This window comes from Phyllobacterium sp. MT110 (assembly GCF_058792715.1).
Genome location: NZ_JBXAFE010000001.1, coordinates 1,830,614 through 1,887,072 on the forward strand (window position 1 = coordinate 1,830,614; position 56,459 = coordinate 1,887,072).

Annotated in this window: 52 protein-coding genes and 1 other RNA gene (2 of these 53 running past the window's edge); 15 read left to right on the top strand and 38 right to left on the bottom strand. The window is 61.0% G+C overall.

The annotated features are described in order from the left end of the window. Positions 1–150, top strand: partial view of an ATP-dependent helicase gene (locus tag AC1Q5O_RS09375; RefSeq protein ID WP_464661218.1) — the 3' end only. It extends 2,292 nt beyond the left edge of the window; 150 of the gene's 2,442 nt are visible here — the last part of the coding sequence; the start codon falls outside the window, past its left edge; it ends in the stop codon at positions 148–150. 18 nt (positions 151–168) lie between these two features. Here AC1Q5O_RS09375 and AC1Q5O_RS09380 read toward each other — a convergent pair whose 3' ends face one another. Then, positions 169–651: a CreA family protein gene (locus tag AC1Q5O_RS09380; protein ID WP_403176842.1), complete on the bottom strand. Its 483-nt coding sequence runs from the start codon at positions 649–651 to the stop codon at positions 169–171. An 82-nt stretch (positions 652–733) separates the two neighbouring features. Next, positions 734–1,366, bottom strand: a complete 633-nt coding sequence (locus tag AC1Q5O_RS09385) for a DapH/DapD/GlmU-related protein (protein ID WP_492562556.1) — start codon at positions 1,364–1,366, stop codon at positions 734–736. Positions 1,367–1,434: 68 nt separating this feature from the next. Here AC1Q5O_RS09385 and AC1Q5O_RS09390 point away from each other — a divergent pair, with 68 nt between their 5' ends. From AC1Q5O_RS09390 to AC1Q5O_RS09405, 4 genes are all read left to right on the top strand, one after another. Continuing rightward, entirely contained in the window at positions 1,435–1,596 is a 162-nt protein-coding gene (locus tag AC1Q5O_RS09390; protein ID WP_223612750.1) for a hypothetical protein, read from the top strand. Positions 1,597–1,630: 34 nt separating this feature from the next. After that, positions 1,631–2,224 carry an SCO family protein gene (locus tag AC1Q5O_RS09395; RefSeq protein ID WP_223612749.1) on the top strand — a complete coding sequence of 198 codons (594 nt, stop codon included), beginning with the start codon at positions 1,631–1,633 and terminating at the stop codon, positions 2,222–2,224. A 184-nt stretch (positions 2,225–2,408) separates the two neighbouring features. Continuing rightward, entirely contained in the window at positions 2,409–3,290 is an 882-nt protein-coding gene (locus AC1Q5O_RS09400) for a 50S ribosomal protein L11 methyltransferase (RefSeq protein ID WP_492562558.1), read from the top strand. A gap of 167 nt (positions 3,291–3,457) precedes the next feature. After that, positions 3,458–5,284: an aminopeptidase P family protein gene (locus AC1Q5O_RS09405; RefSeq protein ID WP_492562560.1), complete on the top strand. Its 1,827-nt coding sequence runs from the start codon at positions 3,458–3,460 to the stop codon at positions 5,282–5,284. 1 nt (position 5,285) lies between these two features. On the opposite strand, the gene AC1Q5O_RS09410 is transcribed toward AC1Q5O_RS09405, so the two are convergent. The 10 genes from AC1Q5O_RS09410 to AC1Q5O_RS09455 all read right to left on the bottom strand — a co-directional run bounded on the left by AC1Q5O_RS09410 (position 5,286) and on the right by AC1Q5O_RS09455 (position 16,268). Continuing rightward, complete coding sequence (locus tag AC1Q5O_RS09410; protein ID WP_130270011.1) at positions 5,286–5,582, bottom strand: AzlD family protein; 297 nt, start codon at positions 5,580–5,582, stop codon at positions 5,286–5,288. 1 nt (position 5,583) lies between these two features. Then, positions 5,584–6,330, bottom strand: a complete 747-nt coding sequence (locus AC1Q5O_RS09415) for an AzlC family ABC transporter permease (RefSeq protein WP_403176869.1) — start codon at positions 6,328–6,330, stop codon at positions 5,584–5,586. Positions 6,331–6,482: 152 nt separating this feature from the next. Beyond that, a complete protein-coding gene (locus tag AC1Q5O_RS09420) occupies positions 6,483–8,747 on the bottom strand; it encodes a TonB-dependent hemoglobin/transferrin/lactoferrin family receptor (protein WP_492562565.1) in 2,265 nt (754 codons plus the stop codon). 224 nt (positions 8,748–8,971) lie between these two features. Continuing rightward, a complete protein-coding gene (locus AC1Q5O_RS09425; protein ID WP_492562567.1) occupies positions 8,972–9,676 on the bottom strand; it encodes a DUF2461 domain-containing protein in 705 nt (234 codons plus the stop codon). Next, the gene (gene ligA / locus AC1Q5O_RS09430) at positions 9,673–11,817 is read right to left on the bottom strand and encodes an NAD-dependent DNA ligase LigA (protein WP_492562568.1); all 2,145 of its coding nucleotides are present in this window, start codon (positions 11,815–11,817) and stop codon (positions 9,673–9,675) included. The genes AC1Q5O_RS09425 and ligA overlap by 4 nt, the downstream gene beginning before the upstream one ends. Before the next feature lie 237 nt (positions 11,818–12,054). After that, positions 12,055–13,734 carry a DNA repair protein RecN gene (gene recN, locus AC1Q5O_RS09435; RefSeq protein WP_492562569.1) on the bottom strand — a complete coding sequence of 560 codons (1,680 nt, stop codon included), beginning with the start codon at positions 13,732–13,734 and terminating at the stop codon, positions 12,055–12,057. Between the two features lie 23 nt (positions 13,735–13,757). Further along, on the bottom strand, positions 13,758–14,627 hold the full coding sequence (locus AC1Q5O_RS09440) for an outer membrane protein assembly factor BamD (RefSeq protein WP_223612741.1): 870 nt from the start codon (positions 14,625–14,627) through the stop codon (positions 13,758–13,760). Positions 14,628–14,852: 225 nt separating this feature from the next. Next, on the bottom strand, positions 14,853–15,416 hold the full coding sequence (locus AC1Q5O_RS09445) for a DUF4865 family protein (RefSeq protein WP_492562571.1): 564 nt from the start codon (positions 15,414–15,416) through the stop codon (positions 14,853–14,855). Further along, positions 15,413–15,847, bottom strand: a complete 435-nt coding sequence (locus tag AC1Q5O_RS09450) for a cupin domain-containing protein (protein WP_492562573.1) — start codon at positions 15,845–15,847, stop codon at positions 15,413–15,415. The genes AC1Q5O_RS09445 and AC1Q5O_RS09450 overlap by 4 nt, the downstream gene beginning before the upstream one ends. 31 nt (positions 15,848–15,878) lie before the next feature. Then, positions 15,879–16,268 (bottom strand): tautomerase family protein, encoded by a 390-nt coding sequence (locus tag AC1Q5O_RS09455; RefSeq protein WP_492562575.1) that lies wholly within the window; start codon positions 16,266–16,268, stop codon positions 15,879–15,881. A 139-nt stretch (positions 16,269–16,407) separates the two neighbouring features. Between AC1Q5O_RS09455 and AC1Q5O_RS09460 the strand changes: the two genes are divergently transcribed. Continuing rightward, positions 16,408–17,310, top strand: a complete 903-nt coding sequence (locus AC1Q5O_RS09460) for a LysR substrate-binding domain-containing protein (protein ID WP_492562577.1) — start codon at positions 16,408–16,410, stop codon at positions 17,308–17,310. A 162-nt stretch (positions 17,311–17,472) separates the two neighbouring features. Here AC1Q5O_RS09460 and lpxC read toward each other — a convergent pair whose 3' ends face one another. From lpxC to AC1Q5O_RS09570, 22 genes are all read right to left on the bottom strand, one after another. Then, a complete protein-coding gene (lpxC, locus tag AC1Q5O_RS09465) occupies positions 17,473–18,420 on the bottom strand; it encodes a UDP-3-O-acyl-N-acetylglucosamine deacetylase (protein ID WP_492562578.1) in 948 nt (315 codons plus the stop codon). Between the two features lie 250 nt (positions 18,421–18,670). Continuing rightward, positions 18,671–20,365, bottom strand: a complete 1,695-nt coding sequence (ftsZ, locus tag AC1Q5O_RS09470) for a cell division protein FtsZ (protein ID WP_223612736.1) — start codon at positions 20,363–20,365, stop codon at positions 18,671–18,673. Between the two features lie 66 nt (positions 20,366–20,431). Continuing rightward, positions 20,432–21,754, bottom strand: a complete 1,323-nt coding sequence (gene ftsA, locus AC1Q5O_RS09475; protein WP_182549367.1) for a cell division protein FtsA — start codon at positions 21,752–21,754, stop codon at positions 20,432–20,434. Next, positions 21,751–22,692: a cell division protein FtsQ/DivIB gene (locus tag AC1Q5O_RS09480; protein ID WP_472460746.1), complete on the bottom strand. Its 942-nt coding sequence runs from the start codon at positions 22,690–22,692 to the stop codon at positions 21,751–21,753. Before AC1Q5O_RS09480 ends, ftsA begins: the two co-directional genes overlap by 4 nt. Continuing rightward, positions 22,680–23,606 (bottom strand): D-alanine--D-alanine ligase, encoded by a 927-nt coding sequence (locus tag AC1Q5O_RS09485; RefSeq protein WP_492562581.1) that lies wholly within the window; start codon positions 23,604–23,606, stop codon positions 22,680–22,682. Before AC1Q5O_RS09485 ends, AC1Q5O_RS09480 begins: the two co-directional genes overlap by 13 nt. Before the next feature lie 279 nt (positions 23,607–23,885). Continuing rightward, positions 23,886–24,860, bottom strand: a complete 975-nt coding sequence (gene murB / locus AC1Q5O_RS09490; RefSeq protein WP_492562582.1) for a UDP-N-acetylmuramate dehydrogenase — start codon at positions 24,858–24,860, stop codon at positions 23,886–23,888. Between the two features lie 56 nt (positions 24,861–24,916). Next, positions 24,917–26,317, bottom strand: a complete 1,401-nt coding sequence (gene murC / locus AC1Q5O_RS09495) for a UDP-N-acetylmuramate--L-alanine ligase (RefSeq protein ID WP_464661236.1) — start codon at positions 26,315–26,317, stop codon at positions 24,917–24,919. Between the two features lie 51 nt (positions 26,318–26,368). Continuing rightward, positions 26,369–27,478, bottom strand: coding sequence for an undecaprenyldiphospho-muramoylpentapeptide beta-N-acetylglucosaminyltransferase (gene murG / locus AC1Q5O_RS09500; protein ID WP_492562585.1), 1,110 nt, complete (start codon positions 27,476–27,478; stop codon positions 26,369–26,371). 7 nt (positions 27,479–27,485) lie between these two features. Next, positions 27,486–28,643: a putative lipid II flippase FtsW gene (gene ftsW / locus AC1Q5O_RS09505; RefSeq protein WP_105732195.1), complete on the bottom strand. Its 1,158-nt coding sequence runs from the start codon at positions 28,641–28,643 to the stop codon at positions 27,486–27,488. Further along, positions 28,643–30,043 (bottom strand): UDP-N-acetylmuramoyl-L-alanine--D-glutamate ligase, encoded by a 1,401-nt coding sequence (gene murD / locus AC1Q5O_RS09510; RefSeq protein WP_492562588.1) that lies wholly within the window; start codon positions 30,041–30,043, stop codon positions 28,643–28,645. The genes ftsW and murD overlap by 1 nt, the downstream gene beginning before the upstream one ends. A 10-nt stretch (positions 30,044–30,053) precedes the next feature. Continuing rightward, the gene (gene mraY, locus AC1Q5O_RS09515) at positions 30,054–31,136 is read right to left on the bottom strand and encodes a phospho-N-acetylmuramoyl-pentapeptide-transferase (protein WP_105732193.1); all 1,083 of its coding nucleotides are present in this window, start codon (positions 31,134–31,136) and stop codon (positions 30,054–30,056) included. Positions 31,137–31,161: 25 nt separating this feature from the next. Then, complete coding sequence (locus tag AC1Q5O_RS09520; protein ID WP_223612729.1) at positions 31,162–32,595, bottom strand: UDP-N-acetylmuramoylalanyl-D-glutamyl-2,6-diaminopimelate--D-alanyl-D-alanine ligase; 1,434 nt, start codon at positions 32,593–32,595, stop codon at positions 31,162–31,164. Next, positions 32,592–34,061: a UDP-N-acetylmuramoyl-L-alanyl-D-glutamate--2,6-diaminopimelate ligase gene (locus tag AC1Q5O_RS09525; RefSeq protein WP_403176960.1), complete on the bottom strand. Its 1,470-nt coding sequence runs from the start codon at positions 34,059–34,061 to the stop codon at positions 32,592–32,594. The genes AC1Q5O_RS09520 and AC1Q5O_RS09525 overlap by 4 nt, the downstream gene beginning before the upstream one ends. A 13-nt stretch (positions 34,062–34,074) precedes the next feature. Then, a complete protein-coding gene (locus AC1Q5O_RS09530) occupies positions 34,075–35,736 on the bottom strand; it encodes a peptidoglycan D,D-transpeptidase FtsI family protein (RefSeq protein WP_288192470.1) in 1,662 nt (553 codons plus the stop codon). A gap of 64 nt (positions 35,737–35,800) precedes the next feature. Beyond that, on the bottom strand, positions 35,801–36,241 hold the full coding sequence (gene ftsL, locus AC1Q5O_RS09535; protein WP_288192400.1) for a cell division protein FtsL: 441 nt from the start codon (positions 36,239–36,241) through the stop codon (positions 35,801–35,803). A 3-nt stretch (positions 36,242–36,244) separates the two neighbouring features. After that, positions 36,245–37,252, bottom strand: coding sequence for a 16S rRNA (cytosine(1402)-N(4))-methyltransferase RsmH (gene rsmH / locus AC1Q5O_RS09540; protein WP_492562592.1), 1,008 nt, complete (start codon positions 37,250–37,252; stop codon positions 36,245–36,247). Beyond that, a complete protein-coding gene (gene mraZ, locus AC1Q5O_RS09545; protein ID WP_346308161.1) occupies positions 37,252–37,716 on the bottom strand; it encodes a division/cell wall cluster transcriptional repressor MraZ in 465 nt (154 codons plus the stop codon). The genes rsmH and mraZ overlap by 1 nt, the downstream gene beginning before the upstream one ends. Positions 37,717–38,223: 507 nt before the next feature. Further along, positions 38,224–38,655, bottom strand: an RNA gene (gene rnpB / locus AC1Q5O_RS09550) — RNase P RNA component class A. Positions 38,656–38,748: 93 nt separating this feature from the next. Further along, positions 38,749–39,471 (bottom strand): lytic transglycosylase domain-containing protein, encoded by a 723-nt coding sequence (locus AC1Q5O_RS09555; RefSeq protein WP_288192397.1) that lies wholly within the window; start codon positions 39,469–39,471, stop codon positions 38,749–38,751. 213 nt (positions 39,472–39,684) lie between these two features. Further along, a complete protein-coding gene (locus AC1Q5O_RS09560; RefSeq protein WP_492562594.1) occupies positions 39,685–40,449 on the bottom strand; it encodes an N-acetylmuramoyl-L-alanine amidase in 765 nt (254 codons plus the stop codon). Further along, positions 40,436–41,155: a J domain-containing protein gene (locus tag AC1Q5O_RS09565; RefSeq protein ID WP_223612722.1), complete on the bottom strand. Its 720-nt coding sequence runs from the start codon at positions 41,153–41,155 to the stop codon at positions 40,436–40,438. The genes AC1Q5O_RS09560 and AC1Q5O_RS09565 overlap by 14 nt, the downstream gene beginning before the upstream one ends. A gap of 131 nt (positions 41,156–41,286) precedes the next feature. After that, on the bottom strand, positions 41,287–41,667 hold the full coding sequence (locus tag AC1Q5O_RS09570; protein WP_223612721.1) for a hypothetical protein: 381 nt from the start codon (positions 41,665–41,667) through the stop codon (positions 41,287–41,289). A 212-nt stretch (positions 41,668–41,879) separates the two neighbouring features. Here AC1Q5O_RS09570 and AC1Q5O_RS09575 point away from each other — a divergent pair, with 212 nt between their 5' ends. From AC1Q5O_RS09575 to AC1Q5O_RS09600, 6 genes are all read left to right on the top strand, one after another. Further along, entirely contained in the window at positions 41,880–42,386 is a 507-nt protein-coding gene (locus tag AC1Q5O_RS09575; RefSeq protein ID WP_492562596.1) for a GNAT family N-acetyltransferase, read from the top strand. A 108-nt stretch (positions 42,387–42,494) separates the two neighbouring features. Further along, on the top strand, positions 42,495–42,938 hold the full coding sequence (locus AC1Q5O_RS09580; RefSeq protein WP_223612719.1) for a MarR family winged helix-turn-helix transcriptional regulator: 444 nt from the start codon (positions 42,495–42,497) through the stop codon (positions 42,936–42,938). Next, positions 42,935–44,626: an MFS transporter gene (locus AC1Q5O_RS09585; RefSeq protein ID WP_492562598.1), complete on the top strand. Its 1,692-nt coding sequence runs from the start codon at positions 42,935–42,937 to the stop codon at positions 44,624–44,626. Before AC1Q5O_RS09580 ends, AC1Q5O_RS09585 begins: the two co-directional genes overlap by 4 nt. A gap of 4 nt (positions 44,627–44,630) precedes the next feature. Then, positions 44,631–45,668 (top strand): HlyD family secretion protein, encoded by a 1,038-nt coding sequence (locus tag AC1Q5O_RS09590; protein WP_463012097.1) that lies wholly within the window; start codon positions 44,631–44,633, stop codon positions 45,666–45,668. A 453-nt stretch (positions 45,669–46,121) separates the two neighbouring features. Then, complete coding sequence (locus tag AC1Q5O_RS09595) at positions 46,122–47,375, top strand: BtaA family protein (RefSeq protein ID WP_492562599.1); 1,254 nt, start codon at positions 46,122–46,124, stop codon at positions 47,373–47,375. Positions 47,376–47,380: 5 nt separating this feature from the next. Next, complete coding sequence (locus AC1Q5O_RS09600; protein WP_492562600.1) at positions 47,381–48,037, top strand: class I SAM-dependent methyltransferase; 657 nt, start codon at positions 47,381–47,383, stop codon at positions 48,035–48,037. Between the two features lie 155 nt (positions 48,038–48,192). Here the strand turns inward: AC1Q5O_RS09600 and AC1Q5O_RS09605 are convergent, their stop codons facing one another. After that, complete coding sequence (locus tag AC1Q5O_RS09605) at positions 48,193–49,215, bottom strand: hypothetical protein (protein WP_492562601.1); 1,023 nt, start codon at positions 49,213–49,215, stop codon at positions 48,193–48,195. A 246-nt stretch (positions 49,216–49,461) separates the two neighbouring features. Here AC1Q5O_RS09605 and AC1Q5O_RS09610 point away from each other — a divergent pair, with 246 nt between their 5' ends. Both AC1Q5O_RS09610 and AC1Q5O_RS09615 read left to right on the top strand, forming a co-directional pair. Beyond that, a complete protein-coding gene (locus AC1Q5O_RS09610) occupies positions 49,462–50,289 on the top strand; it encodes a glycoside hydrolase family 25 protein (protein ID WP_492562602.1) in 828 nt (275 codons plus the stop codon). A 237-nt stretch (positions 50,290–50,526) separates the two neighbouring features. Next, on the top strand, positions 50,527–51,621 hold the full coding sequence (locus AC1Q5O_RS09615; RefSeq protein WP_492563138.1) for a lytic murein transglycosylase: 1,095 nt from the start codon (positions 50,527–50,529) through the stop codon (positions 51,619–51,621). A gap of 273 nt (positions 51,622–51,894) precedes the next feature. Here AC1Q5O_RS09615 and AC1Q5O_RS09620 read toward each other — a convergent pair whose 3' ends face one another. Continuing rightward, complete coding sequence (locus tag AC1Q5O_RS09620; RefSeq protein WP_492563140.1) at positions 51,895–53,133, bottom strand: alanine racemase; 1,239 nt, start codon at positions 53,131–53,133, stop codon at positions 51,895–51,897. Between the two features lie 179 nt (positions 53,134–53,312). On the opposite strand from AC1Q5O_RS09620, the gene AC1Q5O_RS09625 reads away from it, so the two are divergent. Then, complete coding sequence (locus AC1Q5O_RS09625) at positions 53,313–54,212, top strand: DMT family transporter (RefSeq protein ID WP_492563142.1); 900 nt, start codon at positions 53,313–53,315, stop codon at positions 54,210–54,212. A gap of 777 nt (positions 54,213–54,989) precedes the next feature. Here AC1Q5O_RS09625 and metF read toward each other — a convergent pair. Both metF and AC1Q5O_RS09635 read right to left on the bottom strand, forming a co-directional pair. Next, entirely contained in the window at positions 54,990–55,913 is a 924-nt protein-coding gene (gene metF, locus AC1Q5O_RS09630) for a methylenetetrahydrofolate reductase [NAD(P)H] (protein ID WP_492562604.1), read from the bottom strand. After that, positions 55,913–56,459, bottom strand: partial view of an ArsR/SmtB family transcription factor gene (locus AC1Q5O_RS09635; protein ID WP_223612709.1) — the 3' portion only. 461 nt of this gene lie beyond the right edge of the window; only the last 547 of its 1,008 coding nucleotides appear in the window; its start codon lies beyond the right edge, outside the window; its stop codon occupies positions 55,913–55,915. The genes metF and AC1Q5O_RS09635 overlap by 1 nt, the downstream gene beginning before the upstream one ends.

The window sequence follows — 56,459 nt, forward strand, 5'->3', positions numbered from 1 at the left end:
ACCCCGTCGAATTTCGACGTCGGCGACCGGGTGTTCCACATCAAGTTCGGCAACGGCAACGTCTCGTCGATCGAAGGCAACAAGCTGACCATCGATTTCGACAAAGCCGGACAGAAACGCGTGCTCGACAGTTTTGTGAAGCAGATCTGAGCGGGCTGGGTTGCAAACCTATTCCGGCTTGCCCTTGGTCCAGGTGACATTTCCGGCAAACAGCGGAATCGTGGCGATGGAGGTTTTGGCGGACCCGTCCTGCACCTGGCTGGCATGGGCGAGATAGATCAGCGCATTGTTCTGCTTGTCGTAGATGCGGGTGATGTTCAGCTTCTTCCAGATCAGGCTCGTGCGTTCGGAAAACACCCGCTCACCGCCCTCACCCAGCTTGATGTCGCCGATGACGATCGGGCCGGTCTGCTGGCAGGAGATCGACGCATTGGACGGATCCTCGAACCAGTTGCCCTTCTGCAGCCGGTCGATTACCCCGCGCGAGAACGAGGCGAGATGGCAGGTCACGCCCTGAATCTTCGGGTCGGCAACCGCATCGATGACGATGTCATTGCCCAGCCAGTCGACGCCGACCTTGCCGACCTCCTCCGCCTGAGCCGGCAGGATGGCAGCGCCCAGAAGGGCCAGAGCAGCGAGCATATGCTTCATCGAGAATCTCCTGAAATGGTTGGGTCGCCAGACACAGTTGGATACGGCGTTGCGGAATTGCAAGCAGAACGGCCCGCCGCTCCTATCGTTCCCACTTCGCCAGAAAATCCTCGATGCCCAGCGACTGGATATCGGGGATGGCCTCGAAAATCGTCGTCGCGGGCCAGTCCCACCAGGCCAGCGCCATCAGGCGCTCGGCAATGGCGGCGGGAAAACGCGGACGGATCGGGCGCGCCGGATTGCCCGCGACGATGGTGTAGGGCGCCACGTTTTTGGTCACCACCGCATTGGCGCCGATCACCGCGCCGTGGCCGATGCTGATGCCGGGCATGATGACGGCGCCATGGCCGATCCACACATCATGGCCGATGCTGACGCGCTTGGCCTGCCGCCGGGCACGGAAACCGAAATCGACCCCCTGATACCGGAAAAACTCGTTGGGCCGATAGCTCAGCTTGTGGGTGGTCAGCCGTTCCATCGGATGTTCCAGCGCGTTGATGCGCACATTGGACGCGATGGAGCAGAAGCGGCCGATATCCGCATAGATGCCTTCGCTGTGGCGTTCGATGTAGGAAAAATCCCCCATCGTCACATCGCGCAGGATCACCCGCTCGCTGACCTCGGCGAAACGGCCGAACTTGACGCCCTTGAGCTGTGCCGTCGGGTGGATGCGCGGTTCGGGATTCTGGAAGCGGAGGTCGTCGGGATCAGCCATCGTGCTTTCTCAAATAAGGTTGCGGCAATTCTTTTGCATAAAAGCCGGTGAAATCCTATAATCCCCGCATGAAATCATCCTATTCCATCAGCCCATCGCGATTGACGCTCTACACGACACTGGCACTCTTTGCAGCCATGGCGACGGGCGCAACGTTTGCCGCATGGTTCAACCATGGCGATACGATCTTCCTGTCGCTGATCCAGGCTGGTCTTTCCTGGTGCATATAGAAGCACCAACACAGCCCCCAGAGGAAATGTACTTATGAACAGACGTCTGATGCCGTTTCTTGTCGTGGCGATCATGCTGCTGGCCGCCGCGGCCGGATGGATCACGTTCCAGTCCTACCGCCATCAGCCGGGCTCCGCCAATGCCGGCCCCTTCGGCGTACCGTTTCAGCTTGTGACCATGAACGGCGAGCCGGTCACCGAGGCGGCGTTCCGGCAAAAGCCGTCGGCGGTGTTCTTCGGCTTCACCCATTGCCCGGAAATCTGCCCGACCACCCTGTTCGAACTCGATGCCTGGCTGAAGCAGCTCGGGCCTGAAGGCCAGAATATCAACGCCTATTTCGTCACCGTCGATCCCGAACGCGATACCGCAGACGTCATGAAAACCTATGTCGGCAATGTCTCGGACCGCATCACCGGCATAACAGGCGATCCGGACAAGATGGCGGCGATGCTCAAGGGCTACAGCGTCTATGCGCGCAAGGTTCCCACCCAAGGCAGCGACTACACCATGGACCACACCGCCTCGGTCTTTCTTCTGGATAGCAAGGGCGGTTTCTTCGGCACCATTGCCTATGGCGAAAATCCTGATACGGCTGTCGCCAAGCTGAAACGTCTGGCCAAGAGCTGATGCACTATCTAATGGTGCGTGGTTCGACAAGCTCACCATGAGGGAGGGTGTTGGCTGCAAGGCCAAACTGAAACATTGCAGAATAGAACTCCCTGCAACCCTCGGCTTCCCTCATGGTGAGCTTGTCGAACCACGCACTCAGGACCAAGCAGAGCCACCTGCCATTTCGAAAGTATCCGACCCGATGACCCAGACCCGCCTGTTCCTCACCGCTGGCAAGATCGAAGCCGACCGCGTGTTCGATCTGCTGCAGCTCGCCTTCGAAGAGGATGGCCTGCCGATCTCCACGTTCGAAGTGGACGAGGATGCGGAAATCTTCGACGTCTCGGTCTATACGTTCGAGCCCGACGAGATCGAGCCGCGCATCCGCGATATCCTGGGCAGCCATGCCGTCAACCTCGACGTGCAGCGCGAACAGGTACCCGATATCGATTGGGTCGCCCATTCGCTCGAAGGCCTCTCGCCGGTGCGTGCCGGACGGTTCTTCGTGCACGGCTCGCACGACCGCGACAAGCGCCGCATCAACGATCTCGGCATCGAGATCGACGCCGGTCTTGCCTTCGGCACCGGCCACCACGGCACGACCTCCGGCTGCCTCGACATGATCCGCGAGGTGATCCGCCGCGAACATCCGCGCAATGCGCTGGATCTGGGCACCGGCAGCGCCGTGCTGGCCATCGGCATTGCCAAGCTTGCCCCCATTCCGGTTCTGGCGACGGATATCGATCCGGTGGCCGTCGCGGTGGCGCAGGACAACGTGGTGAAGAACGGCGTCGCTGCGCGCGTCCAGACGGAGACGGCCACGGGCTTCCATCACCCGGCCATGCGCTTTGCCGCGCCGTTCGACCTGATCGTCGCCAATATCCTCGCCCGCCCGCTGATGCAGCTCGCGCCTGAGATGCGCAGGCATCTGGCCTGGGGCGGATCGCTCATTCTATCGGGCATTCTGGAAACCCAGCGTGACAAGGTGCTGGCGGCCTATCGCGTACAGGGTCTTTTCCACCAGAAAACGCTGCGGCGCGAGGGCTGGGTCACCCTGCACCTCAAGGCGAAATCCACCTACTGAATCAAAAGGGCAGCTTTCGCTGCCCTTGTTTGAGACGGCGCAGACGATGTGCCCGGCTCTTTGGCGCGTGCCGTCTTGAAAAACCCGGTGCAAACCGCGCGCCTCCATTGCCTCCGCCGTGATCGAAAGATAGGTTCCATCACCCAACAGCAGAGGTTTGCATCACCATGTTCCAGTCGTTTGAGGTCGTCAGCAATCCGGCCACCGGCGCCCCGCGCGTCGCCAAGCTGCGCGCCGAACTCGAATCCCTCGGTCTTGACGGTTTTCTGGTTCCCCGTGCCGACGAACACCAGGGCGAATATGTACCGCCGCGCGCCCAGCGCCTGGCCTGGCTGACCGGCTTCACCGGCTCTGCCGGTGTCGTGCTTGTCCTCAGGAAACAGGCGCATCTCTTTGTCGACGGCCGCTACACCCTGCAGGCCGCCGAGCAGACCGACCCGGCAGTTTTCAGCGTGGAAAGCCTGGTGGAAACCCCGCCACCGGTCTGGTTGCGCAACAGCGGCCGCAAACTGACCATCGGCTTCGACCCGTGGCTGCACACCATTGCCGAAACCAAGGCGCTGCGCGAAGCGCTCGAAGCCAATGGCGGCACGCTGGTGGCGGTCGGGCACAATCTGGTCGATCTGGTCTGGGAAAACCAGCCTGCCCCGCCGCTCGAAGCCGTGACCATCCAGCCGGAAAAATATGCCGGGAAACTCGCCAGCGACAAGCTGAAGGAACTGGCCGAAGCGGTGGAAAAGGCCAAGGCTGACGCAACCGTCCTGACCGATCCCTCCTCCATCGCCTGGGCATTCAACATCCGCGGCAACGACGTCAGCAACACGCCGCTGCCCCTGTCCTTCGCCATCATCCCGGTGTCCGGCGAACCGCTGCTCTTCATCGACAAGCGCAAGCTGCCCATCGAGACGGAGGCTTACCTGACCCAGCTCTCAACGCTGCGCCCGCCATCGGCGCTTGAAGCGGACGTCGCCAGCCTCGGCGCACAGGGCAAGGCCGTGATGCTCGACCCGGCGCTCGCGGCGGAAAAACTGCGGCTCGTGGTCGACCATGCCGGTGGCAGGATTGTCGAAGGTACGGATCCCGCCCGCCTGCCCCGCGCCCTGAAAAACACCGCTGAACTGGCTGGCGCACGCAAAGCGCATGAGCGCGACGGCATTGCCATGGTGTCGTTCCTGGCCTGGGTCGACGCGCAGGCACCCGGCACCATCGACGAGATCGATGCGGCGAAGAAGCTGGAGGAAACCCGCCGCAGCGTGGCCGAAGGGTTCCAGATGCCGCTGGAAAACCTCTCCTTCGACAGCATTTCCGGCGCGGGGCCGAATGGCGCTTTTGCCCATTACCGCGTCAATACCCAGTCAAACCGCAAGTTGCAGGAGGGCGAGCTCTATCTGATCGACAGCGGCGGCCAGTACCGCGACGGCACGACCGATATCACCCGCACCCTCCCCGTCGGAAAACCGACCGAGGATATGAAACGCAAGTTCACGCTGGTGCTCAAAGGCGTCATCGCCATCACCACCGCGCGCTTCCCCAAGGGCACGCGCGGCATGGACATCGACGTGCTCGCCCGCATCGCCCTGTGGAAGCAGGGCTATGATTACGGCCACGGCACCGGCCATGGGGTCGGCTCGTTCCTGTCGGTGCATGAGGGTCCGCAGAGCATTTCCAAGCGTGGCACGCACGAACTGCTGCCGGGCATGATCCTGTCCAACGAACCCGGCTACTACAAGCCCGGCGGCTACGGCATCCGCACGGAAAACCTGCTCATTGTCACGGAACCTGTCGTGCCCGAGGGCGGCGATATCCCGATGATGGGTTTCGAAACGATCACGTTCTGCCCGATCGACAAGCGCCTGATCGATACCAGCCTGCTGATCCGCGAAGAACTGGTATGGCTCGATTCCTATCACGCACAGGTGCGCGAGGTTCTGCTGCCGCACACCGTTGCTGCTGACCGCGACTGGCTGATCAAGGCAACCGAACCGCTCGGATAACTTATACGGGGAGCTGGCGCAGCAGGATGATCATGGCTGCGCCGGCGAGAAACATCGTCAGCGCATTGAACCGCAGGGAAACCAGCCCGGCGAACACCAGCGCGACGACGCCGCGCCAGTCCGCCGTGGCGATGGCGGGCGCCACCAGCGTCGTCAGAACCGCGGCGGGCACGGCATTGAGCGCCACTTCGACGCGCGGATGCACGCGGTCGAAGCGCGACAGGACGAGATGACCGCCGATGCGGGTCAGGAACGTCAGCACGGCACCGGCGAGAATAATCCAGAAGATCGTCGACATCTCAGTTCTCCCCCGCAGTTTTATCCGGCTTTGCCACGATCACGGCGGTCAGGATACCGGCGAGCGCGCCGATGCTGACATGCCAGGGCGAGCCGATGGTCTTGGCCGCGACAATCGATGCGATGCCGCTGGCAATGACGATGGGCGCCCAGTTGGAGCGTTTGCGGAAACCCATGACCAGGCCGAGGAAATAGATCGGCAGCAGCATGTCGATCCCCAGCGCATGCGGATCCTTGATCAGATTGCCGAAGAGCCCGCCGATCCACGCTTCCACCACCCACATCACATAGATCGGCGTCGCCACGCCCAGATACCAGGCAAAGGTGACGCGTACGCCTGACTCCGCCCGCTTTTCGGTCTCGGCATATTGCGGATCGGTCAGCAGGAAATAGCTCAGCAGGCTTTCGGGAATGGTGAAGTGGCCGATGCGGCGGCCGACGGCAGCCGAATACAGCACGTGGCGGAAATTGACCGCGAAGATGGAAAAGACGATCAGCCAGGCCGGAATATTGTGGCCGAACAGCTCGATGCCGACCATCTGGCTCGCACCGCCAAAAATCGCCGCGCTCATCAGCACCGCTTCGAACACGGTAAAGCCGTTATCGATGGCAAGCGCGCCGAACAGCAGGCCGAAAGGCGCCGAGGCAATCATCACGGGAAGCCCGCGACGGAACCCCTGCCAGAATTCCACGCCAAAGCCTGCCCGCCGCGCAACGGTGGTTTCGTCTTGATATGTTTGTTCGCTCATGATGAGCGTGGTCTAAGGCAGGTTGGCCAGCCTGTCACGTGAGAATTGTTGATCGCTATCATCAATGTTGCTGCAGCGTCGAACGGCCTGGCCAACTGCGTCGATGGTGTGCGTGGTTCGACACGCACACCAGACCCGGCAATCGGCTGAACTCAGAACTTCTGGGTCAGCGAAATGCGGAAGCTGCGGCCAACTTCGGCGTAGCGGTCGGCCACCGCGAGATTGATATCGTTCGGGACATCCGTGGCATTCCAGTATTTCTTGTCGAAGACATTGAAGACGCCGGCCTGGAGCTTCATGCCCTTGGCAAACTTCGGCTCCCAATAGGCTGTCGTATCGACGATGCCATAGCCGGGAGCAACGAAACCGCCGCCGCTGACCTTGTCGCGCGCTGCGGCCATCGTCAGCGACACATCGGCACCCCAGCTGTCAGCGTTATAGCCGAGGCCGACAATCGCGCGGATCGGCGGGATGGAGTTGAGATATTCCTGGGTTTCGGTGTTCTCGCCCTGCGAAACGGCAACCGATGCCCATGTCACCCAGTTCTCGGCGAAATTGACGCGGCCATTGAGTTCGGCACCGTAGATCTGCACGCGATTGAGATTGGCATAACCGGTGATGCCGCCAACCGGATACTCGCCGCCGGGCGGTGCAATGGTCACAGTGTCGATGAAGTTGCGGTAGTAATTGTTGAAGACGCTGGCCGACAGCGCATATCTGTCGCTCTCATACTTGGCGCCAACCTCGAAACCGTTGCTGGTCTCAGCCTTCAGGCCGGGATTGCCGACACGGGCATAGGAACCGGGCGCGCCGTAGTTCTGGAACAGTTCCTGCGCGGACGGCGCGCGGAAGCCTTGGGCCCACTGCACATAGAAATCCAGCTCGCTGGTGGCGTGATAGGTCGCCCGCAGCTTCGGCGTAAAGCGCGAGTCGCTGTTGGATGCAGGCAATGTCCCGTTGAAGTTGGGGCCATGCTCATAGGCTGCGGTCGACTGCGGATTGTGCTCGTACCAGTCGAAACGCCCGCCCGGCGTCAGGGTCAGACGGCCGTTCAGAAGCTCGATATCATCCTCGGCATAGATGCCGAATCCGGTCGACTGCACGTCGGGCATGTCGGAACTGTTGGCATGCAGCATGCGACAGGTCTGCGGGCCGAAGGGCTGGGGCAGCTTGCTCCAGTTGACACTCGGGCAATTGTCGACGCCCGCCGCGTACTGATGCATGTTCTGCCGGTAGATTTCCGTACCGATGCGGAACTTGTGCCTGATGTCGCCGATCTCGGCTTCCTTGACCACGTAGCCGGTAAAGCCATAGGCATCGAGGTTCAGCTCGTTGTCGCGCTTGTACACGCCCGAGGGGAAGCCATAGCGGAACGGGTCGCCGCGAATGATCCGCGCCCTGGCATCCGGCAGGCGGATGGCATCGGTCGTATTAGTCAGGGTCTGCTGCGTCCAGTAGGCAACGGCGTGCGCCTCATCCACCCAGCCGCCCTTGTCCGGGGCGATGTAGTCGTAGCTGCCGGAAATGCGCTTGCGTTCATAATTCTCGCCGGACTTGAAGCTGTCGGGCACATAGGCCGAGGTTGTTCCGATGAAATTGTCCGAATCGGAATCCTTTTTGAAGATTTCGCCGGTCAGGCCGAAACGATGGCCGCCCTCGACATTCTGGTAGAGTTTTACCAGCACATTGCCCTGATCGTAATCGAGCGGATTGGCCTCGGTCCGTCCAGTGCCATAACCGCCGATATCACCGGGGGTATCCTTCTCGTGGCCCTGGCGATACCCGCCCTGCACGAGGAATTCCGTGTTGCTCGCACGGGCTGCCACCGCCGCATTGGTGCGCCAGCTGCGATCGCCGCTGTCATAGGTGCCTTTGGTCAGAACGCCCCAGTTGCGCCCATCGCTGATGACATCGGACGGGTCGAGCGTGCGCATCTGGACCACCCCGCCCAGCGCGCCCGAACCGTAGCGGCTTGAGTCGGCGCCCTTGGTGATGTCAATCTTGGAGAGCCCGTCGAAATCAAAACCGTCGAGACCGCCCTGCGTTCCGCGCGGATCGGAAATCCACGGCACGCGGATGCCATCGATCGTGGTCAGCACCCGGTCCTGGTCGAGACCACGCAGATTGATGCTCTTCGAGGTGGAGTTGAAATTGACGCCCGCATCGACCCGGCGCCCCAGATCCTGGAAATTATCGACCATCCGTTGCTGGATGGTTTCCCGCTCGGTCGTCGCCGTCAGCGGCGTCGCCTCCGTGCCGCTCTGATTGCGCTTGAGCACAATCGGCGCCAGCTCGATTGTTTCGCCCGTTGCCGGTGCGCTTTGGGCAAACGCTGCGCCCGTGCCCAACCCCACAACCAGCAGGGTACCCGCGCTACCGCACATCAGGCGCGCAAGCATGTTCCGTGTCAAAACCATATCCAAACCCCCGAAAGAATGCTTGGCTGGCTTAACGTTGAGCGCGAAGACCGCGCCGTGTTCATGGCTTGCTGAGCGGAAATTATCTGCGTGTATTCACGCTGTACATTTGTTCAGTACAAAAACATGACTATAAAAGTCAATATTAAATACACCGATTATTTCGGGCCGATTTATTGGCCGGAACGGTGTTGCCGCAGCACCACATTTGTCCCGTCGGCACATCAGGAAACCAGCGTTCCCTCGATCTTTTTTCCCCAGTCGATGAGCGGCTTGGCCTTCAATGCAAAGTCGAAGAGTTCGTCGGCAAGCGCCGGCGACGTAATGCCATCCGGATCAATGGGATGGCGCACGACGAAATGCCGGTTGCGCAGGGCTTCGACGAGGTCGGGATCGGTCACCGTTTCGAAGCCGCGCGGCGTGCGCTTCAGGCGGTCGTAATCGCTTAAGGTCAGGCCGCCCTTTTTCAACGCGGCCACCATGGCGCGGTAGTTCTCCGGCTTGTCGACGATGGCCTTGCGCATCGCTGCGAGAAGCTCCGGCTTCTGCTGCCACCACGCGACGGCGGCGTAGCAGCCCTTGTAGTCCTCCAGACCGACGCAGACATAGAAACAGCCCGATTCGGCCCATTTGCTGCCATCGGGCGAAAGCAGTGCCGAGAGATGCCGGTTGTAGGGGCTCTTGTCCTTGGCAAAGCGCGTGTCCCGCTTGATGCGGAACTGCGATTTCTTGCGGTCACCCTTGAACGGCAATCCGGCCTTTTCAAACCGGGCGATCAGATCATCGATAAGGTCGCCCAGCGGCTCGTGCAGGTGGGCTTCGAACAGATCCTTGTTCTCAACGAACCATTCCCGGTTCTGGTGAAAATCCAGCGCCTTGAGGAAAGGCAGCGCCTTGTCGCCAAACCCCTTGAAAACCGTCTCGCTCATGCGCCCACCAGGGTAAACCAGGCATCTTCATCGATGACTTCGATGCCAAGGGACTGTGCCTGCGTCAGCTTGGAACCGGCCCCCGGCCCGGCCACCACCAGATCGGTCTTTTTCGAGACGGACCCGGCCGTCTTGGCGCCGTAGCGTTCGGCCATGGCTTTCGCCTCGTCGCGCGACATGCGCTCCAGCGAACCGGTGAAGACGATGGTCTTGCCGACAACCGGCGAATTGCTGACGGTGCGCACCTCTTCGTCCAGCGGCGTGACTTCATCAAGCAGGGCAGCCAGCGCCGTCCGGTTGTGCTCTTCCGCATAGAAATCGACCAGTGCTTCGGCCACGATGCTGCCGATGCCCTCGACATCATTGAGCTCGCGCCAGGCGTCGTTGCCCTTGTCGGACTTGTCCGCCGGCAGGGTCGCCGCCTGCGCAACCGCTGCCAGCGCCGCGTAGGAGCGATAGGCCTTGGCAAGCCGCTTGGCATTGACCTCGCCGACATGGCGAATGCCCAGACCATAGATGAAGCGGCTCAGCGCCACCTGCCGCCGGTCATCGATCGCGTCATAGAGTTTCTTGACGGAGACAGCGCCGAAACCGTCGATGTTTTCCAGCTTGGCCAGCGATGCCGCCTGCCTTTTCTTCAGCGTGAAAATATCCGCAGGCGTGCCGATATGCAGGGCCGGATCGTCGGATTTGAAGAAGAACTCGACCTGCTTTTCGCCAAGCCCCTCGATGTCGAAGGCATTTCGCGAGACGAAATGCCGGATGCGCTCCACCGCCTGCGCCGGGCAGATCAGCCCGCCTGTGCAGCGCCGCACCACTTCCCCCTCCTCGCGCACCGCATGCGAGCCGCAGGCCGGGCAGGTATCCGGGAAGGTATAGGCGGACGGGCCGCGCGGCTTGTCCGCGACGATATCGACGATCTGCGGGATGACGTCGCCCGCCCGCTGCACCACGACGGTATCGCCGACGCGCAGGTCCCGCCCCTCGCGGACCGGCTGGCCGTTCTGGCCGATGCCTTTGATGTAGTCCTCGTTGTGCAGGGTCACATTGGTGACGACGACTCCGCCGACCGTCACCGGTTCAAGCCGGGCGACAGGGGTCAGTGCGCCTGTCCGCCCGACCTGAATGTCGATGCCCCGCAGGATGGTGATCGCCTGTTCCGCCGGGAATTTGTGGGCAATGGCCCAGCGCGGGCTGCGGGAGACAAAGCCCAGCCGCTGCTGCAAAGCAAGATCGTCGACCTTGTAGACAACACCGTCAATATCATAGCCCAGCGTCGCGCGCTGTTCCTCGATCTGGTGATAATGCCTGACCAGGCCATCCACCGTCTCGAACTTCTGCATCAGCGGATTGACGCGGAAACCGTAGGACTTGAACGCCTCCACCATGCCCATCTGCGTTGCCGCAGGCATGGCGCTGACCTCGCCCCAGGCATAGGCGAAAAACTGCAGCGGCCGCGATGCGGTGATCGTCGCGTCGAGCTGGCGCAGCGACCCGGCTGCAGCATTGCGCGGATTGGCGAAGACCGGCTTGCCATCCTGCGTCTGGCGCTCGTTCAGCGCGGCAAAATCCGCATGGCTCATATAGACTTCGCCGCGCACCTCCAGCACCTCGGGTGGATTGCCGTTCAATACATTCGGAATGCTCGCGACAGTACGCGCGTTGAGCGTGACGTTTTCACCCGTCGTGCCGTCGCCGCGGGTGGCGGCGGTGACCAGGCGGCCCATCTCGTAGCGCAGCGACAGGGACAGCCCGTCGATCTTCGGTTCGGCGGTGATTTCAACCGGCGCGCTGGCGCCCAGCTTGAGGAAGCGGCGGATGCGGTCGACAAAATCCTGCACGTCCTGATCGGAAAAGGCATTGTCCAGCGACAGCATCGGGATGGAATGCGTGACCTTGCCGAATTTTTCCGAGACCGTCGCGCCCACCTTGTTCGAGGGAGAATCCTCGCGCTTCAGGTGCGGGAAACGCTGCTCGATGGCAAGGTTCCGCCGCCGCAGGGCGTCATATTCGCCGTCGGATATCGTCGGCGCATCTTCCGTGTTGTAGCGGTAGTCGTGCTGGGCAATCTCCGCCGCCAGACGGCCGAGTTCCTCTGCCGCTTCTGCTTCGCTCAATTCTTCTACGGGAATGTCTGCCATGGCCTGTCCGACGCTGAAAATACGGATTCGGCGGGAGATTAACTGAAGCGGCGCGCAAATGCACCGTTCAAAATCGGCGGGATCCGCAGGTTGCAGTCAGCTCCTGCCACAACCCGCTCTGCATGAAGATGGTGCGTGGTTCGACAAGCTCACCATGAGGGAGGTTTGTATTCTGCAGGACGCCAAGTTCCCTCATGGTGAGCTTGTCGAACCACGCAGCGCAGGCGTGCAACCCGCTCAGGAGGCAGCGGCGCTGTTCTCACGCAGAAGCCGCACCGCGGCGGCACGTGCTTCGTCCGTGACGCTGGCACCGGCCAGCATCCGGGCAATTTCTTCCTGGCGGTCGCCCGTTTCCATCGCATGGATGGACGTGGCAACACGGTCATCGCCCCTGGCGGATTTGGCGATGAGAAAATGTGTCTGCGCCCGTGCCGCCACCTGCGGCGCATGGGTGACCGACAGCACCTGCACCCGGTCCGACAGGCGGCGCAGGCGCTGGCCGATGGCATCGGCCACGGCACCGCCAACGCCCGTGTCGATTTCGTCGAACACCAGTGTCGGCGCCGAACCGCGGTCCGCCAGCGCCACCTTCAACGCCAGCAGGAAGCGCGACAGCTCGCCGCCCGACGCCACCTTCATCATCGGCCCCGCCCGGGTGCCGGGATTGGTCCGCACCCAGTATTCGACCGTATCGATGCCCTCGGGCAGGCGGTTTTCCGGGTCCGCCGCCATCTCGACGATGAATTCGGCCCGCTCCAGCTTCAGCGCCGGAAGCTCGGCCATGACGGCTGCCTTGAGGTGACCGGCGGTTTCGTGCCGCTCCCGTGACAGCATCGCCGCCGCTTCGTCATAGGCGGCCCGCGCCGCGACAGCTTCCTTTTCCAGCGCGCCGAGCCGCTCGGCGCCCGCATCGATATCCGCGAGATCCGCATCCATCTTGTCGCGCAGGCCGGCGAGATCATCCACCGGTACGGAATATTTGCGTGCGGCACCGCGCAGGGCGAAAAGCCGCTCTTCGGTCTGCTCGAGAACACGCGGATCGAAATCAATGGCACGGATGGCCTGTTCAATGCCGTTCTGCGCTTCCGTCAGGGCGTTGAGCGCCTCGTCGATGGCCTTGACCACCGGCTCCAGCAACTGTGGCGCTTCCGGCACCTTGCGCTCCAGCCGCCGCACCAAGCTCGCCAGCGACGGCACCGGGGAACCCGAGCCCGACAGCACCTCGTTGGCATCGTTGACATCGCCAGCGATCTTTTCCGAGCGCATCATTTCGGTGCGCCGGGTGGCCAGCGCCTCTTCTTCCAGCGGCTCCGGATCGAGCTTTGTCAGTTCGTCGACGGAGGCCCGCAGATAATCCGCCTCGCGCGTCGCCGCCTCAACCTTGGCGCGGTGCCGCACCAGCGTGTTTTCCGCATCCCGCCAGGTCTTGTGCAATGAGCGGACCGTTGCCGCCTTGGTTTCCAGCGAACCGAAAGCGTCGAGCAGTGTACGGTGAATATCGATATCGATCAGTGCGCGGTCATCGTGCTGGCCGTGGATTTCGACCAGCCTCCGGCCGAGCTCCTTCAACAGCGTGACGCTTGCGGCCTGATCGTTGATGAAGACGCGGCTGCGGCCATCCGATGTCTGCACGCGGCGCAGGATGATGTCGCCGTCATCGCTGATGTCGTTGTCGCGCAGGAGTTCGCGGGCGGGATGGGCACCGGCCACGTCGAACACGGCCGTTACCTGCCCCTGCTCCGCGCCGTGGCGCACCAGCGAGGCATCGCCGCGCGCGCCGAGGGCGAGCGACAAGGCATCGAGGAGGATGGATTTTCCGGCACCGGTCTCGCCGGTGAGTACCGACAAGCCATCGCGAAACTCAATGTCGAGCCGTTCAATCAGAACAATATCGCGGATCGACAGGTGCGAAAGCATGAATCGCTCAGGTTAATAGTGGATCAGGCGCCATTTTTCTTGCTGCCCACGATCGTCTGGGCAGCCTGTGACAGCCAGGAACCGGCATTCTGGCGCGGCTCCAGACCGCCGCTCTGCAGCAGCTTGTAGCTGTCCTTGTACCACTGGCTGTCCGGGTAGTTCTGTCCGAGCACCGCTGCGGCCGACTGCGCCTCGCTGGTCAGACCCAGCGCATAATAGGCTTCGGTCAGGCGTGCCAGTGCTTCTTCGACATGGCGGGTGTTGGAATACTGCTCGACAACGCCGCGGAAGCGCTTGATCGACGCCAGATATTCCTTGCGTTCCAGATAATAGCGGCCGACCTGCATTTCCTTGCCGGCGAGCTGGTCGCGGCCGAAACGGATCTTTTCCTTGGAATCGTCGACATATTCCGACTGCGGGAAACGCTCGACGACTTCATTGAACGCCGTGATGGAGCGGCGTGTCATGGTCTGTTCGCGCGTCACGTCCGGGATCTGGCGGTAATAGCACAGGCCGGTGATGTAATAGGCGTAGGCGGCTTCCGGCTGCGTCGGATACAGCGCGATGTAGCGCTTGGTCATGGCGAGCGAGTCGTCATACTTGCCGGCACGGTAATTGGCGAAAGCCCCCATCACCAGCGCCTTGCGGGCGAATTCGGAATAGGGATGCTGGCGGTCGACGGCATCGAACTTCTTGGCGGCCTCGTCGAGGCGCCCGGCATTCAGATTGGCGAGAGCCTGGTTGTAGAGCACATCAGCAGGCTCGATTGTGTCGACATAGGCCGACAGGTCGAGATCCTTGTCATTCGAAGCACAACCGGAAATGGCTGTTGCACCGGCAACGGACGCCATAAGAAGGGCCAACCGGGCCTTGCTGCCAAACCCTGCACTCATCGACATTCTGCAACTCGCCATTCTGTCTTAGGCCCCATTCAAGAAATTAGAGCATTCTGCGCAAATCCGATATCACGTTTGCGCATCATGCTCTAGATACTGTCAAACTCACTGTCAGTTGCGCGTTCTTAAACCACAAGCCAACAGAATCAGCAATCTTATTGCCATCTATTCGTCCAAATTTGTGGCGGAGGCAGAAATGAGTTGAGAAAAGAACATATTCCCTTATTTCGGCAGCGACATATGCCCTACCCGGTAAATCCGGGTCGCCTCATCGGCCTGTTCCGGCTGCGCCGCAGCCCACAGCCGGAAACGCACCACCGTCCATGTGGTCGGCTCGAAACCCGCCACGGATGCAAGAATAGCGTTGTCTTCGCCATCCCGCAGCACCCGCCCGCTTTCCTGTTTGCGTCTTTCGCCCAGGGGCGTTGAAGCGTCGACCGGCACAATCTCCCGCGTCGCAAACGCCACCTGCGACACGTCGGGCGACACGAAGGCCTGCCAGACAAACCAGGACTTTACCTGCGGCCGGCCGAACGCGCCCGACACGCCGGCAAACCCGTCCCCGCCGAGAAAATTGTTCAAGCCCTCCACATCGTCCCACAGATAAAACGGCGCATAGAGGTTGTCACGGCTACGGGTTGCATCCGTGCGGCGGGCCGACAGATAGGCCTTGAAGCGCAGATGCGGATAGTTGTCGAGCAGATGCCCCTTCTCGGCGATCCGCCGGTCGATGATCCCCATGTCATAATCGGCAGGCAGGGTGAAACTGTACTGCATCGCAATCATGATCGTTCTCCTTGTCGAATGACGGGTTCAAGCCAATGCACCGACTTGCCGTCTTGCACGGCCTGAATACTGACATAGGAGAACGCGCTGTCAGCGCTGGCGCCGTGCCAATGGCGTTCATCCGGAGCGAACCAGACGCAATCCCCGGCCCGCAGTTCTTCAACCGGTCCGCCGTCCCTCTGGGCAAGGCCGACGCCGGACAGGACATAGAGAAACTGTCCGCGCGGATGGGTGTGCCAATGGGTGATGACCGATGGGTCGACGGTGGCACGCATCACCGTGTTCTCACCTTCGCTTTCGCTTTCCAAAAGCATTTCCGCCCAGAACGGCGCGGAGGATATGCCCTCCGGCGCACGTCCGATTGCCGTCCCTGCCCGCCGTATCGTCATTTCCGCCGGACAGGCCTTTAGTTTCGTGGGTATGTCGTTCATGGACTGATTTCCTGTACTGAGAAAAGCCGGGTCAGGCGACGTCGAGCATCTGCATGCCGCCACTGCTGAAGGACCATTCATCACGCGAGGACGTGCTGATGATGATCATGACATCCTCGGGGCGCACGCCAGGAGAAACCGCAAGCTTCTCGACAAGCCGCTCGTAGAACGCCTTCTTCGTCGCCGTATCGCGCGGTTTGCCGATGGCGATGGCAAAGATGATGAAATCTTCGGAGCGCGGGCCGCCGAGATAATGGCGGTCGAAAATGAACTCGTTCGGGCGGTGCTGGTGGATGACCTGGAAAAGATCGTTCTGCGGAACATTGAACGTCTCGATCATCGCCTGATACAGGCTGTCCGACACGGCTTTCAGATAATCATCAGACTTGCCCTGCATGAGGGAAATACGGGCGAACGGCATGGAACGATCCTCTTTGTCTGGCGCCCCGGCACATGGTGTGAAGCGCAATTGAACTTGACGGAATGGTTCTAGCATCGCACAATCATCCTGATAATCAGAAATATATGGATCAATGATCCTGAAAAACTGGACGATAAATATGCGCCGGACCATATTCGACCTGGATGTTCTGCGAACCTTCACGACGGGCGTCGACCTTGGCAGTTTTGCCAAGGCAGCCGACAGGCTCGGCCGGTCGACCTCGGCGGTCAGCGCCCAGCTGAAAAAGCTGGAGCAGCAGGCGGGAACGCCGATATTCCAGAAATCCGGACGCGGCCTTGCTCTGACCGACGCGGGCGAGACGATGCTCGCCTATGCAAGGCGCCTGCTCGACCTCAACGACGAAGCGGCGAGCGCCATTCACGGCATCGAACTGGAAGGCTGGGTACGGCTCGGCCTGCAGGAGGATTTCGGCGAAACCCTGCTGCCCAATATTCTCGGGCAGTTTGCGCGGGCCCATCCCAAGGTGCGCATCGAAGCGCGGGTGGCCCGCAATGCGGAGCTGCTCGAGCGCGTCGCATCCGGCCGCCTCGATCTCGCGCTGGCCTGGAACAACAGCGCACCGCTGTCCAACAGCGAACGCGTCATGGAGGTTCCCATGTGCTGGGTCGGCTCCATCAATCCCGACATGATCTGGCAGAAGTCTGGCAACGAACCCCTGCCGCTGGCCGCCCTTGAAGCGCCGTGCCTGTTGCGCACCGCCGCCATCAACGCGCTGGATCGCGCCGGCATCGCCTGGCGCCTGGCGTTCATCAGTCCAAGCCTGGGCGGCCTGTGGGCCGCAACGGCGGCGGGGCTCGGCCTCACCATCCGCACGCCGATCGGCTTGCCGGGAACGGTGCAGGCGATACGGCCTGGAGCAAACGGACTGCCCCTGCTGCCAAATCTGGGATTGGATCTGTACCGGGCCGATGCGGAACCGTCGCCGGTTACGGCCCGGCTGGCATCGATCATCCTGCAGGCATTGCACGAGTCAGTGCGTGTGGGAGCAAAGGCCGCTTAGAGGGATTGAACGGGTGGTGCGAGGTTCGACAAGCTCACCATGAGGGAGGATGGGGATTGCAGGGAGCTATACTTCTGCCACCTCGGCGATTGGCATTGCAGCCCACCCAAACCCCTCATGGTGAGCTTGTCGAACCACGCATGACATCAATTGCAAGATTGGCTAGACAGCCCAGGGTGCAAACACCGGTGCATGGACAGCGACGAGGGACGCCCCGCGCCCCGGGATGCCCGCCGTTTCGACAATCTCGAACGCAGAGTGATCGGACAGCAGTGCCCGCAGCGCCATGGCGTTCAGGCGGTGGCCGCCGCGATAGGAACGGAAGCAGCCGATGAACGGCGCCCCTGCCAGGGCAAGATCACCAACGGCATCCAATGTCTTGTGGCGCACGAACTCATCGGGAAAGCGCAGGCCGCCGGGATTGATGACCGTATGGTCATCGCCGATGACAAGCGAATTATCCAGTGACGAACCGAGTGCCAGCCCGGCAGCCCAGAGCTTTTCCACATCGCGCATGAACCCGAAGGTGCGGGCGGACGCAATCTCGTCGCGGAACACCGCCTCGCTCATATCCGCGGCAAAGATCTGCCTGCCGATGACGGGCGTGTCGAAATCGATCTCCACCTCGTAGCGTGTGCCGCCATGGGGGACGAACTCCGCCCAGGAGGCACCGGCCTCGATGCGTGACGGCTTGAGCACGCGGATATAGCGCCGCCGGGCTGTCTGCTGGACCAGCCCCGCCTCATCGAAGGCCACGAGGAAGGCGGCCGATGTGCCGTCGACGATCGGCACTTCCGGCGCGTCGATCTCGATGATCAGATTGTCGATCCCTGCCCCGGATATCGCGGCCATCACATGTTCAACGGTGCTGACGGTCGCGCCGCTCCGCTTGCCCAGCGTGGTGCTGAGATCCGTCGTGCCGACTTCCGAGACCAGCGCCTTGATGGCATGGCTGCGCCCTTCGCCATCCCGCCGGTGAAAGACGATGCCCGTATCGGCGGCGGACGGCACGAAGGTCATCGTGACGGGTGCGCCGCTGTGGACGCCAACGCCGGACAGCGATACCCGCTCTGCAATGGTCGTTTGATAGTCGCGCAACTGAGACCCCATGCCCTGCTCTGCCCATATCATCGTAAAATCAATCTGTGCCGTTCTGCCAGAATCAAGGTGAACCGCAGCTATTTTGCGCGGGACGATACAATTGACGCGGCGTCAGGCAAAATCACGGTTTCAGCAGTCCCGCAACGGTCCTGCACGGACAAGAACTAGGTCGTTTTCGAGGTTTTTCAATAGTTTGAATGAAAAAACCCGCCATTGAGACAATGGCGGGTTTCATATTTCTTAACAATACGTGATCGGATCAGTTGGCCTGGCGGCGCAGGAATGCCGGGATTTCCAGCTGATCATCTTCCGACGACTGGCGCGACTGGGGCTGAACACGGCCCTGTTCGTCCAGCTGTCCGCGGCGCGGGGCATAGATCGATGCATCCTGCGACAACGGGCGGCGCGGCTCTGCCGGACGCATGGCCGGTTCGCGCGGCTGTGCCGGTTCAAGCCGTGCGGTGTCGTCTTCGCGGCGGGTCAGGCCGGCGGTCAGGCGCTTCAGCAGACCCATCGGGCCACGGTCTTCGTGGCTGTCATAGGATGCCTGGTCGCGGCCATGGTCGCGGGCATTGAGTTCCGCCTGAACAACCGGCGGGAAGTCGGACACGTTTGGCATGCGCGGTGCCGGTGCGGGCTGTGCGACGGGCGCCGCCTGCATCTGAACCTGCGGCTGCGGCGCCGGCTGGTGGACAGGCTGCTGCGGTGCTGCGGCAACCGGTGCGTCGAACACTTCCGGCGCAGGTGCCTGGAAAATGCGGCTCTGCGGACGGAATTCCTGTTCGGCCGGCTGCGGTGCGCGCTGCGGCATTTCCATTTCGGCGGCGCGGATGGCGTCGGCGACCGGATCGGCAAGGCGGGCAGCCGGCTGCTGCACGACAGGGCGCGGCGCAACAGTCTCGACCCGGGCGGCCGGCTGCTGGACCGGCTTGGCAATCGGCTTCATCGGCTGGCGAAATTCGATCGGCGCAGGGGCCGACTCTCCCAGCTGCTTGTCGATACCCGTTGCCACGACCGAAACGCGGATGATGCCTTCGAGGCTTTCGTCGAAGGTCGCGCCGAGGATGATGTTGGCATCCTGGTCGACTTCTTCGCGAATGCGCGTTGCCGCTTCGTCGACTTCGAACAGCGTCATGTCACGGCCGCCGGTGATCGAGATCAGCAGGCCCTTGGCGCCGCGCATCGAGGTTTCGTCGAGCAGCGGGTTGGCAATGGCAGCTTCGGCAGCGGCCATGGCGCGGCCATCGCCGGATGCTTCGCCCGTACCCATCATCGCCTTGCCCATCTCGCGCATCACCGAACGCACGTCGGCGAAGTCGAGGTTGATCAGGCCTTCCTTGACCATCAGGTCGGTGATGCAGGCAACACCGGAGTAGAGAACCTGGTCGGCCATGGCGAAGGCATCGGCAAAGGTCGTCTTGTCATTGGCGATGCGGAAGAGGTTCTGGTTCGGAATGACGATCAGTGTGTCGACATTCTTCTGCAGGTCCTCGATGCCCATATCGGCGGTGCGCATGCGGCGCTGACCTTCGAAATGGAAAGGCTTGGTGACGACACCCACGGTCAGGATGCCTTTTTCGCGGGCGGCGCGGGCAACAACGGGCGCAGCGCCGGTACCGGTACCGCCACCCATGCCGGCCGTCACGAAGCACATGTGCGTGCCCTGCAGGTGATCGTTGATTTCATCGATGCATTCTTCAGCGGCGGCGCGGCCGACTTCCGGCTGCGAACCGGCGCCCAGACCTTCGGTCACTGCAGCACCGAGCTGAATGAGACGTTCAGCCTTCGACTGCGACAGGGCCTGCGCATCCGTATTGGCCACAACAAACTCAACACCGCGCAAACCGGCATTGATCATGTTATTGACCGCGTTGCCACCGCCACCGCCAACACCAAACACGGTGATCCGGGGCTTAAGCTCGGTAATGTCCGGCTTTTGCAGATTGATGCTCATTTGTTTGTTCCTTTTTCCTTTACCGCTTCGCCGCCGCGGTATCTCTTTTGGGTTTCCCCGGATTGATCAAAAACTCTCTTTCAGCCACTGGCCGATACGCTGAAAACGCCCACCCGTACCCGTCATCAGCGATGATGAACCGGCCTTTACAGAACGCTCCTCAATTCCTGCCACCTGCGGATAGATCAACAGACCCACCGCTGCGGAGAAAGCTGGCCCCTTGGCTGCTTCGGGAAGCCCCGTTACACCCAGAGGACGGCCAATACGTACGTTGCGGGCCAGAATACGGCGCGCCACTTCAGGCAAACCCGCCAACTGGCTGGCCCCGCCTGTCAGGACAACACGCTTGCCGACAATCTGGCCGTAGCCGGACTGATTGAGGCGGTCGCGTGCCAATTCCAGTGTTTCTTCAACGCGCGCCCGGATGATGCGTGTCAGCACCGCGCGCGGATATTGGTTGGGAACGTCGCGGCCGTCATTGCCGAGCGGCGAGACGCTGATGAGATCCCGGTCATCGGCAGCGCTCGGCAGGGCCGAACCGTGCATGACCTTCAGCCGTTCCGCATCGTCCATATGGGCGGAAAGACCGCGCGCCACATCCATCGTCACGTGATTGCCGCCGATGGCGATGGCATCCGCATGGATGAACTTGCCTTCGGAGAACACGGAAATGGTGGTGGTGCCGCCGCCCATATCGATGCAGGCCGCGCCCATTTCCGCTTCGTCGTCGACGAGCGCCGAAAGGCCGCTGGCATAGGGTGTTGCAATCATCGCCTCGACCGAAAGGTGGCAGCGGTTGACGCAGAGTTCGAGGTTGCGCAGCGGCGCCGCATCGGCGGTCAGCACATGCATCTCGACCCCAAGCGTATCGCCGATCATCCCAAGCGGGTCGCGGATACCCTTCTCGCCATCAAGCGCATAACCGATGGGCAGCGAATGCACGAGGTGACGCTCCGTTGCCAGCGCCTGCTTGGCACCGGCGGCCAGCACGCGGCGGATATCGGACTGGTCGACTTCATGACCGCCCAGATTGATGCTGGCGGAAAAGCTTTCGCTCTTCAGGCGTCCGGCGGAAATGTTGACGATCATCGAATCGACGGTGAGGCCAGCCATGCGCTCGGCCGCATCGACCGCCAGGCGGATGGCCTGCTCGGCCGCGTCGAGATTGACGATGACGCCTGATTTGATGCCGCGCGATTTCTGATGGCCGATGCCGAGCACCTCGATGCGATGGGTACGGCCGGGCAGATGCGCGCTTTCCTCGCGCGGACGCAGCCGGGCGATGATGCAGCACACCTTGCTTGAACCGATATCAAGAACCGTCAAAGACCGCGTCCGTTTTGCGGAAGCAGCTCCAGTCGACGTGCTCTTTCCGTTCAGAATACTCATATACGCTTCTCCGAACGCTTAGGCGCCTTGTCTCGCGCCTTCAAAAACTCTACGCGCTGCACCATCGCATCTGGCGTCAGCTTCAAAACAACCCGGTCGGCAAGCCGCATATCGACCGACGCGATCGCCCGGGACAACAGCCCGTCCTTCCGGTCCATCTTCACGATATCGGCCAGTGCCTGATCGATACGGAATTCCGGCAGCATCACCGTCACGCCGTTCTTCAGGATCAGATCCCAGCGCCGGTCGCCGATGCGGGCATAGGCACGGACCTGCGATACGACATCCGGAAACGCGGCAATCTGCGCGAACAGCATTTTCGCCTGCTTGTCGGCACCCGCGCCCATGATCAGCGGCAGCGCCGAATGGCGGCCGGACGAATAGGGAACGATCACGCGGCCATCCTCGTCGATGATCGAGAGATCATCGCCGTTCTGCCAGACAGCCAGGGCAGAGCGCTCGTGAATCGAAATCTGGATCGTGTTCGGATAGACCTTGAACACATCGACGGATTCAACCCACGGCAGCGTTGCCACGGCCTTCTGCGCATCGGCGGCACTCAGGCCGACCAGCGAGGTCTCGCCATCGAGGCCCAGCGCGCCGAGCACGTCGATCTCGGAGGTTTCCTTGTTGCCGACCACCTTCACGTCTTCGATGGCAAAACCGAAGGTCGATGTCGTTACCTTGACCACCTCGGGAGCATGGCCGCCAAGAATGGCACCGTAAGCGCCGGTCAAAGCCAGAAAGACGACAGCGCCGAGGGTTCCCGTATGGTTGGGGATATGAACCTCCCCTTCGACCATGCGGGTGAAGACGCGCACAGGCTTGCGCAGGAATTTCGGCAGGACGAAGCGGAAACGGCCAAAAGCCGCCATCCTGTCCGAAGACACTGGCGCCACACCCCGGGGGTGCACTTTTTTGCCCTTCAACGCAAACACGATGCGTCCTCCACCATCCAACTCAACAATTCACCGAAGGTATGCCCCGCGGCTTTGGCGATATCAGGTACAAGAGATGTTGGAGTCATGCCCGGCTGGGTGTTTATCTCCAGCCAAATCAGTTCGCCATCTTCGGAAAAACGGTCGTCGTAACGGAAGTCCGACCGGCTAATCCCTTTACATCCAATTGCCTGATGCGCCTTGAGTGCTAGTGTTTGTATTTTTTGGTAAATTTTTAGTGAAATTTTAGCCGGACACACATGATTTGATCCGCCTGCAACATATTTTGAATCATAATCGTAGAACTGATGACCCACGGGAATGATTTCACACACCCCGATGGCCACATCGCCCATCACGGCGCATGTCAGTTCGCGCCCATGGATGTAGCGTTCGACCATGACGGTGTTGCCATATTTCCATTCCGCCGAGGTGATCACCTGCGGCGGATGCGACTGATCCTCCTTGACGATGACGACACCGAAGCTCGACCCCTCATTGACGGGCTTGACCACATAGGGCGGCTTCATCGGATGTTTCGCGGTGAAATCGAAGCGGTTCATCACCCTGGCTTCGGCCACGGGAACACCAGCAGCCTTGGCGATGGTCTTCGCCTGTTCCTTGTCCATGGCCAGCGCCGACGCAAGCACGCCGGAATGGGTATAGGGAATTTCCAGATATTCGAGGATGCCCTGGATCGTACCGTCCTCGCCGAAAGGACCATGCAGCGCATTGAACACCACATCGGGGCGCAGCTCAGCCAGCACGCTGGCGATGTCCCGGGTCACGTCAACGCGAGTGACCGGATAGCCCTCGGCCTCCAAAGCATCGGCGCAGGCATTGCCCGAGGAGAGACTCACCGGACGCTCCGATGAAAATCCGCCCATCAGCACCGCAACATGCTTTTTCGCCATGAAGGCAACCCCTTGTACACATCCCCATCAAAGCCGAAAAACGACATGAGTCTCCGCACGCCCGGCGATCAAGACCGCAGGCACCCGAGGCTGACCAAATCAGCCGACTCAAATCAGTTAACGCTTGCCCCTAAAGAATCAGAGAGTTGATTCCGTGACAAGTCCCCTTTGATTCAACAATGAAATTTGGCGTAAAAAAAAGTGTTTGCGATTCGATTTCGGAAACAAAATCAGAGGCAAACGCGCCTCTGATTCAACGTAAAAAAATTTCGGTTTTTGCTACAAAAGCTGCCCCATATACTCCTGCACTTCCTGGCCGGGACGGAAAAGCCCCAGACGCTTGATTTCCCAGTGCAGATGAATGCCGGAGTTTTGCAGCACGAGCGAGCGGATCGTCTCGCCGAGCGTTTCAAGGTCATGACCGCTGGCCGTGCCGGTATTGATCATGAAATTGCAGTGCATGGGCGACATCTGTGCACCACCGATCATCAGGCCGCGACCGCCCGCCGCGTCGATTTGCTTCCAGGCGGATGTGCCTTCCGGGTTCTTGAAGGTCGAGCCGCCGGTCTTCTCGCGGATCGGCTGCACGGTCTCGCGGTGCTGCTGCACCGCCTGCATCGCCGCCTGTATCGCATAGGTCTCGCCGGGTGTTCCCTCCAGCAATGCCGAGGTGAAGATCAGGTCGCCGGCTGCGCCGCAATGGCGATAGGCATAGCCCATGTCGGCATTGGACAGGATATGCACATTGCCCCTGCGGTCGAGCGCCCGTACCTCGACCACCCGCTCGCGCGTCTCGACCCCGTTGGCACCGGCGTTCATGCGCAGCGCGCCGCCCAGCCCGCCGGGAATGCCGTGATAGAAATGGAAACCGGCAATCTTCGCCTCAAGTGCCGCTGCGGCAAGCCGCTTGTCCGGGGTCGCGGCACCCGCCCGCAACTGCGTATCGCCGACGCGCTCGACCTCGCCGAAGCCCTTGGCGGAGAGGCGCACGACAAAACCGGGGACGCCGCCATCGCGCACCAGAAGGTTGGAACCGATGCCGACGACAAGGATCGGATATTCTTCGGGAACGGCCTGCAGGAAGGCTGCCAGATCTTCCTCGTCGGCAGGCTGGAACATGACTTCCGCCGGGCCGCCGGCGCGGAACCAGGTCACCTTTTCCATGCCCATATTGGGCGTCAGCCGCCCGCGCAGCCCCGAGAAACGATCCCCCAGCTTGCCAAGCAGGGCCTCGCCGTCAATCCTTGAAGACATGATATCCTTCCAGCAGTCTTGGCGTGAAACACCCCGTCCTCACGCAACCGCAAAATCTAAAGCGCTGCCAGCTCCTTTGGCAAGGCATATGCCCATTGGGTGATGTTGCCGGCACCCAGGAAAACCACGAAATCGTCGGGCTTGGCGATGGTGGCGATCAAGGGCGCGATGTCCTGCGGCCCCTGGATATAGCGCGCGTCGCGGTGCGCCGCCGTCCTGATGCGGGACACCAGCGCTTCCGATGTGACGCCCTCGATCGGGTCTTCGCCAGCGGTATAGACCGGCGCGACGATCACGGTATCGGCATCGTTGAAGCACGCCGCAAACTCGTCAAAGAGGCTCGCCAGACGGGTAAAGCGATGCGGCTGGACGATGGCGATCACCCGGCCCTTGGCGGAATCGCGCGCCGCCTTCAGCACGGCCTTGATCTCGACCGGATGATGGCCGTAATCGTCGAACACATCGACGCCCTTCCACGAACCGGTATGGGTAAAGCGCCGCTTCACGCCGCCGAAAGACGACAGGCCCTTCTTGATGTCTTCGGCGGAAATGCCGAGTTCATGCGCCACGGCGATCGCCGCTGTCGCGTTCGACACGTTGTGCCTGCCGGGCATCGGCAGCCGCAGGCCCTTGATCTCGGTGGTCTCGCCGGTCTTGCGCTTGGCGATCTGCACGTCGAACTGCGAGGTCGGACCATCGACCACGAGATTGACGAAACGCACGTCCGCCTGCGGGTTTTCACCATAGGTAATGACGCGGCGGTCCTCGATGCGCGACACCAGCGACTGCACTTCCGGATGGTCGAGGCACATGACGCCGAAGCCGTAGAACGGCACGTTCTCGACGAACTGCCGGAAGGCTTCGCGCACCCGGTCGAACGTGCCGTAGTGATCGAGATGCTCCGGATCGATATTGGTGACCACGGCGATATCGGCAGGCAGCTTCAGGAAGGTGCCGTCGCTCTCGTCGGCTTCCACCACCATCCATTCGCCCGCACCCATGCGGGCATTGGTGCCATAGGCATTGATGATGCCGCCATTGATGACGGTCGGATCGAGATTGCCCGCATCGAGCAGCGTTGCCACCATCGAGGTGGTCGTGGTCTTGCCGTGCGTGCCGCCAATGGCGACCGCCTGACGGAAGCGCATGAGTTCCGCCAGCATTTCCGCCCGGCGCACGATGGGCAAAAGTTTTTCGCGCGCGGCAACGAGTTCCGGATTGCTCTTCTTGATCGCCGTCGACACCACGATAACCTCGGCATCGCCGAGATTGTCCGCATCGTGTCCGACAAAGACCTCGATCCCCTTGTCACGCAGACGCTGCACATTGGCGCTGTCCGCCTGATCGGAACCCTGGACCTTGTAGCCGAGATTGTGCAGGACTTCGGCAATGCCGCTCATGCCGATACCGCCGATACCGATGAAATGAACAAGGCCGATGTTGAGCGGCATCTTCATGGACGCACTCCTTTTTTGAAAACTTCAGAAGGAGACGAGGTCATAGCGAACTCATCTCACCGTAAGGGATTGGCCGGATGCAATAGCCTCTGTGAGGTCGGCAAGCAACCTTGCAGCGTCCGGCTTGCCCGTTGAGCGGGCTTTTTCCGCAATAAATGCCAGCCGCGTCGGTTCGTGCATGGCGCTGGTCAGGATATGGGCGATCCGCTCCGGCGACAGTTCCGACTGCTTGATGACATCGGCTCCGCCCGCGGCCTGCAAGGCAGCGGCATTGGCCGCCTGATCATGGTCAAGCGCATGCGGGAAGGGAACAAGAATGGCCGGGCGGCCGATGGCGGCGATTTCCGACACGGTCGAGGCGCCGGAACGCGACATGACGAAATGCGCATCGGAAATGCGCCGCGGCATATCCTTGAAGAACGGCGCGACCTCGGCCTTCACGCCCATGGCCTGATAGGCGGCGCGTACCTGCGCCTCGTCCTCGGCGCGGGCCTGCTGCGTCAGCACCAGACGGGCCCGGTCCTCCGGCGACAGAAGCTGGATGGCAGCGGGGATGGCAGTTGAAAAGTAAGAGGCGCCCTGACTGCCGCCGAACACCAGAAAATGAAACGGCTGGTGCGCCTGCGACGCCTTGTAGGCCTTGCCGACTTCCGCCAGCACGGCCGGGCGGACGGGATTGCCCGTCACCACGATCTTGCCGGCATAGGGGCCTTCGCCCTGCGGCAGGAACCCGCCGGCAATGGCATTGACGCGGGCAGCAAGCGCCTTGTTCGCACGGCCCATCACGGCATTCTGTTCGTGGATGAGCGTCGGGATTTTCAGTGCCGTCGCTGCATAGAGCGGCGGCAGGGTCGGATAGCCGCCGAAGCCCGCAACCAGCTTCGGCTTCAGGCGCCGGAACAGTTTGCGGGAATCGAGATTGCCCTGCCAGAGCGTCCAGAAGGTGCGGACGAGAGAAATCGGGTTGCGTCCGCCGATGGTGGCCGAGCGCACCACGTGGATTTCCTTGGCCGGAAAGCTCCCGGCGAACCGTTCGGCGCGGTCATCGGTCGCCAGATGGATATCCCAGCCGCGTTCGATCAGCGCATGCGCCAGCGCTTCCGCCGGAAACAGGTGCCCGCCCGTGCCCCCGGCACACAGAACAATAATCCCCTTCGACATCAGTCCCTCAGATAGCGTTGGCCAGTGACGGCGTTTTCGTGTTTGCCAGCGTCGCCGACCGCCTGCCCTCGGGTCTGCGCCTTGTCAGCGCCAGCAGCAGTCCCGTCGAAATTGCCACAGAGATGAGCGACGAGCCGCCATAGGAGATGAACGGCAGCGTCATGCCCTTTGCGGGCATCAGGTGCAGGTTCACAGAAATGTTGATGATCGACTGGAAGCCGAACAGGATGACGAGGCCGGAGACGGCAAGGCGGGTGAAATCGTCCCGCTCCTTCAGCGCGATCGACAGGCCGCGAATGACGATGAAGGCGAAGATCAGCACGATCAGCAGGCAGAGCGCGATGCCATACTCCTCGGCGGTCACCGAGAAGATGAAGTCCGTATGGCTGTCAGGGATGATGCGCTTGATGGTGCCTTCGCCCGGACCCTGCCCGAGCCAGCCGCCGCGGATGATCGCCTCGCGCCCGGCATCCACCTGGAACGTATCGCCTTCGCCGGTCATGAAACGGTCGATACGGCCCGCCACGTGCGGGAAGATCGTGTAGGCGCCGAAGAAACCGGCAACGCCGAGAACGCCAAGGCTGATGATCCACAGCCACGGCACACCGGCCATGAAGAACATGGCGCCCCAGGTGATGGCGGTCAGAATGGTCTGGCCAAGGTCGGGCTGGGCCACCAGCAGTGCCGCGACAACGCCGAACAGCACCATGGAGAAGAAGTTGCCGGGAATATCCTTGCGCCGCTCATTCTCGGAAAACAGCCAGGCGCAGACAATGACAAAGGCCGGTTTCATGAATTCGGATGGCTGGATGGAGATGCCGGCCAGCGACACCCAGCGGCGCGCGCCCTTGACTTCGATGCCGAAGAACAGGGCGCCAACCATCGCCAGCATGGAAAGTCCGAGCAGGATGATGGCAAAGCGCCGGATGGTGCGCGGCGCCATGAACGACACGGCGAACATGACGAACACCGCAGGCACCATGAACATCGACTGGTGCTTGACGAAGTAAAAACTCTCAAGACCGATGCGCTCGGCGACGGCGGGGCTCGCGGCGAAGGAAAGCAGGATGCCGAGGCCCATCAGGCTGAGGCAGGCGGCCAAAAGGAAACGGTCAATTGTCCACCACCAGTCGGCGACGGGTCCACGGTCAATGCGGCTTACCATCAGTTTGCCCCTTCAATCGGTGAAGCGCCTGCAAGCGCCAATACGGCGGAGCGGAATGCCTCGCCGCGTTTCTCGAAATTCTGAAACTGGTCGAAACTGGCACAGGCGGGCGACAGCAGGACCACAGCTTCCTGCGATCCGTCGCCGGCCGCATCGCGCGCGGCGTGTTCCACCGCGGCGGCGATCGTGCCTGAAATTTCATACGGCGTCGCCTCGCCCAGCGTTGCCGCAAACTGCGGTGCCGCCTCGCCGATCAGGTAGGCCTTGGCGATACGCGGGAAAAACCCGGACAGCGAGGCAATGCCGCCTTCCTTGGGCAGGCCGCCGGCAATCCAGTAGATGCGCGGGAAGGACGACAGCGCGGGCGCGGCCGCATCCGCATTGGTCGCCTTGGAATCGTTTACGAACAACGTCCTGCCCTGCCGCGCCACCTGCTCCATGCGGTGAGCGAGGCCGGGAAAGGTTTTGAGGCCCGCATTGATCTCATCCGCCGAGAGGCCGACGGAGCGGCAGGCGGCAAAGGCTGCCAACGCGTTCTGCGCATTGTGTTCGCCGCGCAGCGACCCGATGCCCTGCAGCGTGGCGACGGCAGTTTTCGCGCCGTTTTCGGCGAGATACAGCGTCGTGCCGTCGGCGAAATAGCCGTTCGGGATCGGCAGGCGTTTCGAGATGCGGATCACCGGTTTGCCCGCACGCTCCAGCCGGTCGGCAATCGCCGCGCAGAAACTGTCGTCGACACCGACAATCGCCGTCTCGCTGCCCGCCACCAGCCGTTCCTTGATCTCGGCATAGTGCTGCATGGTGCCATGCCGGTCGAGATGATCCGGCGTCAGGTTCAGAAGGATACCGGCGGTCGGATTGATCGACGGTGCGAGATCGATCTGGTAGGACGAGCATTCCACGACATAGTGGCGGCCATCCGCCGGCGGTTCCAGCGTCATGACGGCGGTGCCGATATTGCCGCCCAGCTGCATGTCGCGGCCCGACGCCCTGATGATATGGGCGATCAGCGCCGTCGTCGTCGACTTGCCGTTGGTGCCGGTGATGGCGATGAACGGGCTGTTCTTTCCCGCCAGATTGCGCTCGCGCACGAAGAGTTCGACATCGCCGATGATTTCAACGCCCGCGGCGCGGGCGAGATCCACCGTCCAGTGCGGACGCGGATGGGTCAGCGGCACGCCGGGCGACAGGACGAAGGAGGAAAACTGCTTCCAGTCGACGAGACGCAGGTCACTGGTTTCGATGCCGGCACCCTGCGCCCGCGCAACGCTTTCGGGATTATCGTCCCAGGCAATGACCCGCGCCCCGCCGGCGGCGATCGCCTTTGCCGTCGCAATACCCGAACCGCCGAGCCCGAAGAGCGCGACGGTCTTGTCCAGCATGGAGTGGGCAGCGATCATGCAACTGGCCTTATCTGAGCTTGAGTGTGGAAAGGCCGATCAGCGCGAGAATGACGGCAATGATCCAGAAGCGGATCACGACCTGGCTCTCGGTCCAGCCCTTCTTTTCGAAATGGTGGTGGATCGGCGCCATCAGGAACACGCGTTTTCCCGTCAGCTTGAACGAGGTGACCTGGATGATGACCGACATGGCTTCCATGACGAAGACGCCGCCGATGATGGCCAGAACGATTTCGTGCTTGGTGGCAACGGCGACGGCACCGATGAGGCCGCCCAGCGCCAGCGAACCGGTATCGCCCATGAAAATGGCGGCGGGCGGTGCATTGAACCAGAGAAAACCGAGACCCGCGCCAATGACAGCGCCGAGAACCACGGCAAGTTCACCCGTGCCCGGCGTGAAATGGATCTGCAGGTAATCGGCAAAGATCGCATTACCGGCGAGGTAGGCGATCACCCCGAACGAGGCGGCGGCGATCATCACCGGAACGGTGGCAAGACCATCGAGACCGTCGGTGAAATTGACGGCATTGCCCGCGCCGACCATGACGAAAGCGGCAAAGGGAACGAAGAAAATGCCGAGATTGAGGATCAGCTGCTTGGCAAAGGGGAAGGTCAAGGACGAAGAGAACGGTTCCTGCCCCGCCCACATGATGGCAAGACCGGCCAGCGCAGCGACGAGGAACTCGATGCCGAGGCGCGCGCGGGCGGAAAAGCCCTTGAACGACTGTTTGCTGACCTTGAGATAATCATCGTAGAAGCCGATGGCCCCGAAGCTCACGGCAACCAGAAGCACGACCCAGACATAGATGTTGGACCAGTTGGCCCAGAGCAGCGACGAGATCAGGATACCGGTCATGATCATCAGGCCGCCCATGGTTGGCGTCCCGGCCTTCTTGAAGTGGGTCTGCGGGCCGTCCGCGCGGATCGGCTGGCCGCGGCCCTGCCGGACGCGCAGGGAGTCGATGATGCGGGGACCGAACAGAAACACGATCAGCGCCGAGGTGATCAGCGCGCCGCCGGTCCTGAACGTGATGTAGCGGAACACGTTCAGAAATTGGATATGTTCCGCCAGACCGGCCAGATAATAAAGCATAGACTATGTCCCCATCCCCGTAGGCTCACTCGGCAGGACCGGCGGGCTCCACGGCGTTGTACTTCTGTAGGATTGCCTTGACGATCCGGACAAAACCGATTCCTTTCGATGATTTGATCATGATCACATCACCGGCCCTGATCGTGTTCAGCAGATTTGACTGCAATTCATCGACGCTCTGCCTGTATTCGGCGTGAAATTCAACCGGCAAGGCCGCTTTAAGCGCCGCCATTTCAGGTCCGCCGAGAAAAACCATGTTGATATGATTGGCCGTGATGACCGGCGCCAGGTCCGCATGCAGCTTCGGCGCCTGCTTGCCGAGTTCCAGCATGTCGCCGAGCACGGCAATGCGGCGCCCCTTGCCCGTGGGCACGGCGGCAGCCAGAAGCTCTATCGACGCGCGCACCGAAGCCGGATTGGCGTTGTAGCTCTCATCGATCAGCGTGAACGTGCCATTGCCGATTTCGAGCAGGTGGCGCGCACCGCGCCCGCTTTCCGGCCGCAGCGATGCCAGCGCCAGCGTGACCTTGGTCATGTCGGCGCCGGTCAGATGCGCGGCGCCGAGCACCGCCAGCACGTTCTGCACGATGTGCCTGCCCGGCGCGCCGACCTTGACGACGGCTTCCGAACCGGCAAGCCGCACGGTCATGCAGGAGCAGGCATCGTGCAGCTTGAGCGCGCGCAGGCGATAATCCGCCCGGGCATTCTCACCAAAACTCTTGATGTGCTCGACACCGGCGTTGCGCGCCAGCGTTTCCAGGAGCTTGTAGTGCTTGTCGTCGCGATTGAGCAAGGCATAGCCGCCGGGCACAAGCCCTTCAAAAATCTCGGCTTTTGCCGTCGCGATTTCCTGCAGGTTCTTGAAATGGCCAAGATGCGCCGGAGCGATCAGCGTGACGATTGCCACATGCGGGCGAACCATTTTCACCAGCGGACGGATTTCGTCCGCATGGTTCATGCCGATTTCAAAAACGCCGTAATCCGTGTCCTCGGGCATGCGGGCGAGCGTCAGCGGCACACCCCAGTGATTGTTGAACGAGGCAACCGATGCATGCACCTTGCCCGAATCCGCCAGGACGTGCCGCAGCGCTTCCTTGGTGGTCGTCTTGCCGACGGAGCCGGTCACGGCGATGATCTGGGCATGGGAGCGCTCGCGCGCCGCAAGGCCGAGCCGCGTCATGGCTGCGAGCACATCATCGACCACGATCATTGGGGTCTTGAGTTTGCCGAGCGCGGGCAGCTTCACTTCCGCAACCACGAGCAGCGCCGCACCGGCAGCCACCGCCGCCGTGGCAAAATCATGCCCGTCTAGCGCATCGCCCTTGATGGCGAAGAACGCCTCACCCTTGCGCAGGGTGCGCGTATCGATGGAAATCCCGGTAATGCCTTCGGGCAGCGCGCCAACAGGACGGCCGTTCATGGCCTCAATCATGGCTTCGGAGGTCCAGAGCAAACTCATGGATTGCGCTCCCGGGCCAGACGGTCCTTCAGGGCCTGGGCGACTTCCGTGTGATCGGAGAACGGCAGCACGACGGTCCCGACGGTCTGGCCTTCTTCATGGCCCTTGCCCGCGACAATCAGCGTATCGCCGGATTTCATCATGGCAACCGCCACGCGGATCGCCTCATGCCGGTCGCCGATCTCCTGCGCGCCGGGAGCGGCGGCGAGAATTTCAGCGCGGATGGTGGCGGGAACTTCCGAGCGCGGGTTGTCATCGGTCACGATGACGACATCGGCAAGGCGCGTGGCGATTTCACCCATCATCGGGCGCTTGCCCTTGTCGCGATCGCCGCCGCAGCCGAACACCACGATGACGCGCCCTGTCGTGAAGGGACGGACCGAGGTGAGCACATTCTCCAGCGCATCGGGCTTGTGGGCGTAATCGACATAAGCGGGCGCCCCCTCTTCCGTCGCACCGACAAGATCGAGCCGTCCAGGCGCGCCCTTCAGCCGCTCGAGGCCGCGCATGGCCGCAGCGGCGGGAACTCCGGTGGCGATGGCAAGCCCTGCGGCCACAAGACCATTGGCCACCTGAAAATCTCCCGCCAGCGGCAGGGTGATCTCAAAGATCTCGCCGGCAATCTGCACTTCCACATGCTGGCGGAACCGCTCATGCTCGACACGCTTCAGGGTGATGAATTCGCCCTTGCGGCCGACCGTCAGCACCTTGCAACCGGCTTCGGTGGCCGCCGCAATGGTCGGCTTGGAAAAGGGATCGTCAGCAAAAATGACGGCAGGCGCGCCCTTCGGCAGCAGTTCCCTGAACAGACGCAGTTTGGCGGCGTGATATTCCTCGACCGTCGGATGATAATCCATGTGGTCACGGCCAAGATTGGTGAAAGCACCGGCCGACAGCTTCACACCGTCGAGGCGGCGCTGGTCAAGGCCATGCGACGAGGCTTCCATGGCCGCATGGGTGACACCCTCTTCGACCAGCTCGCTCAGCAGCTTGTGCAGCTCGACGGGGTCGGGCGTGGTCAGCGAACCGTAATCATTGCGCGTCGGCGAAACCACGCCTGTCGTGCCGATGCTGGCCGAGGCGAAACCGGCATTGGCCCAGATCTGGCGGGTGAAGGATGCCACCGATGTCTTGCCGCTGGTGCCGGTGATGGCGACCATCACATCCGGCTGCACCCGGTAGAAGCTGGCAGCCGCAAGCGCGAGCGCACGGCGCGGATCGTCCACATAGATGATCGGGGCGGAGACGTTGCTCAGCTTGGAATCGCTGGCGGCAACGATGATCGCAGCGCCGCGTTTTGCCGCGTCCGCAGCATAAACGCTGCCGTCCGCCTTCGAGCCTTTCAGGGCCGCGAAGAGGAAACCGGGCTTGACCTCACGCGAATCGGAAGTCAGGCCATTGATCGTCGTTTCCCCGAATTCGGAGATTGCCAGGGCAGGTATGCCGTTCAATTCTTTCAGTTTCATGACCGAATCTGCTTTACTCATCACTGTCGTAGGAAACCTGCAATGGCGCGACTTGTTGGCCGAAATCGGGCTTTACCCCGAGAAACGATGCGGATCTGCGGATAATTTCCGCCACCATGGGTGCCGCGTTGAAGGCTGCGATACCGCTGCTCTGCCCTTCGGCAGGCTTTGGTTCGTCGATAATGGTCAAAACGACATATTCCGGTTTTTCGATCGGAAAGGCCGCCACGAAGGCGTTGAACCGCAGATCCTTGGCATAGCGGCCGTTGACGACCTTGTCCGCCGTTCCGGTCTTTCCGCCGACGCGGTAGCCCTTGACGTTGGCGTTGCGGCCCGAGCCGGTATCGCCGTTGAGCTTGTAGAGATAGCGCATGTCATCGCTGGTTTTCGGCTTGATGACCTGTTCGGCCATGGTCTGTGCCTGTTCCAGCGTACGCGGCAGGAAGGTTGGTTCAATCAGCCTGCCGCCATTGACCAGCGCCGCGGCGCCGACCGCCGTCTGCAGCGGTGTCGTGGCCATGCCGTGGCCGAAGGAGATCGTGATCGAATTCACCTTCTTCCACACTTTCGGCGAATAGGGCTTGGCGACCTCCGGCAGTTCCGTCTTCATCGGATCGAGCAGGCCGAGACGCGTCAGGAACGCCCGGTGATTTTCGATGCCCACCGCATCGGCTTCCCGTGCCGAGCCGATGTTGGAGGAGAAAACGAAGACTTCCGGCAGGGTCAGCACGCGGGCCTTGCCGTGGAAATCATGGATCGTCTGGCGGCCGATGGTGATCGGGCGCGTCGCGTCATAGGTGGTGTTCAGCGTCGCCCCATGGTCGAGCGACATGGCTGTCGTGAAGCTCTTGATCGTCGAACCCATCTCGTAGAGACCGGCGGACATGCGGTTGAGGTGGTCCTTGTCGAGCGCATTGAACGGGTTGTTCGGATCAAAATCCGGTGCCGAGGCCATGGCCATCACTTCGCCGGTATTGACGTTGAGAACAACGGCACCCGCCGCAATGGCGCGGTATTTCTGCATCGCATTGACCACGACGTCGCGCACCACGTGCTGGACGCGCAGATCGATCGACAGGCGCACCGGCGCCAGCGAACGCCCGTCGGCAAGGCCGACATCGCGCAGGTCCGACAGCCCCTGAGAGTCGATGTACTTCTCCATGCCGGCAATGCCCTGATTGTCGATATTGACGAGACCAAGGATATGCGACGCCGTCGGGCCGCCGGGATAGAAGCGCGATTTTTCCGTGCGGAAGCCGATGCCGGGAATGCCCAGCGCCATGATCTGGCTCTTCTGCTGCGGTGTCAGGCCGCGCTTCAGCCAGGCAAAGCCTGCGCCGCTCTTCAGGCGGCTGTAGGTCTGTTCGAAGTTGAGATCCGGCAGGACGGTCGACAGCAGTTCATAGGCTTCATCGGGATCGATGATCTTGCGCGGCTCGGCATAGAGCGATGCGGTCTTGATATCGGTTGCCAGCACTTCGCCGTTGCGGTCGAGAATATCCGGACGCGAGGCCAGAACGGTGCCGGTCGGACCGTTATAGCCGGTGGTATCTTCCTGCATCCCGTAGAAAATCAGGCGTCCGCTGATGACGCCATAAATGCCGATAAAGCAGATCATGGCCATCATCACGCGGTTGCGTGCGCGATTGCCCGTCTTCTTCTTGCGCGCATCCATTTCGAATGCCGGTGCCGTTCCGTTTTCCAGCTGCGCTGTTTTCCGCTTGATCCAGATGCCCATCTTAATGCGCAGCCCCCTTCGGTTTCGCGCCGGGGACGGCCGCAACGGTTGCCCTGCGCACGCTGCCGGTCTTGATCGTATCGGTCTTTTTCACGGCTGGCCCCGCATCGGCCTCGGTGATGAGGTTGGCGACGTCATCGATCTTTTCGGCGGCGGGCTTGGCTTTCGGAATCTCGTTGATGTTGGCGATCTGTTGCGCCTCGACCGGCTGCAGGTTGAGCTGGCCCTGGAAGGAGGCAACCAGCTTCTGCAGGCGGTTGGGCTGCGTCAGCAGGCTCCAGTCGGCCTTCAAGAGGTCAATCGTATCCTTCTCGTCGGCGATCATCCGCTGGATCTTGTGTACTTCCGTCATCTGCTTTTCAGCATCGTGCTTGATTTTATAGGTGATGCCGGCCGCTGCGATCATCAGCCCGATCAATATGATGTCGAAGGTGCGCAGCATGGATCAGCTCCTCGCCGTTTCATGAAAATGCGGAAGATTGGGCAGGCCGTAGATCGAATGATCTTCAGCCAGCGGCGGATTTTCGGTGCGGATGGCGGCACGCAGCTTGGCCGAGCGCGCACGCGGATTGCTTTCCGTCTCCGCCTCGGTCGGCGCAACCACGCCCTTGCCGATGGGGGTGAAGCTTGCCAGGCGCACCTGCACCTGCGGCAGATGGCGCGAACCGCCGCTCGAACCGGCGCGGTCATTGAAGAAGCGCTTGACGATGCGGTCCTCGAGCGAATGGAAGGTCACGACAACCAGGCGGCCGCCCGGCTTGAGCGCCCGCTCGGCCGCATGCAGCGCGCGGACGAGTTCGCCCAGTTCGTCATTGACGAAAATGCGCAGCGACTGAAACACGCGCGTTGCCGGATGGATCGGAATCTTCGGATTGCGCCCGACCAGCGCTTCGATGGCATTGGCCAGATCGCGGGTGCGGTGAAACGGCTCGGTGGTGCGGCGCTTTTCGATCATGCGCGCGATGCGGCCCGCATGGCGCTCCTCGCCGAGGAAATTGAAGACGCGGGCAAGATCGCCCGTCTTGAGGCGGTTGACCACGTCGGCGGCGCTTGGCCCTGAACTTGACATGCGCATGTCGAGCGGCCCGTCCTTCTGGAAGGAAAAGCCGCGCTCGGCCTCGTCGATCTGCATGGAGGACACGCCGATGTCCAGCACGATGCCGTCGGGAGCACCCAGCAATGCAACCTGATCCAGTGTCGAGAAAGTGCCCTGCACGAGCGTGAGGCGGCCCGCATGGGCCTTTTCCAGCGCCCGCCCGGCTTCGATGGCTGAGGGATCGCGGTCGATGGCCGTCACCGATGCGCCGGTATCGAGAATACGGCGGGTATAACCACCTGCACCGAACGTGCCGTCGATGATCAATTGACCGGGACCAGGCTTCAGTGCGGCGATGACTTCATCGAGCAGGACGGGTATGTGGCGCGCTTCATCCTGACCGCCCGCACCCGCCATCACCTGTTTCCTGTCTGATTGTCCAGATTTTCCAGCCGCCGCCGCTCCATCAGGCGTTGACGTACCTTTGCCCGATGCGTTTCGAACTGCTCCGGCTGCCACATCTGAAAATGCGTGTTCGCCCCCGCAAAGGTCACATCGGTCGTGATGCCCGTATGCTCGCGCAGGAAATCCGTCACCGTGATCCGTCCATCCGCGTCCAGCTTGAGAAAGCCGCCATCCGCATGCAGGTAGAAAGACATATCGTCTGCCATTTCGGCGAAGGGATCCTCGCTCTCCAGCCGCTTGTCGAAGCGCGTCAGCAGATCCGGTCCGCCCGCATCGAGGGCAGGAAGATGCAGGGAGCGCAGGGCATACAGTTCCGTGTGGCCGGCCTGCTGGATGATCGAACGGAAATGCGCCGGTACGGAAACCCGTCCCTTCGCATCGATCCTGTTCGTTACATGTCCGAGGAACCGGTTCAAAACGCAACACCGCCGTTTCCGCCACGAAGGCCTGTTTCATTTCTACCCCTGCTCCACCCCTGGGAGCCCCATCAATAGCCGCGGAAGCATTGGCCGAACGGGCCGAATGCAAGCCCTGGCATGCCAAATCCAATGTCGGGAAACACCGTGTCGACTGAACGCTACTGATGAAACCAATCGATATCATGGGGCACTATGGGCGTCAATGGGATTAGAGAACACATGGTGGGAGCAAGCCTGCAATCAGACGCACTTCCGGCGATTCTGAATTTATGGCTCATTAAGCTTAATGAACGGTTAGGAAACCGGTTGGGCGGCATGATTGAAGCCTTTGCGGAGGCGTCGTGCGTGGTTCGACAAGCTCACCATGAGGGAAGTGATTTGGTGACAAGCCCAATCGGAAAGATCGCAGAACTTGGCTTCCTGCAATCCTCATCTTTCCTCATGGTGAGCTTGTCGAACCACGCACGATGCATCTGCAGTCGCGTGCAACCGTAAGAAGGATGAAGTGTCAGCTGGCCTGTAAGCCGGGTTCTGTATGGCCGGACTTGCGTCCGGCGCGGCAGCCATTCATCTTGGACGGATGTTGCCATCCGCCTCCTGCAACCTACCCGGACGACTGACCGGAAACTGATCGCCAGGCTTTCGCCTGACACGCCGTCCCTATTCGGTTTTGCTCCCGGTGGGGTTTACCTTGCCGTTCCTGTTACCAGCAACGCGGTGGGCTCTTACCCCACCCTTTCACCCTTACCCCGTCATTCCTTGCGCCCAACCGGCAATGATCCGGCGCAACGAAAGACGGGGCGGTTTCCTTTCTGTGGCACTTTCCCTGGGGTCGCCCCCGCCGGACGTTATCCGGCACCGTGTTTCCCTGGAGCCCGGACTTTCCTCACGTGCCGCCTTTCGGCTTTTGACACGCGCGGCTGCCCGGCCAGCTGACGAAGCGTATAAAAGGGTTTCGCAGCAAAAACGCAAATGAAAAAGGCCGGATTGGTTATCCGGCCCTCATCTTTGTAACGATCTCCAACGGTTTTAGTTGGAAGCCATTTCCATCTTCACCTTGGCGCAGTAGTTGGCCGAGACCGGGTTCATGCGCGTTGCGCCATGGCCGGCATTGTAGCGCAGGATGGTGCCGCAGGTGGTGCCGTTGCCGAGCTTGTGCGCCCCGGCAAGATACTTCATGCCCCAGCGGATATTGGTTTCGGGATTGTAGAGGGCCTGGCGGGTGCCGGTATAGCCAAGGCCGCGCGCCGTTTCGAGCTTGATCTGCATCAGGCCGATTTCACCGGCGCTGCCGGTCATGTCGGCGCGGTAGTTACTTTCCACCCGGACCACGGCATTGGCGAGGGAAGCCGGGACGCCGTAGGACGCGGCGTAGGAATTGATGATCGTCGTATACTTCATCGATCCGGCGGCGGAGGGGATGCTGCCCGTTGTCATCGTGTCGACATTGGCGAGATTCCTGTGGCGCACCTTGGTTCTGAGCCGGACCTTGGTTTCGACAACCGGACGCTTGGATGACGCCAGGGTCTTTTTGCTGGCATGGGTCTTTACGACGCTCTTTTTACCCTTGCTTGCTGTCTGGGCAGTCTTGGCGGATTTCCCGCCTTCTTTATCCTTTTCCGCTGCGGCCCGCTTGGCCTTGAGGTAGTCCATCAGGTTTGTCGGCTCTGCCGGACTGCTGTATGCTGAATTTGCGCCAAAGAAGGCCGTCGCCCCAACAAGGGCGAGAATCATACCAAATTTTTTTGTCATCGTTTTCCGTCTAAATCGCTTGGGCAATACGAGCGCACTGCCGGACCCCGTTCCGCGCCAAAAATCTAAAAGGGCATTACCGGAACAATGTCCAAGGATGTGACGGTCCAATGCAGCCGAATATGGGTCGGCCAAATAACAAAGTGTAACACATTGAAATATATAGGTTGCAGTGCACAAATAAACGCCGGGAAAGCGTTTTTTTACAGAGAGTTAAGCATGAAGCGCGGGAAGTGCGGAAAGTACCCGATGCAGGGTTTCAATGGTTGACATGTCGGCGACTCCGTCGACTTTTTCCGGGCGAAAATGGCGCTGGAACGCTAAAATGCCTAATTCTGTCGACCGTCCGAACACACTGTCGATAGGCACATCATAGCCGTAGAGCGCCAGCATGCTCTGCAATGCCTCGACCGGCTGGCCCTGGTCGCCGAGGGAAAAGAAGCGTCCGCCGCGGATCGGTGATGGCTGTACCCAGTGCCCCACTCCGGAATTGTAGAGAACGGGCCACGGGAATTTTTCACCGGGATCAATCTTGCGCGCGGGCGCGATATCGGAGTGGGCAAGCACGTTTTCCGGGCGCATCTTGTGGCGCGACACGATCCCCTTGCACAGGTCGATCACCGCATCGATCTGTGCATCGCCGAAATCGGGGAAATTCAGCAGCGGTCCGCCATTGACGATCTCGATGCCGATGGAGCGGGAATTGATATCCGTCTCGCCCTTCCAGGAGCTTTGTCCGGCATGCCAGGCGCGCTGGCTTTCCGGCACGAGCTGAACGACGCGCCCGTCCTCGTGCACGACGTAGTGGGCGGAAACTTCGCTTTGCGGATTGGTCAGCCAGCCCTCGGCCGCCTCCCCGGTTTCCATGCCGGTATAATGCAGGACGAGATAGGACGGATGCTTGCCGTCCTTGCGCGGGCCAAAATTCGGTGAGGGATGCACTTCCGCGCGTAAATGGTCCGGTTTAAACGCGTTCATATGCCTTCAAATCTTTTTCGACTTTTTCCCAGGCCGCATTGATAGCGGCAATGCGCTGATTGGCAATAGCGACGAATTCCTCCGGCACGCCGCGGGCGATCAGCATGTCCGGATGATTTTCCCGCACCAGCGCCCTGTAGCGCTTGCGGGCGTCTTCGAAACTGACATCCCGCGCCAGACCGAGAACCACAAACGGGTCCGCCTGTCCCCGCCCGACATGCCGTGCCAGAATGCTGTCGAACTGCTCTTCATCGAGCGCGAAAATCTCGGCGACCGTGCCCAGGAAGATCAGTTCCTTGTCATGCAGCGAGCCGTCAGCCTTGGCGATGTGGAAAAGGCCGTCGAGAATATCTTCCAGCATCTTGCAGTTCGGCTTGCCGGTGCCGCACAGGGAGGCCAGTTGCGCCGCATAGGTCTCGTAACCCGCCACATCCTGCTTGGCGAGATTGTAGAGCCGGGTCACCTGATCCTGGTAGCGCGGCGGAACATGGAAGATCTCGTGAAATGCCTTGACCTCGACTTCGGTGACGACACCGTCGGCCTTGGCCATTTTGGCCGAGAGCGCAATCATGGCGATGGAGAACGCGACGCGCCTGCGGGTTTCAGGGTCTCCCTCGAAGGCCGTGCGCACGGCTTCGATGATGCTGGAGAAAGCATCGATGGCAGTGCTGGTAATGAAGTCGCTGATACGGCGCCAGATTGACATGGTACTGTTTTATTCAAATTCTTTCGCAATTGCGAGAGCCATCTGGAACAAGCCGGGCAGACCGGTTGCCGCACCTGTCAAAATAGAATGGCCGGCGCGAAGCCGGCCATTCTTAACGGGGATAGCGGCTCTTACTGAACGCCGAGCGTGTCCTTCATGACTTTTTCTGCAGCATCCGCAGCGGCCTTGATCTGGTCGGCCGTCTGGCCGGCAGCCTTGGCCGCATCTTCGGCAGCCTTGCGGGCGGTGGCGACAGCAGCCTGTTTCTGCTCAGCCGTCATGGTCGCAGCCTGCTCTTTCAGCTTCTTCAGAGTATCCGCCGCATTCATCGGCGCTGCGGGTGTTGCCGGAGCCTGCGTTGTGGACGGCGTTGCCGGAGCGGCAGGCTTGGCCGGTGTTGCAGCAGGCTGCTCGGTCGCTGCCGGAGCCTTCTTTTCCTCTTCCTTCTTGCCGCAAGCGGTCAGTGCAAGAAGCGAAACCATACCAAGTGAAATAAGTAATTTGCTGTTCATGGGTATACCCTCTCCGTTTCAACCAAATACGTCCCTCACGCAGTTATCTTACCTCAATTGAGGCAAAGTTGGGTCTTGTTTTAAAGTTCGGTTAACTTTTCATCGGAGAGCAGCAAAACGGGCAGGAAACCCGGCATTTCCGGCGGGTTGTGCCAAGCCTGTTCTTTTGCAAAACTTGCCCAATCCGATCCCACGCCAGCAGAGTGCCCCGCATGTCCCCTTCCCCTTTGATTCGTGTCCTGACCGCGCACGATGCCCCCGCCTTCCAGGCCCTGCGCCTGCATGGCCTTCAGAGCACACCGGAAAGTTTCGGCTCGAGCTACGAGGATGAGGTCGGCCGCACGCCCGCCGAGATTGAGCGCATGCTCGACGGCAGGCCCAACGCCGTGTTCGGTGCCTTTGCCGGGACCGAACTGGTCGGCATGGCCGGTTTCGCGACGACGGCCAAGGTCAAACAGAAGCACAAGGGTCTCTTGTGGGGCGTTTTCGTTCATGCGGACTGGCGCGGCCACGATCTTGGCAGGAAGCTGACCCAGGCGGTCATCGGCCATGCCCGGGATCACGTCGACACGCTGCACGCAACGGTCATGGCAGCCAACCTGCCCGCCCGCACGCTCTATCTCGGATTGGGCTTCACGGTTTTCGGCTTGGAAAAGGATGCCCTGCGCATCGACGGCCAATCCTACGATGATGAATTGCTGCGGCTCGATTTGCGCTGACACCGCCGGCAAAAATCGTCACGCCATCTTGAAAATGAAACGGATTGGGTTTATATCGCCAGATAATAATTAGCACACTACTTATTGTCTGGCTATGATATGACCCCGATGACGCCCCGCGATACCTATATTGACGAGCTTTCGAAAGTCAGCCGCAAGATCCGCACATTGTTCGATGCGCGGGTCAAGCAGCGCGGTCTTACCTTTGCGCGCGCCCGGACCATGATGCTGCTCGACCGCATGGAAATCCTCAGCCAGAAGGATCTGGCGGAGGAATTGGAAATCGAAACGCCCACCATGGTGCGGCTGCTCGACGGCCTGGAAAAGCAGGGCTTTATCGAACGGCGCTCCGTAGACGGCGACCGCCGCGCCAAGCAGATCGTCATGACACCGCTGGGTGCGGAACTGGCCAGCGAGGTCAGCCAGCTGGCGCAGGAACTGCGCGCAGAGTTTCTGAATGGGGTGGACGAGACGGCGCTTGTTGCCGGACTTGAGGTCATGCGTGCCATCAACCGCAACATCGGCGACATGGACAAGGACCAGAACGGATGATCCGCGAGGCAGAATTCGTCGGGTATGACCCGCTGAAGCTGCAACCGGAACCACCGGAGGAAGCGGTGCTGCCCGCTGCAACGCCGCCAGCGCCGCCGCCTGCCATCAGTCCTTACCGCTCCGCCATCTATATCGCCGCCTCGACGCTGCTCTCCCTTACGCAGGGGCTGGGCATGAACCTCATCGCCACCAATGTGGCGCAGATCCAGGGCTATCTCGGCGCAACCAATACCGAAACCACATGGCTGATCGCCGCCTACATGGCGCCGAATGTCAGCCTTTCCGTCGCACTGATCAAAATCCGCAACCAGTATGGCTTGCGCAACTTTGCCGAACTGAGCATTGCCGGTTTCGTTCTCGTCTCGCTGATGCACCTGTTCGTCACCGACCTGCAATCGGCCATCATCATCCGCTTTTTCAGCGGCGTTGCCGCATCGCCCATGTCGAGCCTCGCTTTCCTCTACATGCTGGAGGCCTTTCCGCCGGCGCGCAAACTCACCGTCGCCGTGTGCCTCGTCCTCACCAACATCTCGCTCGCCTCGCCGCTCGCCCGCCTGTTGTCGCCCACTCTTTTGGAATTCGGCCAATGGCAGGGTCTCTACATGTTCGAGATATCGCTTGCCTTCATCGCCTTCGCCACGATCTACCTGCTGCCGCTCACACCCGTGCCGCGCGCCAAAGTCATCGAAAAGCTCGACATCGTGAGCTACCTGCTGATTGCCATCGGCTTTGGCTGTACCGCCGTCGTGCTCGTGACCGGGCGCCTCTACTGGTGGGCGGAAGCGCCATGGCTCGGCATTCTTCTCGCCATTGCCGTCATCACGGTCACCACGGCGGTCGTCATCGAACTCAACCGGGAAAAGCCCCTGCTCGACATCCGCTGGATCGCCAGCCGGGAAATGCTGCATCTGGCGGGGACGATCCTGCTGTTCCGGCTGATCGTTTCCGAGCAATCCACCGTCGCCACCAATTTCTTCCAGAACCTGGGGTTGCTGAACGAGCAGATCGCCGCGCTCTATGGGGTGATGATGGTGTCGATGATCGTGGCAGGCCTGTGCTGCGCCGCGGTGATGAAGCCGGAACGCGGCCCTGCCATCCATGCGGTGGCACTGGTCTTCCTGATCGTCGGTTCCTACATGGACAGCCAGGCGACATACCTGACGCGCCCCGACAACATGTATCTGAGCCAGGCGCTGATCGCGGCGGCCACGGCCATCTTCCTGCCGCCCGCCATGTCGGCCGGCCTCACCTCCGCCCTGAAACGGGGGCCGAGCTATATCCTCAATTTCATCATCGTGTTCCTGGCGACGCAAAGCCTCGGCGGGCTGCTCGGAACCGCCGTCTTCGGCAGCTTCGTCACGATCCGCGAGAAATTCCACTCCAACGTGCTGGCGGAACATATCGTCCTGTCCGACCCGCTCGTCGCCCAGCGTGTCACGCAACTGGCGAACGGCTATGGCAGGGTCATCACCGACAAGGCACTGCTCAATGCCGAAGGGATCGCGCTCCTGTCGCTGCAGACGACGCGTGAAGCCAATATCCTTGCCTATAACGACGCATTCTTCCTCATTGCGGCGATCTCGTTCTTTGCCCTCGTCGCTCTTCTCACCCATGTCGGCTTTCGCTATGCCGCCGGAAAATTCATGACTCCGCACGTGACCGGCGAAATCGCCCAACCAAGTTCATAAGATCATGTCCCGATTGCTCCGCAACACCGCCACCCTCACCGCCATTCTTCTCGGCCTGCTCGGCCTTGTACTGGTTCTCTATGCATGGCGGCTGCCGCCCTTCAACAGCAATGTCGAGATCACCGAGAATGCCTATGTCAAAGGCTACGTGACACTCATCAGCCCGCAGCTAAGCGGATACATCGTCGACGTGCCGGTGCAGGACTATCAGCAGGTCAAGGAAGGACAGCTGCTGGTGCGGATCGATGACCGCATCTATGCGCAGAAGCTCGAACAGGCCAAGGCGACACTGGCAAGCCAGCAGGCAGCCCTCAGCAACTCGACCCAGCTGGAACGGGCGGCGGAAGCGCGTATCGGTTCCAGCCAGGCACAGCTCGACAGTGCCAATTCGGGCCTGCGGCGCACGCAGGCCAACTGGGCCCGCATCGAACCGCTTGCCATCAAGGGCGTCATGACGAAGAGCGATGCCGATCAGGCCGAAACCGCACTGGAACAGGCACAGTCGGCCGTCACCCAGGCGCAGGCGGCACTGGAAGTTTCCAAGCAGGACCTGGAGACCATCAAGGTGAGCCGCGGCTCGCTGGAAGCCGCCGTCGGCGGGGCCGTGGCAGCCGTCAATCTCGCCGAGATCGACATGACCAACACAAAAGTCCTCGCACCGCGCGACGGTACGGTGGGCGAAGTGGGTGCGAAACTCGGGCAGTACGTGACCGCTGGAACGCAGCTGATGGCCGTGGTGCCGCCGGATGTCTGGATCATCGCCAACTTCAAGGAAACCCAGCTCAGCGATATCAGGATCGGCCAGCCCGTGACGTTCACGGTGGACGCACTGAACCGCAAGCGCCTGAACGGCCATGTCGAGCGCTTCGCGCCGGCCACCGGCTCGGAATTCAGCGTGCTCAAGCCCGACAATGCGACCGGCAATTTCACCAAGGTTGCCCAGCGCATTTCCGTGCGCATCTCCGTCGATCCCGGCCAGGACCTGGCGCAGTATCTGGCGCCCGGCATGTCGGTCGTGGTGCGAACCGAGCTGGAAAAATAGGTTTGCGCCGTGTTTTTTTCCGATGCCACGGGGGTTTAGAGCCTTTCCTGCTTAAGATGCCACGGGGGTTTAGAGCCTTTCCTGCTTAAATAGAATCGTTCTGCCGGAGGGAATTTGGTTCAAGGGAGAGGGGTTTGGCGAGATCGATGTCTTTCCATCGGGCGAAGCCGAAGCCCGATGGGATTGGGCCAAATTCACCCGGCCCTTCGGGTTTCCGGCTGGCGGACACCCACTTTGTCAGGCAGCTTCGTCCGATGGGTCAACATCGGCCTCGCTACCTTCCGCGTGGATTGTCTCGCCATCCGGGAAACAGAACGGGTTCTATTTAAGCAGGAAAGGCTCTAGCCGCATAAGCTGAATCAATCCGGCAGGGATGTGATTCAAAACCGTCACGGCTTTGTTACATCGGAATGTTAGGCGGAGAGGAATTTCCAACAAAGGGGATTCGATCCGATGCCGTTTGCGAAACAGCCCGACAGCGCCACGGCGCCGCGGCATGAAAAAGTTCAGAACGCCGTACGCCAGAACAGGCTCCTGTCAAAAGCCGGACTTTCCGAACGGCTGTTTGCCCATGTCTTCAAGGGCCTCGTCTATCCCCAGATATGGGAAGACCCGGAGGTCGACATGGAGGCGCTGCAGATCCAATCCGGCCATCGGATCGTTACAATCGCGTCGGGCGGCTGCAATGCCATGTCGTACCTGACCGCCGATCCCGCCAGCGTCGAGGCGGTCGATCTGAACACGGCGCACGTGGCGTTCAATCGCCTGAAGCTCGCCGCCGTCACCCGCCTGCCCAACTACGATGCCTTTTACCGCTTCTACGGCACGGCGGACGACAAGGCGAACCTTGCCGCCTATGAACGCTTCATCCAGCCGCATCTCGACGGCACCAGCCGCGCCTATTGGGAAAAGCGGATGCTGTCCGGCCGCCGGCGCATCACCATCTTTTCGCGTGACCTCTACCGGCATGGCCTGCTCGGGCTGTTCATCGGCATGGGTCACCGCGTCGCCAGGCTCTACGGCATCGACCCGCGCGATATCCTCAAGGCCGCGACGATCGAAGAGCAGCGCGCCTATTTCGACCGCGCCCTCGCCCCGCTTTTCGACAAGCGGATGGTGCGCTGGGCAACGAAGCGCAAATCCTCGCTGTTCGGCCTCGGTATCCCGCCACAGCAATATGATGCACTGGCAACGGCAGGCGACGGCAACATGGCGCTGGTGCTGCGCCGCCGCCTGGAAAAACTCGCCTGCGGCTTCCCGCTGTCCGAAAACTATTTCGCCTGGCAGGCCTTCGGGCGCGGTTACAGCGACAATGCCGAAACCGGCCCGCTGCCGCCCTATCTCTCGCGCAACAATTTCGAGAATGTGCGCGACCGCGCCGAGCGAATGAGCGTCGTCAACGCATCGTTGACGGAGTTCCTCGCGGCCAAGCCTGCAGGTTCCGTCGACCGCTTCATCCTGCTCGACGCGCAGGACTGGATGAACGACAAGCAGCTGAATGAACTCTGGCATGAAATCACCCGCACGGCCGCTGCCGGCGCGCGCGTCATTTTCCGCACCGCGGCCGAGCCCACCATCCTGCCGGGCCGCATCGATGACGCCCTGCTTGAGCGCTGGGATTACCGGGAGGAACAGTCTCTCGACCTGCATGCCCGCGACCGGTCGTCCATCTATGGCGGCTTCCATCTCTATCTGCTCAAGGATTGATACCGATGTTTGCCAAGATCGAACATGGACCGCTGATGGATCGTGTCTACCGGCACCAGCGCCACTTCTACGACGCCACGCGCAAGTACTATCTGCTCGGACGCGATCCGATGATCGCAGGCCTGATGCCCCCGGCCAATGGCAGCATCCTGGAGATCGGCTGCGGCACCGGGCGCAATCTGGTCATGGCCGGAGCCGCCTATCCCACGACAAAGCTCTATGGCATCGACATTTCCAACGAAATGCTGACAACAGCCCGCAAGAAGGTGATGGCTGCCGGCCTTGGCGAGCGCACCGAACTTGCCTATGCCGATGCGGCGAAATTCGATCCGTCCGCCCTGTTCGGCCGCGCCCAGTTTGACCGGATTTTCATCTCCTATGCGGTGTCGATGATCCCGCAGTGGGAAAGCGTCATGCGCGAAGCGGTCAACCATCTGGCTCCCGGCGGCCAGCTGCACATTGTCGATTTCGGCGATCTCACGGATTTGCCCGGAGCCGCGAAAACCGCCCTCTACAAATGGCTCGAATGGTATCACGTCACGCCGCGCAACAACCTGTTCGAGGTTGCGCAGGACATCGCAGCCGCCACGGGCGCGCACGCCGAAGCGCAACGGCTCTATCGCGGCTTTGCCTGGATTTCGATCATCAGCCGCCCGGGCTGAGGCAATCATCCCGCCGTGCGTGGTTCGACAAGCTCACCATGAGGGAGATTGAGGATTGCAGGGAGCCATATTCTGCAACCTATCAGATTGGCACTGCCGCCAAACCACCTCCCTCATGGTGAGCTTGTCGAACCACGCACAACAGGATTGTCCCCCTATTTGCAGAGATCGCCCTTGGCGACAACCGAGCTTGGCGCGGCGAGGCAGTAGAGCTTGGTGATATTGGAGGTCGTGCGCTCGCCGAGCGGATTAGGGTCCAGTTCATCGCCGCTTTGCGACTGCAACAGCTCGCAATCGCTGCGCAGCAGGCACATGACCGGGATACGTGCCATCGCCGTCGCTGTCTTGAACATGCCGCGCCTACCGTCCATGGCACCTGTATTGTGCACGCGGTACCACTGGTGCGTGCGGGAAATGCGGTAGAATGAACGCGGGTTCGACAGGATGGCAAGCCGCGACAACAGGTCGTTATCTGCGAAAAGATCGACAACCTGGCCATCGTAGGGCTCGGTCAGCCGGAAATTATTCGACACGAACGTCGAGTTGAAGGCAATTGCCGCCGTGCACGGAAACGCCGCGGCCATGTGCCGGGCCAGGCCGCCGCCCAGCTCATGTCCAACGGCGATATAATCGATGGGCAAGCCGTCCGAATTCTTCTGCGCCTCGGCCCTGATCTTGGCAAACTCCTGGCGTGCGGTGCGATACTGATCCCATGGGTTGATGATCTGGGTGAAATAGCTCAGCTCGCTGATGAATCCCGGAATGCTCGCCAGACCATCGGCACCGCGGAACACGATCATGTAGGACATGCGGTCCGAACTGCGGCGGCGATAGACTTCCGCGTAAAACCCGCCTGCCCTGGCGATGGGATCGCCAAACGGCTCCCAGCCGAAATATGCGGTCTTCAGGTCGAAATGATGCCGTGCGATCGGCTTGTAAACGTTCGACGCATAGGCGGCGTAGACACCGAAATAATCCGAAATCAGCTCGTTGTTGTAGCCGGGATAACCGCGATAGTTTCTCCAGAAGCTCGGTACGGTGGGACGAACGCAGTTTTCCGCATGGCTGTTGCCGATCCCCAGCTCGGGCCGGTCGATCGTCACCCATGCAGCCACCGTCGCATTGGCAAGGCCAATGACGCAGATAACAAGTACAGCCCAGCCAATTTTCCTGATCATACGCTTCCCCGGACCGGTCAAATGGCCGTGCTGCCAGAACGTTTGCCGCCTGTTATATCAAACACGAAGATGTGACCCATCATACCCCGCAACTCTCATACAGATATCACATTGAAAAATCATGACAAAGGAAAGGCATACTACCATCAACCATAATCTCCGCCGGTCATGATCTGTTAAGCATAATGCCGCATGAGTGGAAAAATAAGGAATGCCCCTTCACGATTCGAGTACGGACCGCCATTGATGAAGCGACTTGCTGCTGGATTACTGACCCTTCTTCTCGCCGGTTGCACGACGGTCGACTACGATTTTTCCGATGCAAAGAAGCGGACCGCGCCTGCCGCGCTGCAACAGATCGCAGCGCCCTCGGGCAAGATCAATGCGCCACGTTTCAACGACAGCAATCCGCACGACTGGAAAGGCAGAACGCCCTGGCACTACCCGGTGCATGGAACGGATGTCTCCAAATACCAATCGACCATCGATTGGGCGGCCGTGCGCGGCAATCGCATCTCGTTTGTCTTCATCAAGGCCACAGAAGGGGCGGACCGGGTCGATGACCGCCTCGCCGACAACTGGCAGGCCGCACGCGCCGCGGGCATTCCGCGCGGCGCCTACCACTTCTATTATTTCTGCCGTACCGCCAAGGAACAGGCGCAGTGGTTCATCCGCAACGTGCCGAATGATCCCGGAGCCCTGCCGCCGGTGCTCGACATGGAATGGAACGCCGCATCGCCGACCTGCAAGCTGCGCCCCAATGCGGCGGTGGTGCGCGGCGAAATGCGCGTCTTCATCGACATTCTCGAACGCCATTACGGCAAGCGGCCGATCATCTACACCACCGTCGACTTCTTCGACGACAACGACCTGCGGCAACTGGCCGGCTATCCGTTCTGGTTGCGCTCGGTTGCAGGTCATCCCGATGAAAAATACGGGCCGCATCCCTGGACGTTCTGGCAGTATACCGGAACCGGCTCCATCCCAGGCATTCGCGGCGATGCGGATATCAATGTGTTTGCCGGTGACGAAACCGCCTGGAAGCAGTGGCTTGTGCGCAACAAGGTGCGATAAAGTCACACCGGACCTCTTCTCGCAATTCTGTGACTTCACGAGGGGGACATAATCGTGCATTAGCAGGACAAGCTCGCGCGCCTGCTGGCGCCCCCTGTTACCAACGAGATTTCCCTGATGAACAAACTATCGATTGCTCTTGCCGCCGCACTCCTTTCTGCGACAAGTTCTGCTTATGCACTGGACCAGATCAACCACCAGCAACCGGCAGCTGTAAAGCCTGCCTGCGGCGGCGAGATGGAACCCTGGTTCAACGGCCTTATCGCCGAAGCAAAAGCGGCAGGCGTGACCGACAAGGGCCTCGGCGAACTTCTCAAGGCATCGCTTGACGACAAGGTTCTGCAGCGCGACCGCGCCCAGGGCGTGTTCAGCCAGACCTTCCTGACATTCTCGAGCCGCATGGTGTCGGATTACCGCCTCAAGCAGGGCGCAGCCAACCTGAAGAAATATGCCGATACCTTTGCCAGGGCAGAGTCCGAATATGGCGTGCCGGGCCCGGTGATTGCCGCCTTCTGGGGGCTGGAAACCGATTTCGGTGCGGTGCAGGGCGATTTTGACACGCTGAACGCGCTGCTCACCCTCTCCTTCGATTGCCGCCGTCCGGAGTTGTTCCGGCCGCAGCTGATCGCCCTGCTCAAGCTGTTCGACAAGGGCGTGGTCGATTCCAAGACCACCGGCGCATGGGCGGGCGAGATCGGCCAGATGCAGATGCTGCCGACCGACTATCTGGAGCGCGGTGTCGATGGCGACGGCGACGGCAAGGTCGACCTCAAGAACAGCGCGCCGGACGCCATCATGACGGCGGCCCGCGTCCTGCACGATCTCGGCTGGCGCAAGGGCGAGCCCTGGCTGGAGGAAGTCAAGCTGACCCGGGATCTCCCTTGGGAAAACGCGTTGCGGACAAACCGCCTCCCCCATTCCAAATGGGCCGAATGGGGTGTGATGGGCATGAAGGGACCGCTCGGTCCCGACAACGGCGATGCATCCCTCCTGCTGCCGATGGGCCGCAAGGGACCGGCATTCCTGTCCTACGCCAATTTCGACGTTTTCGTCGAATGGAACAAGTCCATCATCTACGCCACAACCGCCGCCTATTTCGCGGCGCGCCTTGCCGGTGCCGGTCCGCTTGAGCCGACCACGCCGGAGACGGGCCTTACGCAGGAACAGATGAAGGAACTGCAGACCAAGCTCGCCGCCCGCGGCCACGATATGGGCCCGAAGATTGACGGCGTGTTCGGCATCCTGACCCGCGATGCCGTGCGCGACGAACAGATGCGCCTCGGCCTGCCTGCTGACGCTTGGCCCACCCCGGAATTGCTCAGCAAGCTCTGAGAGAGCTAGGGTCAGGACCTATTAATCTGGTCGAAATGGTACGCGGCCATTTGTTTGGATACAAGGAGCAAAGGCGATGGGAATGTTTATCCATTCTCAAGTCCTTTGCGACGATGTAGCCGGGCAAATGGACCGTATCCTACGGACGCCGAAACGGCTGCAAGCTGCAGCGTCGAGCTGCTCGGTCGGGGGGAAGACCCCGCCCTTCGCATCTCTCCTCGCATCTTCTTGCCGTTTCAGGCGCCATTTCGATCATATTAATGGGTCCTGACCCTAGTCCCCCCGGTGTTCGGTGGGAGCCATTGTTTCCAGCGAAGCAAAACCCTCCGGCCGCTCGCCCTCGTCGAACGGTGTTTCCACCTCGACGAACGTATCGGGGTAGAAACCGTTGAAACGGGTGCGCAGCGACAGGGAATAGGCGCCGATATTGCCGATTTCGATCCAGTCGCCGGTGGCGACCGTCTCCGGCAGCCAGAACGGCCGTGACAGGATGTCGACGGAATCGCAGGTCGCGCCGCAGACGCGGAACGGCACGATCTCCCGGACATTGCCGCTGCGATGCTTGTGCGCGGGGTCGGGTATGAACCGCGCCGGCAGGGTGATCTTGCCGGTCCACGAATCCGACAGCGACGCCCAGATACCGTCATTGATGTAAAGCCGCCTGCCCTTGCGCAGGAGCACGCGCACGATCAGCGAGAAGGCACGCGCCACGATCACCCGGCCCGGTTCCGCCACCAGCGGCAGATCGTCAAACCCCCATTCCTTGATGTCGCCGCGCAGGCGCGACATCAATTGCCCGAGCGACGGCATCTCCACATGCTTGCGCTTGGGATCATGGCCGTATTCGGCCGGAAAACCGCCGCCGACATCGAGCCCGGCCAGCGGCACGCCCGCACGGTTGCGCACCCAGTCGGCTGACCGCAGGGCGCGTTCATAGGTATCGGGATCCTCGATCTGACTGCCGACATGGAAGCAGATGCCGACCTTGTAGCCGATCTTGTGCAGCCGCTGCAGAAGCTCGACCGCGTGGGCTGGAGTTGCACCGAATTTCTTGGACAGCTCGTAGGCCGCGTGGCCCTTGGTCTGCAGCCGCACGTAAAGGGTGATGCTGCCCGGATCGATATCGAGCGCACGCACGATGCGCGTTATCTTGGCGATCTCGTCCTCGTGGTCGACGGCAAGGATGCGGATGCCATAGGTTTCAAGCGCAAGACGGATATCCGACTGGGCCTTGATGGGATGCATATAGAGCATATGCGCATTCGGAGCGACCTTGCGTACCGCGGCGAACTCGCCCGGCGATGCCACATCGAATGTGTTGATGCCGTTGCGCGCCAGCGTTTCCAGGACCAGATTTTCGCCATTGGTCTTGACCGCATAGGCAGTCTCGCCGGGAAACATCTGCATGAACTGGTGCGCGTCTTCGACCAGCACATCCGGCCGAAAGCAATAGACGGGTTGATCGGGCCGCAGGGTAAGTGCTGCATCGCGGGCCGTGGCGAATCGTTGCATCTTGATCTTCTGCTCCATGCATAACTCTTAGCAAGAGCAGATGACGGACGAAAGTCGCTTTCTCCATGCAAGAAACGGGTGGCAATTTACCGGCGCGCGCCTAGAAATATCCGGTGCAGATCCGAATCGGGGGATTATCCGTGGCCGTAAACCAGACAACATCAGCCAATCCGCTTGCCATGACCGGTTTTGTCTGGCTGCAACTGCTGCTGCTGGGGGCCATATGGGGCGGTTCGTTCTTCTTCGCCAAAATCGCGGTGCACGTGATCCCGCCGCTGACGCTCGTCCTGTTTCGCGTCGCCATCGCCGCCGTTGCCCTGCACATCTATCTTCTGCGCCGCGGCATCCGGTTCTGGGACTATCGCCGGCACGCCCTCGGCTTTGCCGGACTCGGGCTCCTGAACAACGTCATTCCCTTTTCGCTGCTGTTCATCGGGCAGACGGCGCTCGGTGCCGGGCTGGAATCGATCCTCAACGCCACGACACCGATCTGGACGGTGATCATCGCCACATTCCTTACCGTCGATGAGAAGATCAGCGCCAACAAGATCGCCGGCATCCTTCTCGGCGTCTTCGGCACGGTGGTGATGATCGGGCCCGGCGTGCTCTCCGGGTTGGGCGGACCGCTGTGGGCGGAAATCGCCGTGCTCACCGCCACCCTCTCCTATGCTTTCGCCAGCATTCTCGCCAAGCGGTTCAAGGGCATTCCGCCAACAGTGACGGCAACCGGCCAGATGACGGCCTCGACGCTGATCATGATCCCCGTCGTGCTTCTCTCCAGCGGCATGCCGGATTTCGCCGCACCCGATCAGGGCGTCTGGGCGGCCGTGTTCAGCCTCGGTCTGCTCTCCACCGCCTTCGCCTACATCCTGTTCTTTTCCATCGTCCGCGCCGGCGGCGCCACCAATGCCTCGCTGGTCACGCTGGTGGTTCCCGTCAGCGCGATCCTGCTTGGAACAGTTTTTCTCGGGGAGGAACTGGGTTTGAAGGATTTTGCCGGCATGGCGCTCATCGCCCTTGGCCTTCTGACCATTGACGGCAGGCTGCTCGCAGCGTTGCAAAAACCGCGAAAAAGATAGAGTTTTCAACAAATCCTAACGGGCACGGCTTGGTATTTCCCGGTCGGGATTGCGGCGCAACTGTGTCATAAATCGGTGAGAAAACACGCGCGTCGCGTTTTGGTGCAATGCAAAAATAAACCAAATTCCCGGTCATTTTATCGTGAATTGACGATTTTTCATTCCTGTAAATGTGTTTCATTTCAGAAACTTACCATTGCAGAGCAAAAAATTTCTACAGATCATGTCACACCGCGGTAACATTTCCGCTTTTTCTGTGGCAATTTTCCGCTATGCTAAGACGGTTAACTGCAGGAGACAAACAATGGGACTTACGCGTTCGATGAACGTCCTCATGATCTGTGCAGCGTTCGCATTTATCGGTGCAATGGTCGTAGGACTCATACCCTGATTGAAAAAAAGAGCGCCGTGGAGATGGTCTCTGACCGGAGAGCAACAACTGCTCAAAGGGCACCAGTTCTGTTTCTCGGATGGCGAGACAATCCACTAGGAAGGTAGCAAGACCGATGTTTTTCCATCGGGCGAAGCTGCCTGACAAAGTGGTTGTCCGCCAGCCGGAAACCCGAAGGGCCGAGTGAATTTGGCCCAATTCCATCGGGCTTTGGCGTCGCCCGATGGATATACATCGGTCTCGCCAACCCCTTCGACCTTGAACCAAATTCCCTTCGGCAGAACGGTGCCATTTGGGCATTTGTTGCTCTAAGAAGGTGACAGACAAATTTGGATGGCCCGGTTGCAGCAACCGGGCCATTTCCAATTCAACACTAGTGCGCGATATCAGGCGGCGCCGGCCAATGCCGGTTCCAGCGGCGCGCTGACAGGGCGGATGCCGATGAGATGGCAGATGGCGAAGGCAAGGTCGGCCCGGTTCATCGTGTAGAAATGGAAATCCTGAATGCCGCGCTCGACCAGATCGAGAACCTGCTCGGCAGCCACAGCCGATGAAACCAGCGCATGGGTCTGCGGATCGTTTTCCAGCCCCTCGAACCGCTCGGCCAGCCATGCGGGGATGTGAGTCCCGGCCTTCGAGCAGAAATTGGTGACCTGCGTGAAATTATGGATCGGCAGGATGCCCGGCAGGATCGGAATATAGATACCGGCGCGACGGACCTTTTCGACATAACGCTCGTAGAGATCGTTCTCGAAGAAGAACTGCGTGATCGCCCGCGTCGCGCCATTGTCGACCTTGCGCTTGAGCATGTCGATATCGGTGGCGAAATCCGGGCTCTCCGGATGCTTTTCCGGATAGGCGGAAACGGAAATGTCGAAATCGGCAAAGGCCTTCAGCCCGGCGACGAGATCGGCACCGTTTTCATAGCCGCCGGGTGTCGGCTTGTAATGGGCACCGACGCCGCCGGCCGGATCGCCGCGCAGGGCAACGAAGCGCTTCACGCCCATGGCCGCAAATTCGCGCACCACGGTATCAACCTCTTCCTTCGTCGCATCGACGCAGGTCAGGTGCGCGGCGGCGTTGACGTCCGTTTCGGTCAGGATGCGCTTGATCGTGCGGGCCGTGCGCTCGCGGGTGGAACCGCCGGCGCCGTAGGTTACCGACACGAATTCGGGATTGAGCGGCGCAAGACGCGTCACGGTTTCCCACAGGCGCTCTTCCATCACCTCGGTCTTCGGCGGGAAGAATTCAAAGGAAACCTTGATATTGGTTCCAAGGTCGGCACGGCGGGATTGGCGGAAAAAGCTCATCAGACACTCTCCGTTACGCGGGAGGTTAAAGCGGGATCAGCGATCAGCAGGCGTGGGTCGCGTGCCAACCACAGTTTGACGGTCAGTTTGTCTTTGTCTTTTGGTTCGAGTTCGATGCTGTTTTCCAGCGCCAGCCCGGCCTCGGTCAGCCAGTCACGCATCTGGTTGTCGTTGAAGCCAAGCCGTATATGCGCATGGCTGTCCCGCAGGAATTCAAGATCGTGCGGGGCGAAATCGACGATCAGCATGCGCCCGCCCGCACGCAAGGCGCGTGCGGCCTCGCGGATGGCCTCGGCAGGATTGTCGAGGAAGTGCAGCACCTGATGAACGGTCACCAGATCGAAAGACTCCCGGTCAACCGGCAGCGAATAGACATCGCCCTGGCGGACCTGCGCATTGGTGATGCCCGACCGGTCAAGATTGGAGCGGGCAATGGTCAGCATGTCGCGATTGATATCGATGCCGACACCGCGCACGTAAAGCGGGGCAAACAGTTCGAGAAGACGGCCGGTGCCGGTGCCCACGTCAAGCATCGCCTGGAACGGC

Excerpts from the sequence above, each read along its gene's own strand:
- AC1Q5O_RS09380 (WP_403176842.1), bottom strand. The coding sequence starts at position 651 with ATGAAGCATATGCTCGCTGCTCTGGCCCTTCTGGGCGCTGCCATCCTG.
- AC1Q5O_RS09385 (WP_492562556.1), bottom strand. The coding sequence starts at position 1,366 with ATGGCTGATCCCGACGACCTCCGCTTCCAGAATCCCGAACCGCGCATC.
- AC1Q5O_RS09390 (WP_223612750.1), top strand. The coding sequence starts at position 1,435 with ATGAAATCATCCTATTCCATCAGCCCATCGCGATTGACGCTCTACACG.
- AC1Q5O_RS09395 (WP_223612749.1), top strand. The coding sequence starts at position 1,631 with ATGAACAGACGTCTGATGCCGTTTCTTGTCGTGGCGATCATGCTGCTG.
- AC1Q5O_RS09400 (WP_492562558.1), top strand. The coding sequence starts at position 2,409 with ATGACCCAGACCCGCCTGTTCCTCACCGCTGGCAAGATCGAAGCCGAC.
- AC1Q5O_RS09405 (WP_492562560.1), top strand. The coding sequence starts at position 3,458 with ATGTTCCAGTCGTTTGAGGTCGTCAGCAATCCGGCCACCGGCGCCCCG.
- AC1Q5O_RS09410 (WP_130270011.1), bottom strand. The coding sequence starts at position 5,582 with ATGTCGACGATCTTCTGGATTATTCTCGCCGGTGCCGTGCTGACGTTC.
- AC1Q5O_RS09415 (WP_403176869.1), bottom strand. The coding sequence starts at position 6,330 with ATGAGCGAACAAACATATCAAGACGAAACCACCGTTGCGCGGCGGGCA.
- AC1Q5O_RS09420 (WP_492562565.1), bottom strand. The coding sequence starts at position 8,747 with ATGGTTTTGACACGGAACATGCTTGCGCGCCTGATGTGCGGTAGCGCG.
- AC1Q5O_RS09425 (WP_492562567.1), bottom strand. The coding sequence starts at position 9,676 with ATGAGCGAGACGGTTTTCAAGGGGTTTGGCGACAAGGCGCTGCCTTTC.
- ligA (WP_492562568.1), bottom strand. The coding sequence starts at position 11,817 with ATGGCAGACATTCCCGTAGAAGAATTGAGCGAAGCAGAAGCGGCAGAG.
- recN (WP_492562569.1), bottom strand. The coding sequence starts at position 13,734 with ATGCTTTCGCACCTGTCGATCCGCGATATTGTTCTGATTGAACGGCTC.
- AC1Q5O_RS09440 (WP_223612741.1), bottom strand. The coding sequence starts at position 14,627 with ATGAGTGCAGGGTTTGGCAGCAAGGCCCGGTTGGCCCTTCTTATGGCG.
- AC1Q5O_RS09445 (WP_492562571.1), bottom strand. The coding sequence starts at position 15,416 with ATGATTGCGATGCAGTACAGTTTCACCCTGCCTGCCGATTATGACATG.
- AC1Q5O_RS09450 (WP_492562573.1), bottom strand. The coding sequence starts at position 15,847 with ATGAACGACATACCCACGAAACTAAAGGCCTGTCCGGCGGAAATGACG.
- AC1Q5O_RS09455 (WP_492562575.1), bottom strand. The coding sequence starts at position 16,268 with ATGCCGTTCGCCCGTATTTCCCTCATGCAGGGCAAGTCTGATGATTAT.
- AC1Q5O_RS09460 (WP_492562577.1), top strand. The coding sequence starts at position 16,408 with ATGCGCCGGACCATATTCGACCTGGATGTTCTGCGAACCTTCACGACG.
- lpxC (WP_492562578.1), bottom strand. The coding sequence starts at position 18,420 with ATGGGGTCTCAGTTGCGCGACTATCAAACGACCATTGCAGAGCGGGTA.
- ftsZ (WP_223612736.1), bottom strand. The coding sequence starts at position 20,365 with ATGAGCATCAATCTGCAAAAGCCGGACATTACCGAGCTTAAGCCCCGG.
- ftsA (WP_182549367.1), bottom strand. The coding sequence starts at position 21,754 with ATGAGTATTCTGAACGGAAAGAGCACGTCGACTGGAGCTGCTTCCGCA.
- AC1Q5O_RS09485 (WP_492562581.1), bottom strand. The coding sequence starts at position 23,606 with ATGGCGAAAAAGCATGTTGCGGTGCTGATGGGCGGATTTTCATCGGAG.
- murB (WP_492562582.1), bottom strand. The coding sequence starts at position 24,860 with ATGTCTTCAAGGATTGACGGCGAGGCCCTGCTTGGCAAGCTGGGGGAT.
- murC (WP_464661236.1), bottom strand. The coding sequence starts at position 26,317 with ATGAAGATGCCGCTCAACATCGGCCTTGTTCATTTCATCGGTATCGGC.
- murG (WP_492562585.1), bottom strand. The coding sequence starts at position 27,478 with ATGTCGAAGGGGATTATTGTTCTGTGTGCCGGGGGCACGGGCGGGCAC.
- ftsW (WP_105732195.1), bottom strand. The coding sequence starts at position 28,643 with ATGGTAAGCCGCATTGACCGTGGACCCGTCGCCGACTGGTGGTGGACA.
- murD (WP_492562588.1), bottom strand. The coding sequence starts at position 30,043 with ATGATCGCTGCCCACTCCATGCTGGACAAGACCGTCGCGCTCTTCGGG.
- mraY (WP_105732193.1), bottom strand. The coding sequence starts at position 31,136 with ATGCTTTATTATCTGGCCGGTCTGGCGGAACATATCCAATTTCTGAAC.
- AC1Q5O_RS09520 (WP_223612729.1), bottom strand. The coding sequence starts at position 32,595 with ATGAGTTTGCTCTGGACCTCCGAAGCCATGATTGAGGCCATGAACGGC.
- AC1Q5O_RS09525 (WP_403176960.1), bottom strand. The coding sequence starts at position 34,061 with ATGAAACTGAAAGAATTGAACGGCATACCTGCCCTGGCAATCTCCGAA.
- AC1Q5O_RS09530 (WP_288192470.1), bottom strand. The coding sequence starts at position 35,736 with ATGGATGCGCGCAAGAAGAAGACGGGCAATCGCGCACGCAACCGCGTG.
- ftsL (WP_288192400.1), bottom strand. The coding sequence starts at position 36,241 with ATGCTGCGCACCTTCGACATCATATTGATCGGGCTGATGATCGCAGCG.
- rsmH (WP_492562592.1), bottom strand. The coding sequence starts at position 37,252 with ATGGCGGGTGCGGGCGGTCAGGATGAAGCGCGCCACATACCCGTCCTG.
- AC1Q5O_RS09555 (WP_288192397.1), bottom strand. The coding sequence starts at position 39,471 with ATGACAAAAAAATTTGGTATGATTCTCGCCCTTGTTGGGGCGACGGCC.
- AC1Q5O_RS09560 (WP_492562594.1), bottom strand. The coding sequence starts at position 40,449 with ATGAACGCGTTTAAACCGGACCATTTACGCGCGGAAGTGCATCCCTCA.
- AC1Q5O_RS09565 (WP_223612722.1), bottom strand. The coding sequence starts at position 41,155 with ATGTCAATCTGGCGCCGTATCAGCGACTTCATTACCAGCACTGCCATC.
- AC1Q5O_RS09570 (WP_223612721.1), bottom strand. The coding sequence starts at position 41,667 with ATGAACAGCAAATTACTTATTTCACTTGGTATGGTTTCGCTTCTTGCA.
- AC1Q5O_RS09575 (WP_492562596.1), top strand. The coding sequence starts at position 41,880 with ATGTCCCCTTCCCCTTTGATTCGTGTCCTGACCGCGCACGATGCCCCC.
- AC1Q5O_RS09580 (WP_223612719.1), top strand. The coding sequence starts at position 42,495 with ATGACGCCCCGCGATACCTATATTGACGAGCTTTCGAAAGTCAGCCGC.
- AC1Q5O_RS09585 (WP_492562598.1), top strand. The coding sequence starts at position 42,935 with ATGATCCGCGAGGCAGAATTCGTCGGGTATGACCCGCTGAAGCTGCAA.
- AC1Q5O_RS09590 (WP_463012097.1), top strand. The coding sequence starts at position 44,631 with ATGTCCCGATTGCTCCGCAACACCGCCACCCTCACCGCCATTCTTCTC.
- AC1Q5O_RS09595 (WP_492562599.1), top strand. The coding sequence starts at position 46,122 with ATGCCGTTTGCGAAACAGCCCGACAGCGCCACGGCGCCGCGGCATGAA.
- AC1Q5O_RS09600 (WP_492562600.1), top strand. The coding sequence starts at position 47,381 with ATGTTTGCCAAGATCGAACATGGACCGCTGATGGATCGTGTCTACCGG.
- AC1Q5O_RS09605 (WP_492562601.1), bottom strand. The coding sequence starts at position 49,215 with ATGATCAGGAAAATTGGCTGGGCTGTACTTGTTATCTGCGTCATTGGC.
- AC1Q5O_RS09610 (WP_492562602.1), top strand. The coding sequence starts at position 49,462 with ATGAAGCGACTTGCTGCTGGATTACTGACCCTTCTTCTCGCCGGTTGC.
- AC1Q5O_RS09615 (WP_492563138.1), top strand. The coding sequence starts at position 50,527 with ATGGAACCCTGGTTCAACGGCCTTATCGCCGAAGCAAAAGCGGCAGGC.
- AC1Q5O_RS09620 (WP_492563140.1), bottom strand. The coding sequence starts at position 53,133 with ATGCAACGATTCGCCACGGCCCGCGATGCAGCACTTACCCTGCGGCCC.
- AC1Q5O_RS09625 (WP_492563142.1), top strand. The coding sequence starts at position 53,313 with ATGACCGGTTTTGTCTGGCTGCAACTGCTGCTGCTGGGGGCCATATGG.
- metF (WP_492562604.1), bottom strand. The coding sequence starts at position 55,913 with ATGAGCTTTTTCCGCCAATCCCGCCGTGCCGACCTTGGAACCAATATC.